This is a genomic window from Candidatus Seongchinamella marina (assembly GCF_026262685.1).
GTDB lineage: Bacteria > Pseudomonadota > Gammaproteobacteria > Pseudomonadales > Halieaceae > Halioglobus > Halioglobus marinus.
In genome coordinates this window covers 461,371-519,041 of sequence record NZ_SHNP01000002.1, presented here as the reverse complement: position 1 = coordinate 519,041, position 57,671 = coordinate 461,371, and the positions used below count along the sequence as shown (strand labels likewise).

At 52.6% G+C, this 57,671-nt stretch carries 50 protein-coding genes (2 of these 50 only partly in view); 34 read left to right on the top strand and 16 right to left on the bottom strand.

Going from position 1 to position 57,671, the window contains the following annotated elements:
- The 4 genes from EYC87_RS07295 to EYC87_RS07280 form a co-directional block, all read left to right on the top strand.
- Positions 1 to 744, top strand: partial view of a lipase family protein gene (locus tag EYC87_RS07295; RefSeq protein ID WP_279252300.1) — the 3' portion only. 498 nt of this gene lie to the left of the window's left edge; only the last 744 of its 1,242 coding nucleotides appear in the window; its start codon lies beyond the left edge, outside the window; its stop codon occupies positions 742 to 744.
- A gap of 49 nt (positions 745 to 793) precedes the next feature.
- A complete protein-coding gene (locus EYC87_RS07290) occupies positions 794 to 1,978 on the top strand; it encodes a hydroxymethylglutaryl-CoA reductase (RefSeq protein ID WP_007227917.1) in 1,185 nt (394 codons plus the stop codon).
- A 72-nt stretch (positions 1,979 to 2,050) separates the two neighbouring features.
- Positions 2,051 to 3,160 (top strand): acyl-CoA dehydrogenase family protein, encoded by a 1,110-nt coding sequence (locus tag EYC87_RS07285; protein WP_279252299.1) that lies wholly within the window; start codon positions 2,051 to 2,053, stop codon positions 3,158 to 3,160.
- The gene (locus tag EYC87_RS07280) at positions 3,157 to 4,332 is read left to right on the top strand and encodes an acyl-CoA dehydrogenase family protein (protein ID WP_279252298.1); all 1,176 of its coding nucleotides are present in this window, start codon (positions 3,157 to 3,159) and stop codon (positions 4,330 to 4,332) included. Before EYC87_RS07285 ends, EYC87_RS07280 begins: the two co-directional genes overlap by 4 nt.
- A 64-nt stretch (positions 4,333 to 4,396) precedes the next feature.
- Here EYC87_RS07280 and EYC87_RS07275 read toward each other — a convergent pair whose 3' ends face one another.
- The 3 genes from EYC87_RS07275 to EYC87_RS07265 are packed head-to-tail and all read right to left on the bottom strand — an operon-like array spanning position 4,397 to position 10,828.
- Positions 4,397 to 6,826 carry a GcvT family protein gene (locus EYC87_RS07275; protein ID WP_279252297.1) on the bottom strand — a complete coding sequence of 810 codons (2,430 nt, stop codon included), beginning with the start codon at positions 6,824 to 6,826 and terminating at the stop codon, positions 4,397 to 4,399.
- 5 nt (positions 6,827 to 6,831) lie between these two features.
- On the bottom strand, positions 6,832 to 9,249 hold the full coding sequence (locus EYC87_RS07270; RefSeq protein WP_279252296.1) for an FAD-dependent oxidoreductase: 2,418 nt from the start codon (positions 9,247 to 9,249) through the stop codon (positions 6,832 to 6,834).
- Positions 9,250 to 9,280: 31 nt separating this feature from the next.
- Positions 9,281 to 10,828, bottom strand: coding sequence for a trimethylamine methyltransferase family protein (locus EYC87_RS07265; protein WP_279252295.1), 1,548 nt, complete (start codon positions 10,826 to 10,828; stop codon positions 9,281 to 9,283).
- 150 nt (positions 10,829 to 10,978) lie between these two features.
- Here EYC87_RS07265 and gcvA point away from each other — a divergent pair, with 150 nt between their 5' ends.
- Entirely contained in the window at positions 10,979 to 11,869 is an 891-nt protein-coding gene (gcvA, locus tag EYC87_RS07260) for a transcriptional regulator GcvA (RefSeq protein ID WP_279252294.1), read from the top strand.
- A gap of 144 nt (positions 11,870 to 12,013) precedes the next feature.
- Entirely contained in the window at positions 12,014 to 13,702 is a 1,689-nt protein-coding gene (locus EYC87_RS07255; protein WP_279252293.1) for a mechanosensitive ion channel family protein, read from the top strand.
- A 71-nt stretch (positions 13,703 to 13,773) separates the two neighbouring features.
- Here EYC87_RS07255 and EYC87_RS07250 read toward each other — a convergent pair whose 3' ends face one another.
- Positions 13,774 to 15,393: a BCCT family transporter gene (locus EYC87_RS07250; protein ID WP_279252292.1), complete on the bottom strand. Its 1,620-nt coding sequence runs from the start codon at positions 15,391 to 15,393 to the stop codon at positions 13,774 to 13,776.
- Between the two features lie 138 nt (positions 15,394 to 15,531).
- Here EYC87_RS07250 and EYC87_RS07245 point away from each other — a divergent pair, with 138 nt between their 5' ends.
- From EYC87_RS07245 to EYC87_RS07205, 9 genes are all read left to right on the top strand, one after another.
- Positions 15,532 to 16,557 carry a hypothetical protein gene (locus tag EYC87_RS07245; RefSeq protein ID WP_279252291.1) on the top strand — a complete coding sequence of 342 codons (1,026 nt, stop codon included), beginning with the start codon at positions 15,532 to 15,534 and terminating at the stop codon, positions 16,555 to 16,557.
- Positions 16,554 to 17,525: an NAD-dependent epimerase/dehydratase family protein gene (locus EYC87_RS07240; protein ID WP_279252290.1), complete on the top strand. Its 972-nt coding sequence runs from the start codon at positions 16,554 to 16,556 to the stop codon at positions 17,523 to 17,525. The genes EYC87_RS07245 and EYC87_RS07240 overlap by 4 nt, the downstream gene beginning before the upstream one ends.
- The gene (locus EYC87_RS07235; protein WP_279252289.1) at positions 17,522 to 18,367 is read left to right on the top strand and encodes a fumarylacetoacetate hydrolase family protein; all 846 of its coding nucleotides are present in this window, start codon (positions 17,522 to 17,524) and stop codon (positions 18,365 to 18,367) included. The genes EYC87_RS07240 and EYC87_RS07235 overlap by 4 nt, the downstream gene beginning before the upstream one ends.
- Entirely contained in the window at positions 18,357 to 19,118 is a 762-nt protein-coding gene (locus EYC87_RS07230) for an SDR family NAD(P)-dependent oxidoreductase (RefSeq protein WP_279252288.1), read from the top strand. Before EYC87_RS07235 ends, EYC87_RS07230 begins: the two co-directional genes overlap by 11 nt.
- A gap of 18 nt (positions 19,119 to 19,136) precedes the next feature.
- Positions 19,137 to 19,898: an SDR family NAD(P)-dependent oxidoreductase gene (locus tag EYC87_RS07225; RefSeq protein ID WP_279252287.1), complete on the top strand. Its 762-nt coding sequence runs from the start codon at positions 19,137 to 19,139 to the stop codon at positions 19,896 to 19,898.
- A gap of 64 nt (positions 19,899 to 19,962) precedes the next feature.
- Positions 19,963 to 21,069: a mandelate racemase/muconate lactonizing enzyme family protein gene (locus EYC87_RS07220; protein ID WP_279252286.1), complete on the top strand. Its 1,107-nt coding sequence runs from the start codon at positions 19,963 to 19,965 to the stop codon at positions 21,067 to 21,069.
- Positions 21,070 to 21,326: 257 nt separating this feature from the next.
- Positions 21,327 to 23,621 (top strand): TonB-dependent receptor, encoded by a 2,295-nt coding sequence (locus EYC87_RS07215; protein WP_279252285.1) that lies wholly within the window; start codon positions 21,327 to 21,329, stop codon positions 23,619 to 23,621.
- Between the two features lie 88 nt (positions 23,622 to 23,709).
- Positions 23,710 to 24,462 carry an ABC transporter permease gene (locus tag EYC87_RS07210; RefSeq protein WP_279252284.1) on the top strand — a complete coding sequence of 251 codons (753 nt, stop codon included), beginning with the start codon at positions 23,710 to 23,712 and terminating at the stop codon, positions 24,460 to 24,462.
- A gap of 101 nt (positions 24,463 to 24,563) precedes the next feature.
- Positions 24,564 to 25,385: a Rossmann-fold NAD(P)-binding domain-containing protein gene (locus EYC87_RS07205; protein ID WP_279252283.1), complete on the top strand. Its 822-nt coding sequence runs from the start codon at positions 24,564 to 24,566 to the stop codon at positions 25,383 to 25,385.
- A gap of 56 nt (positions 25,386 to 25,441) precedes the next feature.
- On the opposite strand, the gene EYC87_RS07200 is transcribed toward EYC87_RS07205, so the two are convergent.
- On the bottom strand, positions 25,442 to 25,801 hold the full coding sequence (locus tag EYC87_RS07200; protein WP_279252282.1) for a YkvA family protein: 360 nt from the start codon (positions 25,799 to 25,801) through the stop codon (positions 25,442 to 25,444).
- A gap of 4 nt (positions 25,802 to 25,805) precedes the next feature.
- Positions 25,806 to 26,681 carry a helix-turn-helix transcriptional regulator gene (locus EYC87_RS07195; protein ID WP_479723012.1) on the bottom strand — a complete coding sequence of 292 codons (876 nt, stop codon included), beginning with the start codon at positions 26,679 to 26,681 and terminating at the stop codon, positions 25,806 to 25,808.
- Between the two features lie 111 nt (positions 26,682 to 26,792).
- Here EYC87_RS07195 and EYC87_RS07190 point away from each other — a divergent pair, with 111 nt between their 5' ends.
- Complete coding sequence (locus tag EYC87_RS07190) at positions 26,793 to 28,187, top strand: M20/M25/M40 family metallo-hydrolase (RefSeq protein ID WP_279252280.1); 1,395 nt, start codon at positions 26,793 to 26,795, stop codon at positions 28,185 to 28,187.
- Here the strand turns inward: EYC87_RS07190 and EYC87_RS07185 are convergent.
- The gene (locus EYC87_RS07185; protein ID WP_279252279.1) at positions 28,184 to 29,107 is read right to left on the bottom strand and encodes an alpha/beta hydrolase; all 924 of its coding nucleotides are present in this window, start codon (positions 29,105 to 29,107) and stop codon (positions 28,184 to 28,186) included. The genes EYC87_RS07190 and EYC87_RS07185 overlap by 4 nt on opposite strands.
- Before the next feature lie 116 nt (positions 29,108 to 29,223).
- Between EYC87_RS07185 and EYC87_RS07180 the strand changes: the two genes are divergently transcribed.
- Positions 29,224 to 30,591 carry an MATE family efflux transporter gene (locus tag EYC87_RS07180; protein ID WP_279252278.1) on the top strand — a complete coding sequence of 456 codons (1,368 nt, stop codon included), beginning with the start codon at positions 29,224 to 29,226 and terminating at the stop codon, positions 30,589 to 30,591.
- A 15-nt stretch (positions 30,592 to 30,606) separates the two neighbouring features.
- Here the strand turns inward: EYC87_RS07180 and EYC87_RS07175 are convergent, their stop codons facing one another.
- Entirely contained in the window at positions 30,607 to 31,506 is a 900-nt protein-coding gene (locus EYC87_RS07175; protein ID WP_279252277.1) for a lysophospholipid acyltransferase family protein, read from the bottom strand.
- Positions 31,507 to 31,761: 255 nt separating this feature from the next.
- On the opposite strand from EYC87_RS07175, the gene EYC87_RS07170 reads away from it, so the two are divergent.
- Both EYC87_RS07170 and EYC87_RS07165 read left to right on the top strand, forming a co-directional pair.
- Positions 31,762 to 32,043: a hypothetical protein gene (locus EYC87_RS07170; protein WP_279252276.1), complete on the top strand. Its 282-nt coding sequence runs from the start codon at positions 31,762 to 31,764 to the stop codon at positions 32,041 to 32,043.
- 92 nt (positions 32,044 to 32,135) lie between these two features.
- Positions 32,136 to 32,471, top strand: coding sequence for a putative quinol monooxygenase (locus EYC87_RS07165; protein WP_279252275.1), 336 nt, complete (start codon positions 32,136 to 32,138; stop codon positions 32,469 to 32,471).
- A gap of 478 nt (positions 32,472 to 32,949) precedes the next feature.
- Here the strand turns inward: EYC87_RS07165 and EYC87_RS07160 are convergent, their stop codons facing one another.
- A complete protein-coding gene (locus EYC87_RS07160; protein ID WP_279252274.1) occupies positions 32,950 to 34,149 on the bottom strand; it encodes an alpha/beta hydrolase family protein in 1,200 nt (399 codons plus the stop codon).
- A gap of 282 nt (positions 34,150 to 34,431) precedes the next feature.
- On the opposite strand from EYC87_RS07160, the gene hrpB reads away from it, so the two are divergent.
- Entirely contained in the window at positions 34,432 to 36,999 is a 2,568-nt protein-coding gene (hrpB, locus tag EYC87_RS07155) for an ATP-dependent helicase HrpB (protein WP_279252273.1), read from the top strand.
- A gap of 54 nt (positions 37,000 to 37,053) precedes the next feature.
- Here hrpB and EYC87_RS07150 read toward each other — a convergent pair whose 3' ends face one another.
- From EYC87_RS07150 to EYC87_RS07140, 3 genes are read right to left on the bottom strand one after another with little or no spacing between them, the layout of a single operon-like run.
- Positions 37,054 to 37,614: a YtfJ family protein gene (locus tag EYC87_RS07150; RefSeq protein WP_279252272.1), complete on the bottom strand. Its 561-nt coding sequence runs from the start codon at positions 37,612 to 37,614 to the stop codon at positions 37,054 to 37,056.
- Positions 37,611 to 39,746 (bottom strand): YgiQ family radical SAM protein, encoded by a 2,136-nt coding sequence (locus EYC87_RS07145; protein ID WP_423243964.1) that lies wholly within the window; start codon positions 39,744 to 39,746, stop codon positions 37,611 to 37,613. The genes EYC87_RS07150 and EYC87_RS07145 overlap by 4 nt, the downstream gene beginning before the upstream one ends.
- Positions 39,747 to 39,805: 59 nt before the next feature.
- Positions 39,806 to 40,669: an ion transporter gene (locus tag EYC87_RS07140; protein ID WP_279252270.1), complete on the bottom strand. Its 864-nt coding sequence runs from the start codon at positions 40,667 to 40,669 to the stop codon at positions 39,806 to 39,808.
- Between the two features lie 89 nt (positions 40,670 to 40,758).
- Here EYC87_RS07140 and EYC87_RS07135 point away from each other — a divergent pair, with 89 nt between their 5' ends.
- On the top strand, positions 40,759 to 41,553 hold the full coding sequence (locus EYC87_RS07135; RefSeq protein ID WP_279252269.1) for a PhzF family phenazine biosynthesis protein: 795 nt from the start codon (positions 40,759 to 40,761) through the stop codon (positions 41,551 to 41,553).
- Here the strand turns inward: EYC87_RS07135 and bioA are convergent.
- Together bioA and EYC87_RS07125 are read right to left on the bottom strand one after the other, a co-directional pair.
- A complete protein-coding gene (gene bioA / locus EYC87_RS07130) occupies positions 41,550 to 42,845 on the bottom strand; it encodes an adenosylmethionine--8-amino-7-oxononanoate transaminase (protein ID WP_279252268.1) in 1,296 nt (431 codons plus the stop codon). The genes EYC87_RS07135 and bioA overlap by 4 nt on opposite strands.
- Positions 42,842 to 43,477 (bottom strand): arylesterase, encoded by a 636-nt coding sequence (locus EYC87_RS07125; RefSeq protein WP_279252267.1) that lies wholly within the window; start codon positions 43,475 to 43,477, stop codon positions 42,842 to 42,844. Before EYC87_RS07125 ends, bioA begins: the two co-directional genes overlap by 4 nt.
- Here EYC87_RS07125 and EYC87_RS07120 point away from each other — a divergent pair.
- Both EYC87_RS07120 and EYC87_RS07115 read left to right on the top strand, forming a co-directional pair.
- Entirely contained in the window at positions 43,476 to 44,138 is a 663-nt protein-coding gene (locus EYC87_RS07120) for an ABC transporter ATP-binding protein (RefSeq protein WP_007227916.1), read from the top strand. The genes EYC87_RS07125 and EYC87_RS07120 overlap by 2 nt on opposite strands.
- Before the next feature lie 3 nt (positions 44,139 to 44,141).
- Positions 44,142 to 46,616, top strand: a complete 2,475-nt coding sequence (locus tag EYC87_RS07115) for an ABC transporter permease (protein WP_279252266.1) — start codon at positions 44,142 to 44,144, stop codon at positions 46,614 to 46,616.
- Here EYC87_RS07115 and EYC87_RS07110 read toward each other — a convergent pair.
- Positions 46,613 to 47,242, bottom strand: a complete 630-nt coding sequence (locus EYC87_RS07110) for a TetR/AcrR family transcriptional regulator (RefSeq protein ID WP_279252265.1) — start codon at positions 47,240 to 47,242, stop codon at positions 46,613 to 46,615. The two genes, EYC87_RS07115 and EYC87_RS07110, sit on opposite strands and share 4 nt — an antisense overlap.
- A gap of 102 nt (positions 47,243 to 47,344) precedes the next feature.
- Positions 47,345 to 48,325 (bottom strand): malate dehydrogenase, encoded by a 981-nt coding sequence (locus tag EYC87_RS07105; RefSeq protein WP_007227992.1) that lies wholly within the window; start codon positions 48,323 to 48,325, stop codon positions 47,345 to 47,347.
- 201 nt (positions 48,326 to 48,526) lie between these two features.
- Here EYC87_RS07105 and ttcA point away from each other — a divergent pair, with 201 nt between their 5' ends.
- From ttcA to smc, 11 genes are all read left to right on the top strand, one after another.
- Positions 48,527 to 49,372, top strand: coding sequence for a tRNA 2-thiocytidine(32) synthetase TtcA (gene ttcA, locus EYC87_RS07100; RefSeq protein ID WP_279252264.1), 846 nt, complete (start codon positions 48,527 to 48,529; stop codon positions 49,370 to 49,372).
- A gap of 23 nt (positions 49,373 to 49,395) precedes the next feature.
- Entirely contained in the window at positions 49,396 to 49,986 is a 591-nt protein-coding gene (ccmA, locus tag EYC87_RS07095) for a cytochrome c biogenesis heme-transporting ATPase CcmA (protein ID WP_279252263.1), read from the top strand.
- Positions 49,983 to 50,669, top strand: a complete 687-nt coding sequence (gene ccmB / locus EYC87_RS07090; RefSeq protein WP_279252262.1) for a heme exporter protein CcmB — start codon at positions 49,983 to 49,985, stop codon at positions 50,667 to 50,669. Before ccmA ends, ccmB begins: the two co-directional genes overlap by 4 nt.
- Before the next feature lie 78 nt (positions 50,670 to 50,747).
- Positions 50,748 to 51,491: a heme ABC transporter permease gene (locus EYC87_RS07085; protein ID WP_279252261.1), complete on the top strand. Its 744-nt coding sequence runs from the start codon at positions 50,748 to 50,750 to the stop codon at positions 51,489 to 51,491.
- Positions 51,491 to 51,703, top strand: a complete 213-nt coding sequence (gene ccmD, locus EYC87_RS07080) for a heme exporter protein CcmD (RefSeq protein ID WP_007228069.1) — start codon at positions 51,491 to 51,493, stop codon at positions 51,701 to 51,703. Before EYC87_RS07085 ends, ccmD begins: the two co-directional genes overlap by 1 nt.
- A complete protein-coding gene (ccmE, locus tag EYC87_RS07075; RefSeq protein ID WP_279252260.1) occupies positions 51,687 to 52,136 on the top strand; it encodes a cytochrome c maturation protein CcmE in 450 nt (149 codons plus the stop codon). Before ccmD ends, ccmE begins: the two co-directional genes overlap by 17 nt.
- Positions 52,133 to 54,100, top strand: coding sequence for a heme lyase CcmF/NrfE family subunit (locus EYC87_RS07070; protein ID WP_279252259.1), 1,968 nt, complete (start codon positions 52,133 to 52,135; stop codon positions 54,098 to 54,100). Before ccmE ends, EYC87_RS07070 begins: the two co-directional genes overlap by 4 nt.
- Entirely contained in the window at positions 54,090 to 54,629 is a 540-nt protein-coding gene (locus tag EYC87_RS07065; RefSeq protein WP_279252258.1) for a DsbE family thiol:disulfide interchange protein, read from the top strand. Before EYC87_RS07070 ends, EYC87_RS07065 begins: the two co-directional genes overlap by 11 nt.
- Entirely contained in the window at positions 54,629 to 55,096 is a 468-nt protein-coding gene (locus tag EYC87_RS07060; RefSeq protein ID WP_279252257.1) for a cytochrome c-type biogenesis protein, read from the top strand. Before EYC87_RS07065 ends, EYC87_RS07060 begins: the two co-directional genes overlap by 1 nt.
- Positions 55,093 to 56,307: a c-type cytochrome biogenesis protein CcmI gene (gene ccmI, locus EYC87_RS07055; protein WP_279252256.1), complete on the top strand. Its 1,215-nt coding sequence runs from the start codon at positions 55,093 to 55,095 to the stop codon at positions 56,305 to 56,307. The genes EYC87_RS07060 and ccmI overlap by 4 nt, the downstream gene beginning before the upstream one ends.
- A 156-nt stretch (positions 56,308 to 56,463) precedes the next feature.
- Positions 56,464 to 57,671 carry the beginning of a chromosome segregation protein SMC gene (gene smc, locus EYC87_RS07050; RefSeq protein ID WP_279252255.1) on the top strand. The gene runs 2,290 nt beyond the window's last position, so the window shows 1,208 of its 3,498 coding nt (coding positions 1-1,208); its start codon is at positions 56,464 to 56,466; the stop codon falls past the right edge of the window.

Genomic DNA, 57,671 nt, shown 5'->3' with positions numbered 1-57,671 from the left:
CATCCTTATCTTGCTACCAGGCCCGCAGCTTATAGCAATCTCGATATTATCCGGGCAGTGCAGAGCGCTGCTTTCCCGGTATCGAATACTATTGTAATGATTGGACAGTCACAGGGCGCTGCTGCAGCGATTGCAACAGTAGGCCATGCTCCAGAATACGCTCCAGAGCTGGATATTCAGGGCCTTGTTGCCACCGGAGCCCCCTATTTTAGCGCTGAGGGCATTGCCGCAATCCAGGAAACGCGCCCAAAAGATGCAGTGGACCCCAGGTTAGGATACAACTTCTTAGCATTATCAATGCTTGGCCTGATAGATCCTGAATTTGTGCTGGAGGACTACGTGTCCGCTGATGTGTTGCCAGTTGCTATGGCAGTCACTGACACGTGCTATGTTGATATGAAGAAATTGGTTAAGCGAGAACTGGTGACATACAACAAGGCTTTCAAGAAGTCGCCAGAGAAGGTTTTAACCGAAGCATTCAGGCGAATGGAATATCCGACGCTCAAATTGTCGGCGCCCGCTTTCTTTGGTATTGGTGGGAAGGATATCAATACCCCACCGCGTATGCAGCAAGCGCTGGTAACCAGCGCATGTGTTGCAGGGTCGAGGGTAAGAGCGCACTTTTATCCATCGGCGACCCATGGCAGCATCGTGAATGGCTCTACAGAAGAGTCCTCACAATTTGTTGCTTCGGTGTTCGCTGGTGAAGAGATCATTGGCAATTGCAATGAGCTCCCGTTTTAACACCGCAAACCCATGACACCACAACTCACCTTGATTTGGACGATGAGCTATGGACAGTAAGATTCCCCGCGATAGCGAAAATGACTACAGTGATGAGATCGTAAAGCAAAGGCAACAATTTCTGGAGACGATAACGGGTTCCCGTTTGAACTACACCAAGGGGTACAATTTTGATCCTTCGGATATGGACGGAAATTGCGAACACTTTTTTGGGGTTGCTCAGGTGCCTATTGGCGTAGCCGGTCCCTTGTTAGTCAACGGTGAGCACGCTCAGGGTGAGTTTTACGTTCCGCTCGCGACTATAGAGGGCACTCTCATTGCCAGTTATAACAGAGGCATGAGGCTGATTCGCGAAAGCGGCGGAGTTATGACCACCGTATGCGGTGACGCTATGCAGCGAGCCCCTGCGTTTGTATTCAAAAACAGTCGGGAAGCCCGTGATTTTTCGAATTGGTTAAGGGAAAACTTCGAAGCTATCAAGCAACAGGCTGAATCAACGACATCTGTTGGGAAGCTTGTTGAGATAGAGCAGTATGTGTTCCACAATTTTGTAAATACTCGCTTTAACTTCACAACGGGCGACGCTGCCGGACAGAATATGACAGGCCGAGCTACTTATGTCGCCTGTGAGTGGATTCGGCAGCAATACCCCCAACTGCGTCACTATATGCTTTCAAGTAATTTCGAGACTGAGAAGAAGCCCTCTTCTTTGAACTCACTGGGAGGAAGAGGGCGTCGAGTGACAGCGGAAATCACTATTCCAAAAGCGGTGCTCAGTAGTTTGATGCGCGCGACTCCAGAGCAAATGGCCTATGGAAACCAGCTCAGCCTCATGAGCTCTTACATAGCAGGTTCCACCAGTAATGCGGCACATCCGGCCAATGGGCTCGCTGCGTTATATATTGCCACCGGGCAAGACGCGGGCTGTATCGGTGAAGCGGTACAAAGTACCGTATACAGTTATGTGACCCGGGACGGAGACCTCTACTTTTCAATTACGCTGCCTGCTTTGGTCATGGCGACCTATGGCGGAGGTACCGGTTTACCCACGCAAAGAGAATGCCTTGAGTTGATGGATTGTTATGGCCAAGGTAAAGCATATAAGCTCATTGAAATAGCGGCTGCGACGGTGCTGGCGGGAGAATTGTCACTGGGAGCGGCAACTCGCAGAAACAAGGAGTCCGGAAAAAACGAATGGGTAGATGCTCATGAAAAGTTGGGACGAAACCGATAGCGGGACTAGCGATATCGGGTCAATCTGCGAAGCATTTAAAAGTATTCATAGCTAAAAAGAGAGGACATAGAGGTGGAAGCATTCTCGGTAGAAGATAGGCAGGCGATGTGCGATACATTTTCCAGGCTTCTTCAGGATATGGCTGATGAACCGAAGCTTCGTCAGCTGCTGATTACTGAGTCAGGATTTGATCAGAGCGTTTGGGAAAAAATGTCTCAGCTGGGCTTAATGGGAATACTCATTGGTCCAGAACATGGAGGCGTTGGCGGGAGTCTGGTGGAGGTTGAGGCTTTGATGGAACATGCCGGAGCATACCTCTACGGCGGGCCGTTTATATCCACATGCGTTATCGCCCCAACTATTTTATCTGCCTGCAGTGACGAGAGCCTGGCAGAGGAGTGCCTGAGGGCAATCACGGAGGGCTCGGCAATATTTTCTGTCGCCGGCTGTGGTAGCAGTGGCGCCTGGGATCTTCCGCCGGAGGTGCAGGCAGTCTTTGTGGACCAAAGTTGGCTGCTCACTGGAACGGCGGACTTTGTTTCATACGCAGCTGTTGCCAATCAATGCCTTGTCTATGCCAATGTGGATGGCGGTAAAGGCGTCTTTCTCGTCGATATGAACGAGAATGGTATTGCCTTAACGCCGCACAACACTGATGACGCCACTATTCGCCTATCTTCGATGTCGTTGGATGCTGTTGTTGCCCGCCAGGTAGAGGGTGTGGGTGAGGAAGTGATGGAAGAGGCGCTTCAGGTGGCTCTGGTGGCTCTGGCTGGCGAGCAGGTCGGGGCAGCACGCCGTATCTTTGAAATCACTATGGAATATCTGAAAACTCGCCACCAGTTTGGCCAGCCTATTGGCAGCTTTCAGGCTTTGAAGCACATTGCGGCAGATCTCCTTATTGAGCTTGAGTCAGCATCGAGCGCCGCTCAGCATGCCGCACGAGCCATTGCAGCGGGCAGTGATGACCGGAAGCTGATGTCTTGTCTCGCCGGCTTCACTTGCGCTGATAATTATCGAAAGATCGCAGCTGATGTTATCCAGCTGCATGGTGGCATTGCTTACACCATGGAGCATCCTGCTCATCTTTTCTGGCGGCGCGCGCAGACAGGGCAGTGGCTTTATTGTTCATCCGAGACACTTCGAGACAACTATCTTGCAGAGATGGAGAAAATGCTATGAGCGACGCACTACGCGAAGAGGTTGAAAACTGGCTTCAGCGTCACTGGGACAGCGATAATCTCAGAGCTGTTGACACTGAAGTTTATGACGAGAAGCGCTGGCTGTCAGAAGTTGTTGACGCAGGCTATGCCACACCTACCTGGTCTAAAGCGTGGTTTGGACGTGAGCTGTCGCAGAGAGAGGCCCGCGTTATTGAAAAAACCTTTCAGAAGCACCGCGCTCCTGGCTGGGGTAAGGATCGTTTTTCTCTTGGCGCCATTACTCTTTACAAAATGGGCAGTGAAGCGTTGAAGGCTGAACTGTTGCGTGAACTTCTCATCGGACCTATCTGCTGTCTGCTTTACTCCGAACCGGGGGCAGGGTCAGATCTTGCGGGAATTCGCACGCGTGCTGTAAAGGACGGTGATGAATTTATTATTAATGGCCAGAAAGTATGGACCTCAAATGCACAGGAAGCAGAGTATGGGATGCTGCTGACAAGAACGGATTTTGATGTGCCGAAACACCAGGGGATTACGTTTTTTATCTTCCCGATGAAACAGGAGGGTGTTGAGGTAAGGCCCATTAATCAGATAACCAGAGAATCTGAGTTTAACGAGGTGTTCATCTCCAATGCCCGGGTGTCAGAACGCTACATCATTGGCGACTATAACAAGGGCTGGAAGTCTTTCCAGGCGGCAATAGCATCTGAGCGGCTGATCATGGGTATGGGCGTCACGGCTCGCTCCGGAATGTCTTCGCACAGCAAGGCACCAGCGTTGCTTAGGCTGGCGCACAAATATGATCGACTAAAAGAGCCGGCGCTAAGGCAAGAGATAGCGCAGGCTCTGGCGTATCGACAATTAAACTCATTAACCATGCAGCGCGCTGTGGAGGAGATCAAAACAAACGGAATGTCGTCTCTGATGTCTCTGGGTAAATTATCTATGTCGCGTATTCAACACGGCGAAGCTCGCCTGTCAGGCACCATTCTAGGGCCTCGAGTCTTAGTCAACGATACAGAGGATGCGCGGCATGCAAATTTCGATGCAGCCAAGGCTTATATGAACTCAATTGGTGGTGGCACTGACCAGATACAGAGAAATATCATAGCTGAGCGAATTTTAGGCCTCCCCAGGTCTAATGATGTCGACCGCGAGATACCGTTCAAGGAAATAAAAACAGGCGGCTAATGCCGGCTTTCTAAAGCTGCAGGCGAGCGTGGAAACTCGGTGAAGTAGGGGGCTCGTTGCTTGCTTATAGACGCATTCGGCCGCCGGTGGGGTCATAGAGCGCGCGCAACGATGCCCTGGCTCTGTGCCTGACCGTGGCTACTTCAATTTCGAAATCTGCACTCTCGAGTATCTCTGCGTTCAGGCCTTGCGCGTTGACGTACCCCATGCCGATAGCGGCGCCCATGCTATGTCCATACATGCCTGATGACAGAAACCCCACAACGTCGCCATTCATCACAATCGGTTCATTGTGATAGAGCAGTGGTTCAGGGTTTTCCAGCACAAACTGCACCAGTCGACGGTCTTGTGAGCCCGCTTCCCTGGCTGTCAAAAACGCAGCTCGACCAATGAAGTCAGCAGCATCAGGTTTTGCCGTAAACGATAAGCCAGCCTGAAACAGATTATCTTCCGCGGCGATATCGTGGCCCCAGTGACGGAAGCCTTTTTCTAGTCGAAGGCTATTGAGAGCGTGCAAGCCGACGTTAGCCAATCCGTATTTCCTGCCAGCCTGATGCAGGGCATTAAATACCATCAGTGCCTCACGTTGGGGAACGAACAACTCCCATCCCAGCTCACCGACGTAGGACAGTCTTTGCATCCACACGGTTGAGTTTGCCACCTGCGCAAATCGGCCGCTGCCAAATGCAAAGCCATCTGCAGATAAATCACTGTCCGTAATGTGTTGCAATAGCCGTCGAGCGTCAGGACCTTGAACGCTGAGGCAGGCATGCTGTGTGGTGACGTCGGTAATCTCGGTTTGTCCCAACAGATTTTTTTTCAGTCGCCACCAGTCACGGTTTAGAGATGCGATTCCAGTGATGACCCAGAAACGGTTTGCGGCCAGCCTTGCGATTGTCAGGTCAGCTTCAATGCCACCGCGTTCATTAAGCCATTGCGTATACACCACCTGGCCATGGTCTACATCGATATTGGCGCAACTCAAATTTTGTAGCGTTGTTACAGCATCTTTACCGGTAACTTCAAATTTTCCAAACGAAGAAATGTCATAGACACCTACATTTTCCCTAACCGCCGTATGCTCGGCGGCAGAAAATTCGAACCAGTTCTGGCGTTTATAGCTGTAATCGTATTCGGCAGGCGCTCCGTTACGCGCAAACCAGTTGGGACGCTCATACCCGCCGACTTCGCCGAAACATGCCCCCTGGTCCAGTAGGGCCTGGTGCAGCGGTGACTGAATCAAATTACGCGCGGTCTGGTACTGGTAAAAGGGCCAGTGCATCGCATAAGTATGACCCAATGCCTCTGGTATTCTTGCTTTCACATAAGTATCGGTCGTTTGCACCGCATTATTACGGCGTACATCGGTCTCTGTAATTTCACCAGAGGGATGTCCGTCGATAACCCAATCCGCCAGTATTTTCCCCAAACCACCAGAGGCTGCAATGCCTTTGGAGTTCATGCCACAGGCGACATAGAAATTTTCTACTTCTGGCGTTGGTCCAAGGAGGTGTAAATTGTCGTTGGTAAAGCTTTCAGGACCGTTAAAAAATGTCCTGATTCCCGCGTTGCCAAACCCGGGAAATGTCTCCATAGCGGCCAATAAATGAGGTTCTATGTGAGCCATGTCGGTCGGAAACTCATCGAAACAGAAATCTTCAGTAATTCGTGACATGGGACATCCGATGGCGTTTTTTTCAAACCAGCCAATCAGCATTTTCCCCGCGTCTTCTTTGAAATAGAGACCTTTGTCAAAGTCACGCATGACAGGCCGCCGCGTCAATCCAGGTATTGCATCGGTAACAACGTAATAGTGTTCGCAGGCATAGAGGGGAAGTTCTATGCCTATTTTTTTTGCAATGTCCCGTGACCAGAGGCCGCCAGTAAGAATCACCTTGCGCGCCTTGATGTCTCCTTGTGCGGTGCGCACACCTACTGCCTTGTCGCCATCCAGTAGGATGTCGTCGACTTTCAGGTCTTCAATAATTTTCGCGCCGCGACTGCGCGCACCTTTTGCCAGGGCCTGGGTGGTATCAACGGGATTTGTCTGACCGTCTTTTTCGATGTAGAGACTTCCTAGCACACCCTGCGTATTCACCCCAGGATAGAGCGCTTCCAGGCGCTGGTTGTCGATCATTTCTGAATCAACATCAAACACCCCGGCCAGAGAGGCATTGCGTTGCAACTCTTCGAGGCGCTCCTCGGTGCGAGCCAGTGATACGCTGCCAATGCGCCGATAACCCGTAGCCTGACCTGTTTCTTCTTCAAGTGAAGCGTAGAGTTCATGGCAGTACTTCGCCAGGCGGGTCAGCGTAGGTGTAGGCCATAACATACTTACCAGGCCGGCTGCGTGCCATGTTGTGCCGCAGGTGAGTTGTTTACGTTCCAGTAATACAACATCGCTTACGCCACGCTGGGTCAGGTGATAAGCAATGGAGCAACCAACAATGCCACCGCCAACAATGACGATTTCTGCTTCTGTAGGAAGATCCATAAATGCTAGCCTCGCAGCCTTTCATTTTTTGGATCATACAGGGCGCCTACTTCCACATGGCAGTTGCGCATACCACTTGTGGTTAATACCTGTAGCTGAACATCCTGTGCCACCATTGCAGGCTTTAGGTACGCAAATGCCAGGCTTCTGCCCACCCTGTGACCATAGGCGCCACCCGTGGTCAGCCCCACCAGTTCGCCTGAGTGATAAACAGCCTCATTGCCAAAGCACTCGCAGGCGATGTCATCATCGAAGGCCAGGTACGCTAGCTGGATATCCACTCCTTGTGAGCACCGGTGCAAAATACTTTCTTTACCAATAAAGTCTCTATCGGTATCGATAAACCGTTCCATACCTGCTTCAACGCCGCTGATCTCTTCAGTAAACTCGTTGCCCCAGGCGCGGTACATTTTTTCCATGCGCATGGAATTAAAGGCGTAGCCACCGAAATCTATCAACCCCATTGTTGCTCCTACCCGGAACAAAGATTCGTAAATAGATGGCATTTGATAGACGGGCATATGCAGTTCATAACCCAGTTCACCTGCATAGGACACGCGCATTACTCTCACCGGCGCACTGTCAAGGGTGATGATTCGGCAACTGAGCCAGGGAAGCGCGCTGTTGGAGAGATCGTCTGCGGTTAACTGCTGAAGGATATCGCGGGATTTCGGCCCAGTCAGCAACACAGCGGCAAGATCATCAGTACAATTTTTGATGTCTACTACGTAGCCATCTGCGTGCTGCTGCATCCAGTGTAAGTCGCGATATTCTGAAGCGATCGGACCAATGAGATAGAACAGCTCTTCATTGATTCGAGTAATTGACTGCTCTGTCATGATGCCGCCATTGGGGCCGTGAAACAGGGTTAGGCCGAGGCGGCCGTCGCGGCCAGGTAGTTTGTTACTCGAAAGCCTGTTCAAAAAAGTGTATGCATCTGCGCCACTTATTTCGAATTTGGCAGAACCAGAGATATCAATAACACCTGCAGCATTCTGCACGGCAGCGCATTCAAGCGCCACGGCAGGATGCGCTGCGCTGCGCTCCCAGGTGGATGCTTCGCTTGTTATCTCATTGGTGCGAAACCAAAGTGGTTTCTCATACCCTGCGACCACCCCATGAACTGCACCCTTGTCGGCAAGCATGCCAAACAACGGACTGGTGCGACGTACTCGTCCTTGAGCGCGATTTTCATTTGCGCCCATAGCGGTATACATTACTTCGTAGGACTCAATTCCCTTGGTGATGCAGTAATTTCGGTCGGCCCAGGCACCAAACCGGCGGCTGTCCAGAGGGGCCATATTGAGTTCAGTTTGTCCGTGTACCATCCATTGGGCCAGATACTTGCCAATGCCGCCCTGGGCGATCCCAATGCTGGACCCGCACAGGTTCCAAAAGTTGCGTAAACCAGCCTGTGGCCCCACCAGGACATTATCATCTGGCGTATGCGTGATAGGGCCATTGATCACTGTCTTTACGCCCACTTCGGAAAAAATGGGCATACGTTCCATGCAACGATCCAGAAACGGCATCAATCGCTCGAGATCTCCCTGGAAGAGTTCGCGATCGAAGCCCCAATCCATTCCCTTGAGTGCCCAAGGTTTTGAACCCCAGTTTTCATAAGGGCCTATCAGCAGACCCTGGCCCTCCTGCCGCAGGTAGGCGGCACAACGAGAATCTCTAACGACGGGTAATTCTCTGGCAAGTGACGCTAACGCTGGGTGACTGTCGGTCACCAGATATTGATGTTCCAGGTTTACTAACGGAATCTTCACTCCTACCATGGCGCCGACTTCAGGTGCGAAGCACCCCCCAGCATTGACCACATGCTGGGCTCGAACAGTGCCTTGCTCTGTCACTACGTCCCACTCGTCGCTTGGCAGGGCATTAATTTCCAACACTCGATTGAAACGGCTGATGGCTGCCCCCGCGGCCTTGGCAAGCTGTGCCAGCGGCATTGCTACAGAAGAAGGGTCAACATGACCGTCATTGGGAGTGCTTGCGATGATCCGGGCATCGTCAAAATTTATAAAAGGGTGTAGTTCCTGGGCCTCCTGCTTGGAAATAATATTAAATTCACAAGGAACATTTTTGGCGCGGCTTGCCAGATTATGAAACCACTCTTCTTCAAGTTTGCTATAGCCAATTCGCAAGCTACCCGTTTGATGGAAAACTGAAGGGTCACCTGTTTCGGCCGGTAGAATTTCGTTGTAAAGGCGAATGGAATAATCGTGAATCTTGGCCACGGTCATGTTGCCGATAAAGTTGGAGCACAGCCCGGCTGCATGCCATGTGGAGCCGCTGGTCAGTTCGCCTTTCTCCACCAATAGAATATCTGTCCAACCTTCTTTAGTGAGGTGGTATAGCAGGCTGATGCCTAGCGAGCCACCGCCAACGATGACCACTTGCGCGTGTGATTTCATGTTTACCTTACTGTTGACTATGAACTTTTATTCAATCCCCTCTGCCCATTGCTTCCCTGCTCAGAAAAATTGGAAACTGCGCGCGAATTTTTTCGTCGGTGTCGTCACTCACATGTCGGGGGAAGTGGCTCGAGAGTATCTTCTCTTTTTGCTGGATGGCAAGTTCCAGCGCTTCAGGTTGACCAGCCTCATCCCACTCATTGGGAGTCATGCGATTAAAAAGTTCAGGATAGATATACTCAGACTGCATCACGCTCAGGGTCTGATCAGAGCCTAGATAATGACCTTTTTCGCCCAGGCAAACCTCTTTTACGACATCAAATGCCAGGGTTTCTTCGTTGACCTCTACACCTTTCACCATGCGCATACATGCGCCTAGCACATCATTATCCAGTAATAGGCTTTCGGGGCAGGTGCCGAGCAAGCTAGAATACATCGCGGCGGACTCATACACGATGTTTGCCCCCGACAATGCAGTAACGGCGGCATTTGACGCATGCTCTGCACCTCCCTGGAAGTTTGGAAGTTTAGAGTCAGACATGCCAGCCCCGGTACCTGTAGGCAGGCCAAAATATTGTCCAACCTGAGCGCAGGCTGCCGACAATACACCTTGTTCAGGCGATCCGCCGCTCATGGCTCCGGTACGTAAATCTGAGACGAAAGGCCAGGTACCAAGAATGGCGGGTGCGCCCGGTTTAATCGCATTGACGTACACAAGCCCGCCCAATGTTTCGGCCCAGGCTTGGGACACCGCTCCGGCCAGGCAAGGAGGAGAGGTAGCGCCTGCCTGGCCAGCAGACAGCAGCAGCACCGGCATGCCACCTTCAACCGCAACGCGCAGACACTCCAGGGATTCCTCGGCAAACTTCATTGGAGGTACCACAAAGCAATTGGACTGACTGACAAAAGGACGGTCTCGCCAGGCTTGCTCACTTCCCGCCACAAGGTGCAACATTTCCAGCGTTTTTTCGACATTTCTCGCGTCAGTCCAACTCGCACCCACATGTTTAGTCGTACCCATGATCGCGTTATAAGTGGTGTTGAGTTCCATTGCGTAGGTGTCTTCGATATCTCTCAAAACACAGGTGCGCTGAAACATATGTATATGCTCGCAGGTATCAGTTATTCGAGCCATATCATACAAATCGTGCGCTTGGGACTCGCGATGTGTTTTTGTGACAGGGTCAACCACCATTACCGCTGCGCCTGCTGTGGAGAAATGCACGCGGCTGCCACTCACTTGCAAATCGTGCGCCGGGTCCTGCCCGTGCAGGACCAGGTTGCGCTCGCTGGAGGCAATGGCTTTTTCTACTACATCCCGTGACATGCGCAAACGGCCATCGTTACCCATCACTGCACCATAGGCGGTGCAGGTTTCTATGCAATGGGGTGTAGCCTGGTTAAATCCGATCTCTTCCAGGATGCGATAGCTATTATCGACTACAGCAACCACATCCTCCGCACTGAGAGGTTTGTAATGGCCGCCCTGTTCTCCGGGGTGTACCGGCTTCATCTCTTGAGTTAACGGGGCTGAACGTAGGGCTACTCTGGACTTGCGACCACCGCTTCGACGGGACATGGCAACGGCTCCGAATTGTTATTAATATGGGCCTGAACTCTCAAAATAATGCTCTGATAAGAAGAGCGACACAAGTGAATAGTTTTAACGCTATACAATAGAAATATTGAGCTATATAGTCCCCAAACACGTTACTAGAAGTCGTTTATAATGAGTCGTTCATTGCCTCCACTCAACAGTTTACGCGCCTATGAGTGTGCTGCCAGACACATGAGTTTTTCTTTGGCATCCGCAGAGCTTAACGTCACGCCGGCTGCGGTCAGCCATCAGGTTAAATTGCTTGAAAACCACCTCGGGGTGTCACTTTTTATTCGCTTGACTCGCAAATTACGATTGACTACGGCAGGGGAGCGCTTGTTGCCAGAAGTCAGCGAAGCATTCCTCAAGCTTCGAGAGGCCGTTAACACAGTCGATCCTAACAGCGCTAATGATGTGCTCACGCTGCGTCTTGGCCCATCGCTTGCAGCCAGATGGCTGTCGCCACGATTACATCTTTTTTGGCAGCAATTTCCCACCATTGATTTGCGCCTTTACCACTCCAACTCGCCAGTCAATTTTGACCGTGAGGATATCGACCTGGCAATTACCTACGGTGCGGGCAGTTGGCCCGGGGTCATTGCTTCACCCCTGCTAGACATCGATTTTTATCCTGTGTGCAGTCCAAAATTGGTGGGAACTGAGTCTGCGAGTTTAACCCCCGCTTTACTGCTCAACCATACGCTACTTCACGACGCGCACTATGATGACTGGGAGGCGTGGCTGAAGCAGTCAGACATGCCGCAAATAAATCCCAGGCGGGGCATCATTATCGATGACACCAACGTGCTGATACAGGCAGCACTCGATGGGCAGGGTATCGCTCTGTGCTCAACGTTGTTCGTTCAGGAGCACCTTGACGCCGGGCGGCTGGTGCGTTTATTTGACACCAAACTGAAGAATGATATGGCTTACTATATCGTGTGTCCGAAAGGGCACCTGCAACGTCCTGCCGTAAAAGAAGTTAAGAGCTGGTTGCTATCGCAAGGGCTCGTTAGCCTCTAGCGGCGTCTAGGAATAGATGGTATTTTTGTTTGTCTTTAACGCCTACCGGATTGGCTATCGAGATCGGCGAAAATAGCATCGATATTCTTGGCTTAGAACTGTCAGTTGGCAGTGCTGCAATATAAACAATAAGGATGAATGGTTATGCGTGGACAACACCGCAGGGGCTCAGGGGTGCTTTCTTCAGTCTTCCTGTGTTTACTGTTTGCGATTTCGCATATTGAAGTCGCAGCGCAAGAAGTCGTTTCTTCCAGCAAATTAGCCAAATCTATTGACGATATTGACGAAAGCATCATTCTCCTAAAGTCTTTAGTAGAAAATACCGGCACTACTACTGAAGCTGATGCCGAGGCGCTGGTCTTTCGTCTTGACCAGCGCATCATCAGGCTGGTTGCAGATATCGCCAAACTCACCCGGCATATCTCTGCACTGCCAGAGGACGATCCCGATCGACGGCTGCTACAAGAGCGCGTTCCTGGGGACCTTTCCAAGGCCGATCAAGTGTTGATTCAGCGTATTCAGCAGCTAGATGAGCGAATAGAGACGAATAACGAACGATATAAAAATGCTGCTGAAGTCGAAAAGTATGCACTGCAAGCCCATGGAAACGGACTGGAAACGCTTCGTCTGGGGTTTTATTCATCACTGGTTGAGCTTATTGAAAGTAGAGAAGTTATCGGGCTGTCAGCAGCAGTTTTACGACAAAAGACATCTACATTGCTCTATCAGTACGCCGAAACAATTTCAGCCAGAATCGAGCTTTACACGACCACTCTGCGAGAAATGGATAGCAGGCTTGCCCTGGACGCAAATAATACCGGCGTTCAGGGAGCGGCAAATGAAATCAAAATAGCGCTTGCGGTAGAAGTCCGGCGCCTTGAGTCACTGTTAAAACTTATGGTGCGAATAGAGATTGATACGGTTGTATACCGCTCGGTTTTGCTGCGAGAAAGCAGTGGTGTGTCACTGCGTCTTTTTGATCCAGAGGCCCTGCGGCAGACACTGGAGGATAGTTGGGGAAGCGTTAGCGACGCTGTATCGAGAAGTTTGCCTGATATCTTTTTGAAGCTTCTGGCGTTCGTAGTGATATTGATTGCATTTCGCGCGCTCTCGCAATTGGTGAAGCGCGTCGTCAGCTCGGCGCTGATTAAGTCTGGTGCTGAATTTTCAACGCTCCTGAAGGATGTTTTGATATCCGTTTCCGGTGCCAGCGTTATGATGCTTGGTATTTTGGTCGCACTCTCACAGGTTGGTATTTCACTGGGTCCGGCCTTGGCGGGTTTGGGAGTAGCCGGCTTTATTGTGGGCTTCGCTTTACAAGACACCCTGGGTAATTTCGCAGCGGGCGGCATGATCCTGTTCTACCGACCCTATGATGTAGATGATTTTGTGGAAGTTGCCGGTACTATTGGACTGGTAAAAAAAATGACTCTTGTCTCGACAACCATCAATACTTTCGACAATCAAACTCTAATTATACCGAACAGTAAAATATGGGGTGACGTGATCAAGAATGTTACCGCGCAAAAAACACGGCGGGTGGATTTGGAGTTTGGCGTAAGCTATAGCGACGATCTCGAGAAGACTGAACGTGTATTGAGAGAAATCGTGGAATCGCATGAAAAGGTGCTAACTGACCCCGCACCCAATATCCGCCTGCATACGCTGGGTGATTCCTCGGTAAACTTTGTGGTACGTCCCTGGACAAAAACACCAGACTATTGGGAAGTGTATTGGGATATTACTCGCGAGGTGAAAATGCGTTTCGATCGCGAGGGTATTTCTATTCCATTTCCACAGCGCGATGTGCATTTTTACAAGCAGGACAGCTAGGGCTAACGTCGGGAATCTATGCGACTACTTTTGGCGATGATGAGCCTTGAATGCTCATCACCGCGAAAGTCTCATATAGCCGTATGAACTTCTGATCGATCATTCCAAAGTGCTTTGAGAAAAGAAACAACCATTAGCACCATGACGAGGGAGAATGGTAGTGCGCCTATTATCATTACCGAGCGCAGCGCATTAAGACCGCCGACTGTCAGTAAGGTGGTAATCACTCCAGTGATAATGACCCCCCAGATCACCACGTGTTTATTGTTGTGCACATCCTTTTCTCCGCCAGAGGCGATCGTGTTAATGACCAGCACAGCAGAGTCTGCTGAGGTCACTAGATAAGTCAGCAACAGTATGACGGAAAGCACCGACAGGTAAAAAGCACCCTGTGAAGCCAGCAGCAATGATATTGTCGTGAACAACTGGGCTGACAAGTCCGAGTTGGTAATGGCTCCGTTTGCCTTGCCCGACAGTTCAAGGTCAATGGCTGTGCCGCCCACGATGCAAAACCAGGTAAAACACATGAGGGAGGGCACGATCATCGCACCAACAACGTACTCACGAATGGTTCTGCCTCTGGACACTCGCGATAGAAATAGGCCAACGAATGGCGTGAAAGCTATCCACCAGGCCCAGTAAAAAATTGTCCAATCACCTTGCCAGGCGCTAAGCGCCTGCTGAACCGTATCCTCTCCGGAATGCCAGACTGTCGTGGACATGCTTGGCAGCGCTATCAGGTAGTCCAGTATGCCGGTGAAAAAAGCTTCGACAGCAAAAGCCCAGGCTCCGAATGCAACAAAACAGGTCAGCAGTACAAACGACAAGACCATGTTGAGATTGGATAGCCAGCGGATACCTCTGACAACTCCTGAACTGGCTGAAATTGTAGAAGCGATCATAATGACGAGAACCGCCAGAACCAGCGCCTCGGTGGTCGGTTTTCCAGCAGAATTGACTATCCACTCGGCGCCAGATATTCGATGAATCCCGAATGCAAACTGGGTGACTCCATACCCTATGGTGACACCGACTCCGATGACGGTTGCGAGAATCGCTGCCGTATCGACGACGTTACCAGCTATCCGTGAAGTGCGGCCTACCATGAGTGGCGAAAGTGGTGACCTGATGGTCAGGGGTAAATTGCGGTGATAGCTGAAGTAAGCCATGGACATGCCAACGATGCCATAGCAGCCCCAAGGGGTAAGACCATAATGTAAAAGTGTCCATTTATAAGCATTACGAACATTGTTGGCGGCGAGGCTGTCGCTATTACCCAATATCACATCGGGATTGTTAACGAAGTGAAAGATCGGTTCCGCAGTAGAGTAAGTAAGCATGCCTACCCCGATGCCGGCACCAAACATCATTGAAAACCATGCAAAATTTGAAAACTCGGGTCTCTCGTGAGGTTTACCAAGCCTGATTTTACCTGTTCGTGGCCACAGCGCGAGAAGCAGGCAAATCAACATAAAAGATGCAGTGGCGATAATGTACCAACTGTTGAATACCGAGATGGTGACCACCTGCACGCGGGCAAGCATGTCGGCCGCCTGGTCTGAGGTCGATGCCCAAACAATGAGCAACAGGATAATTCCCTTGGAAGAGAGCGATATCCACTTGTTATAACCCTGGTAAAAACCTGCATCTTCCAGATGGGTCGTTCCTGAGGCAGCATCCGAAGTAGGCATTATTATTTTCTTCGCTGAGTGAAAAAATATGAGTGTACAGCAAAATATTTGAGGTGTATGTTCCACGAAAAGTCTTGCACATTTCAGCTGATATGCTCGTATTGAAGCTCGCGACGCAATCATGCGGAGGATGCCAGTATGGCCAATCAAAAAAGTGCTGATGCACCCATGGGTGCTGTGCTGCCGTTTCCCGGCGAGACACCGGTAGGGTACCTGCCGCTTGTCGACGAACCCGAGTTCAATCCGGGTAGGCACCTGGCCCTTGAACTTCCCCAGGAGGTTACGCATCTAGAGGGGCTTGGTTATAGTGTGGAGTCAGTTTCCCAGTGCCCTTCTGCGTTTGGTTTTAGTGCGCCCTTTAGAATCCTGTCTGATGAAGGTTTGTCGATAATGGAAGATATCTGCGCGCAGATATACTTCAATCGGAATGACAGTGGTGGCACCGGGAAATCACGGTTGGGTTGTTTTGCCCGGGGGGCAGGGTACCGCTCGCGCTTCATCCGCGATTTCTGTGACAGTGTTGATCTGGCCGAACACCTGGGCAGCATAGCGGGTGTGCAGTTGGGGCGACATTCGGTGCCCGCTGTAGCCTGCGGCATTAACTACGCTCCTGAAGACATTGCCCAAGCGGTCGATACATGGCACGTCGATTCTGTCGCCTTCGATATGGTTATGATGATTTCTGATCCGGCGGTGATTAAGGGTGGCGAATTTCAGGTATTTCAAGGAACCAAGCAAGAAGGGCAGTCTTTGTTGGGCATACGTGGCGAAGAGGGTCGCGATTCTGAGTTACCGGCAGAGCGAGTAACAACAGTCGCTTTCCCTGGCGCGGGCTATGGGTTTCTGCAGCAGGGTAATATGATTTTTCATCGCGCGTGCCGGCTGTTGGAAAAAGCTGAGCGGGTCACCTTGATTCCTTCTTTTGAAGTGTTGCCAGCTTCAAGTCGGGATGCCACAAACTCTATTAATATGTTGGAGTGGACTGACCCTGGGCTGGAGGCTGAGCTGGCACGGCGCGAAATATGGAGAGCTGCCGCCAGGCTCAATGCGCTGCTCGATTCTATTTCAATCGCAGATGATAGAGGAACTCTGCATCGACTCATCGGAGATGCGCTGGAACCTTTAAACAGTTTACGGGCGTCGCTAAAGGAACCTAGGTCATGAATTCAATTCCGGAACTGGCGGGTCGTAAAGTGTTGTTAACCGGCGCAGCAGGATGTATCGGTGCGTGGGCAGTCAAACTGTTGCGCGACATGGATGCGATACCTGTTGTGTTTGATATTACAGACAATCGTGAGCGGCTTGACTTCATAATGCCCGATGCTGACAAGGTCATCTGGGAAATAGGTGACATTACCGACTACGACCAACTACTGCGAACGGTAGACTGCTACGATGTCACTGCGATCATTCATCTTGCCGCTTTGCAGGTCCCCTTCTGTAAAGCCGACCCGGTCAAAAGTGCCGCGATTAATGTCATGGGCTCTACACATATTCTGGAGTGCGCCAGGCAGACCGGTATCAAGCGCCTTGCCTATGCCAGCTCCATCGCTGCTCCAGCAATGGGAGATAGCTCGTGGCTCTCGACGCTTTACGGTGCTCATAAGGTGTGCGCAGAGCAGATGGCGTCTGTGTACTGGGATGATTGGCAAGTACCCAGCGTGGGAATTCGTCCAGCCATTATTTACGGGCCGGGGCGTGACCAGGGAATGAGTTCGGCGCCCACCGTCGCAATGTTGGCAGCCCAATGCGGGCGGCCGTATCACATTTCCTTCGGTGGAGAAGTGAGCTATGTACACGCAGAAGATGCGGCAATTCGCTTCATTGCTGCGGTGGGCCGAAAAGGAGAGGGCGCTCCGGTCTTTGATCTTAACGGAACCCCAGCCGATATTAATGAGTTACTGGATTTGATTAGGGCTTGTATTGCGGATGCGGAGCTGACTCACTCCAAAGAGCCACTGCCGTTCCCTGCAACGCCAGATGACGGACAACTCAATGCCTATTTGAACGTTGCGCCCTGCAGACCACTGAAACAGGGAATAGGCGACACGCTGGCTTGTTTTGAAGCTGCGCAGGCGAGGGGTACCGATTTGCCCGAACTTCTTGAACGTACTATGGGGAAAACGGGATGAAGCTTGTTCATTTTGGTGAGAAATCTAAAGAGAGAGCCGGCGTCATCGACCCTAAAGGCAGGTTGCGGGACGTGAGCGAGAAGATCGAGCTTTGGACGGGCGATACGCTGGGTGATGAGAGTCTGGCTTGCGTGCAACGTTGCCTGCAGGATTTCCCGCCAGTGAGTGGAGAGGTCAGATTGGGAGCGCCTGTGGGCCGCGTGGGCAAGATTGTAGGTTGTGCGCTGACCTATGGAAAACATGCGGCAGAGGCGGGCCTGGAGCTGCCTGCAGACCCTATGTTCATGCTGACATCACCAACGGCGATTAATGGTCCAATGGACGATGTGATCATACCGCGAGGTGGAACCCAGTTAGACTGGGAAGCAGAATTGGCCGTGGTTATTGGCAAAGGAGGCAGCTACATACAGGTTGAAGATGCATTGAGTCACGTCGCCGGATTTTGCGTCTCCAACGATGTGTCTGAGCGGGTGTTTCAGCTAGAGCGAGGCACCCAGTGGACCAAGGGCAAAAGCGCCGATACCTTGAAGCCACTTGGCCCCTGGTTAGTGACTCGTGATGAGGTTGGCGATCCCAATAGTCTGGCGATCTCGATGACAGTAAATGGCGATCGTATGCAGTCGAGCAATACATCCGATATGGTTTTCTCGATAGCCGAACTTATCTCGCGTATCTCCGATTACCTCAGCTGGATGCCGGGTGACGTACTGATGACCGGGACACCAGCCGGTGTAGGCTTCGGTATGAATCCCCAGCTCTATCTCAAGCCGGGTGACGTGATGGAAGCGCGTATCGAAAAACTGGGTGCGCAGCGCTCAGTGGTGAAAAGTTATGCCGGTTAATAGTCCCACTCGAGTGGTGGTGGTGACTGGCGGCTCGCAGAATATAGGTTTGGCTATCGCTCAGCGCTTTGCTGAAAGTGGTGCAGCGGTAGTGTCCGCAGATCGTTTACCACCTGAGGATGATCGCATCGAGCTTATGCAGACAGATATCACCAGTGAGGCACAGGTTGTTGCGCTGATGGAAAACGTGGTTCAAAGGCACGGACGCCTGGACGTGCTGATCAATAATGCAGGAGTGAGTGTAGAAGTTCCGATACAGGAAATGTCGGAAGAGCAGTGGGAGAGGGTGATGAACGTCAACGTAAAAGGTGCCTTTCTGACCACTAAACATGCTCTTAAACCTATGACATGTGAAGGTGTTATCGATCCGGCGATAGTTAATATTGCCTCTATCGAAGCGCTGGGCGCTAATCCGTTGCATGCGGCGTATGCGGCATCGAAGGGGGCTATTACTGCCTTCACGCATAATACTGCGCTGGAATACGGCGAGCATGGAATTCGCTGCAATGCAGTCTCGCCAGGTTGGATAAATACGCCATTCAATGATGCGTTATTGTCCGGTCATCCGAATAGAAGCCAACTGGAGAGTCAAATCAAATCGCTGCATCCAGTGGGTCGTTTAGGCCAGGTGACTGACATTGCCGAAGCTGTGTTCTGGTTGGCTAGCGGTGCGGCAGCGTTTGTGAGTGGGCAGACGCTGGTAGTGGACGGTGGGCGCTTGTCCAAGTTACCACTTCCCGAATTGCAGTAGACGGGAGTATCCGGTTCAGTGTCTAAGACGGTTGCAAAAAAACTTGTGATGATTACCGGCGCCTCTGGCGGGGTTGGTTATGAATGTGCCAGCTTGTTCGCCAGCGAAGGCGCGAACGTATTTCTGGTGGGGCGTGACAGTGCGCGCCTGCAAATAGCCTCCAGGAAGCTCGCAAAAATGAGCGGCGTGCACCTCAATCATTTGGCGGGGGACATCTGCCAGTCTGCCTTTGCGGGCGAAGCCTTTAAATTTGCGACACAAGCGTTCAATCAACCGGTGGATATTCTGGTAAACAACGCAGGAGCGATAGTGCGCAGCGATGCCATAAACACAACTGACGACCAGTGGCGTGAAGTTATGGCAGTTAACGTTGATTCGGTGTTTTACCTCAGTCGAGCAGCTGCCAGACAGATGCCAGAAGGAAGCGCAATCATCAACATTTCGTCGACCTGTGGGCAGGTTGGGGTTGCTGGGTTGGCTGCCTATTGCGCTGGCAAAGGGGCTGTTAACCAGTTGACCCGAGCAATGGCTCTGGAGCTCGCTCTGCGCAAAATTTCGGTAAACGCTGTTGCGCCCGGGGCAATTGACTCGCCCATGCTCTATGCCATGCATGCAATCGGAGTCAGTCGTGAGCAGGTTCAAAAAGAGAATCTTGCTCAAATCCCAATCGGGCAGTTGGCAACTCCGCAAGATGTCGCTCGGGCAGTACTGTTTTTGGCGAGTGAACCTCACATGACTGGTACGGTGCTTGCCCTGGACGGTGGTTATACTGCGGCATAAAGAGGGAGGGTTTTACCGCGTCGTTACTTAATAGGCATTTTTTTCGACAAATAAGGTTCTATTGATGAAGATTGCAGAGATACACATATACGATCATGAACTCCCCGTGAAGAATGGTCCGTTTGTCATGGCGAAAGCCCTGGTCCACTCGCTTAATACCACTATTGTGAAACTTGTCTCAGATAACGGTTTGGTTGGCTGGGGAGAGACGTGTCCCGTGGGACCTACTTATGCACCTAGTCACGGCGCCGGTGCAAGGGCGGCGTTGTGTGAAATTGCGCCGGGCTTGTTAGGCGCGAGTGGACTCACGCCACTTTCGGTTCGGCGTGTTATGGACGAGCGTTTGAACGGACATCGTTACGCCAAGGCTGCAGTTGATATCGCAATATACGACTTACTGGGAAAACACACGGGTATGCGCGTTGCCGATCTTCTGGGCGGTGCGGTAACAGAGTCTGTGCCCTCTTATTACTCTTCGGGTGTGGGTTCGCCAGAAGAGATCGCAAGAATTGCGGCGGATAAAATGGCAGAGGGCTTTCTTAGAATGCAGGTTAAGGTGGGTGGTCGGCCGGTAGAGATGGACATCGAAGTCATCCACAGGGTTTGGGAGACAGTGGGCAAAGGTATGCGCCTTGCCGTGGATGCTAATCGAGGGTGGACTGCCCGGGATGCGATCCTGGTGAGTCAGGCGTGTCGAGATATTCCTTTTGTCATCGAACAGCCATGCAATACCATCGAGGAAATGGTGGCGGTCAGACCGCAACTCAATCACCCTGTCTATGCTGACGAGAGTGGGGTGGATATCAACACAGTGCTGCGACTGATTGAGCAACGGGTGGTCGACGGATTTGGGATGAAAGTCACTCGTATTGGTGGTTTGCACGCGATGGCGACGTTCAGGGATATTTGTGAAGCGCGCAGTTTGCCCCATACCTGCGACGATGCCTGGGGGGGAGATATTATTGCGGCCGCCTGTACCCATATCGGTGCAACGATTAAGCCAAATTTGTTGGAGGGGGTCTGGCTGGCCCAACCTTTCATAGAAGGTCATTATGATTCTGAAAACGGAATTCGGATCGTAGACGGGCATATACCATTGCCCTCGGGCCCAGGGCTGGGTGTCAGGCCAGATGAAAGTTTATTTACTCAACCGGTAGCCAGCTATGGCTGAATCGGCCGTTTTAATCCTATCAATGCCCTTTAATCTGAACAGACTGTCGCGGTTCATGACTATGAAAATAGCCTGCCGATAGACACCCCTTAGATTAATTTTCTCGGGTGAACGCGCAACGGTTGATGTTAGTGTGTCCTCTTGTTTCATCCAGATTCAGCGGTCTGGGTTAGCGTGAGGTAAGTGGATTGTTGAGATAAGCAAATATTTGGGTAGAATCAGGACATAAAATAACAATTAGTGAGGAGTTGTGAACCATGAAGCACTCGATAGCACTGACCATGCCCGGTTTAGCCATTGTGCTGGCGCAAGTGGGAGGCGTAAACGCTCAGGAATCTTCTCTGGCGCTCGAAGAAGTTATAGTCACTGCTACCAAGCGTGAGCAAAATCTTCAAGACGTCTCGGTTGCGGTTACCGCGCTTAGCGAAGATGTTTTGCGAGAAGCCCAGATCGTTTCATCAGAGGACCTGACCCAACTAGTACCCTCGCTGAACTTGCAGAAAGGATCCAATGTTCGCCAGACCTCGTTCAATATCAGAGGTATAGGAACACAATCATTTAGCACTGCTGTAGAGCCCAGTGTCTCCACCATGTTGGACGGAGTTGTTATGGGTCGCTCTGGCCAGGCATTTATGCGCTTGCTGGATATTGAGAGAGTAGAGGTGTTGCGCGGGCCTCAAGGTACTCTTTTTGGTAAGAATTCCACTGGAGGTGTCGTGCATTTAATCACCCAGGATCCGACAGATGAGTTTTCTGGAGAAGTGATGGGTTCGGTGCTTAGCGGTGATGAGTATCGAGCAGGTGCGACGATATCAGGACCCCTAACAGACACATTGGGTTTTAGGCTGACGGCATCGGGTTCAGATGTCGATGGCTATACTAAAAATTATTATGACGGCGACTATTACAATGGCAGCAAAGACTGGAGCGTTCGTGGCAAGTTGCGTTGGGACGCCACTGACAACCTGAGTCTAAAATGGGCCAGCGACTATTACGATGCAAAATGTGACTGTTCAGTTTCTCCTATGCGCTCAATCGAGCCTTACGGCGGCAATGAGAGTGACGTACAAGAGGTTCTAGACAGAATTGCCCCGATTGTTCCCAGCGACGAAAACGAAGAAGTGAACATCAACTCAATTCCGGCCACCGAGAACAGTCAGTGGGGACATTCGCTGGAGATTAATTGGGACATTGGCGAGTATTCATTGACTTCAATTACAGCTGCCCGGGGATTTGAGATCGATGGCAAAAGTGATGGCGATGTCGATGGGCAGCCAATCACACTTCTCGGTTTTGCACAGGTCGGGCAATCAGAACAGAATCAGTTTACCCAGGAACTGCGGCTGGCGTCACCAGCAAACGCGTCTTTCAACTACGTTGTCGGTTTGTTTTATTTCGATCAAACCGTCGAGCGACAATTCACCCGCTCATTTGAAATTGTTCCCGGATTGCCTGGCGAGGGAATTGCGACTTTTGAGGCTGATACATCGAACTGGGCTGCTTTTGGTGAGGCGACGTGGCAATTCAGCGATAGCTGGCGCTTCATTTTTGGCGCACGCTACACCGAGGATGAATTAGACTTCGAGTTTGAACGCGTGCGGGAGGGTTTTCCGGTCGGTGTGCCTGAACCTGTGCCTCTGTCGGGGCAGGATACAGACGAGGACGATCTCTCAGGCAAGCTCGCGTTGCAGTGGGATTACAGTGATAACGGTATGACCTATCTGAGCTATACAGAGGGCTATAAGGGGCCCGCTTTCGATCTTACCTTCGGTACCGACCCGATTGACCTGGAGCGGATAGAGCCCGAGACATCGGAATCCTGGGAGCTGGGTCTTAAAACAAGGCTGTGGGATGGCCGACTACAACTCAATCTGGCGCTGTTTGATGCGGTTTACAAAGACTTTCAGTCACAAGCATATTTCGATCCCGATGGCATTCCAGACTGCCCTGATGATAACCCGGGGTGCGACCCCGATGATGACCCGGGTGGCTTCTTGCTGATCAACGCCGGTAAGGTAAGCACACAAGGCCTGGAATTGGACCTGTTGGCTCAGTTAAGTGAGAATTTGCGCATCTCGGGAGGTCTGGCGATTATTGATGCCAAGATAGATGACTATCCCGCAGGCGTTTGCAGTGACGGCCAGAAATTTCGTGGTGAATGTCCGGATGGTCTGCAAGACCTGGGAGGGGGCGATCTGCCTTTTTCTCCTGACTTGAAGCTTAATTTAGCGGCATCTTACACCTGGCAGCGTGATGGCTTCTTTAATGTCATATTCAACGGGTCGGTTCGCTATCAAGACGAGGTGCAATTTGGACTGCACCAGGACGAGAATACGCTTGGCGACGCCTATACCCTATTAGATGCTGGCGTTTCGCTGCAAAGCCACAGCGACAGCTGGGAGGCCGCATTTTTTGTAAAGAATTTAACTGACGAGTTCTACCCCAGCTTCATTTTTGGCATGAACGCGGCTTTTGTTCCCAACGGCTACTTTCATCGTTACAGTAAATTGGCGGAACGCACCTACGGTATGGAGCTAAGGTATCGTTGGTAAACATTGAGAGAGTACTGCCCCTCCCATCTTAATTGTCTGGGGCCTCGCGTGTAGCGTAACTTCCCGTATTGCCCGAATGGATGTGGACATGGAAAACCCCGTCATTACATTATCGCTAGAGCAGCTGGCGCTCACCTTTATTCCCGTTGTTATTACTTTGGCGATCTTGCTGCGTTGGTCTTATGGCGTTGGTAGAGCAACGTATGCATTGGGTCGTATGGTGATCCAGTTGATGGCGATCGGCTACGTACTGGCGTGGATATTTCAAGCGAACAACGGACTGCTTATCCTCATGGTGTTGTCTATTATGCTGTGTTCGGCAACTTGGATTGCCGTGGGTACAGTGAGCGAGCATAGACGTCACCTGCTGCAAGCGGCATTTTTGTCGATGTTGCTGGGCGGCGGCCTGACCTTACTCCTGATTACTCAGGTGGCGTTACAGATTGAGCCTTGGTATTTACCGCAATACCTGGTCCCGTTGGCAGGTATGGTCTTTGCCAATGCCATGACCGCGGTGAGTCTGGCAGCGGAACGGCTTTACAGTGAGCTGGGACACCAGGTTGCCTGGGAAGAGGCTCGAATTAAAGCCTATCATGCGGCAATGATACCGGTGATTAATTCGTTGCTGGCCGTTGGGCTGGTCTCACTGCCGGGAATGATGACGGGGCAGATTCTCTCTGGTGTCTCGCCACCGGTGGCGTCGCGCTATCAGATCATGGTGATGTGTATGATTTTTGCTTCGGCAGGCATATCGACAGCTGTATTCTTAGTTCTTTGCAAGGCAAAAGTCCTGGCAACACAGTTAGCGCTCGTCAATGACTCGACCGCGGTAAACCGCTGATGGCACCAGATGGGGAGCCTGCTGAAAGAAAACCGTGGAAGCAGTATAGTTAGCGGAGTGAGTTGCGTTTACGTTTTTTAGAATGATTTGGAATCGAGAAGATGGTTAAAAAGATCCTATTAAGTATAGCTGGCTGCCTTGTACTGTTGGTTATCGGTTTCAATATTTGGGGTGCATTAACCCTGGGAAAACACACACCTGCGGAAGCTGCGAAAAGAAACGCCAATGCCAACGAGGTCGTCATGGTGTTTGGTGGGACAGGTTCGGTTGGCGACGCGTTGCTTAAAGCGGCAATGATTGATACCGAGGTTAAGCAAATTTACGCAGTAACCCGACGGCTGTCGTCGAGGCTGGAACAGGGGCAAGCTTCAGGTCGGGTAGAGGTAATAATGCTCGAGGACTTCACCGACTACAGTCAAATGAGCGATATTCTTGCTCAGGTCAATACAGTGATGTGGGGCCTCGGTACAACTTCTATCGGCATGGATCCTGAGTTATATCGAAAGATTCACGTAGATTTTCCGATTGCTTTCGTTACCGAATGGTTGTCTGTGCGAACGGAAGCGCCCATGAGTTTCCACTATGTGACAGGGATGGGAACCGGTGAAGAGGAGGATGCGCAATGGGCAAAAGACAAGGGCAGTGCCGAGCGCAGAGTGGCTGAAATGGCAAAAGGTACTGGCTTGAGAACTTTTGGTCATCGGTCCGCCTGGATACGACCGACCGAAGAAAACGCAAATTTTGCGACGTATCTGCTCGAGCGGCTGCTGCAGCCTGGCTACCTGGTCATCACCGGCGTCGATCTTGGTCGGGCCATGTTTGAGATCAGTGCACGCTCCGACGAGTTGCCCAACGGCGCGTTGATCGATAACAAAGATGCCATTGAATATGCGGCGGCATATCGAAGCTATCAGGGAATATAGATCGGCAGTTCCCAGCGAGTAAAACCTCAAAACTATAACGTCACTTTGCCTTTATCTCAGTCGCTCGAGCTGTCTTCCCCGAACCATGCATGCAATTTATCTGCGGTTTTGCCCCTCACATCATCGTTGATGTAGGTAGCGACGGCGGCCAGGGCAAGCGCTAGCACGCCGAGGTCGTCGGCATAGCCCACCGCAGGGGTGAAGTCGGCAATGGCATCTATTGGCACAATAAAATAGCCCAGAGCACCCGCGATAGTCGCTTTGGCCCAGGCGGGCGCCTTTTCCTCCTGCATGGCGTAATACAGCAGCAATGCTTTTTCTACTACCTCGCGACCGGCGGCCTTGGCGTAGCGCTTGAGTTTGTCCCAAAATCCGTTTTCGCTGAATGCTTCTTCATATTCATTTTGAGCGCTCATCAGTTCACCCAAATAGCCAAGGTTCAAGTTCATCCCGATTGGCTACGATGATTTGCTGCGCCATGGGGTCTGCAAGTTGCTCGCGGGGATTTACGTGTAATAGCTTAAGCGCATAGGAGACGAGTTTGCCACGGGTGGTGATGCACAGGGCGCCGCCTTGCATCCCGTAGTCAATTTCTATCACTTCTTGCTGCGCAGGCGTGAGCCGGGGGTCCGGCGTGATGCGGATAGTAACTTCTGTATTGTATTCAGTGTCATCAGCGGCGCCATGCTCAGATTCGTCCATGATGTCGGGTATGTCCCTGAAGCGACTCAGCACGAAGTCCCTGTATTCCTGGTTTTTTTCGCACCAGGCACGTACGTGCCATCGCAGTCCGGTGTAAACAAGGGTATGAGGAACGATGATGCGACCCTCCCGGTCCGGATGGTTGAGTGACACATAATCGCAGTCCAGTCGTTTCTGTTGCCTTGCAGCCTGCATGATGGGCCTGAGCACATCTGGCTTAACGTCGCGCACGGGATGGCTCAGAACTTCTGCGTTACTGACGTTTAGGGCCAGTGATTCAAACACGTTCATTAGCTCGTTATTGCGCGCCATCAGGTGCAGGTATTCGTCTGCAAGGCCCTGGGTGACCTGGGGCTGGAATTGGCCGGTTGGTTTATAGCCTTTCAGGTACTTATCGTACTCCAGGTTGCCTATTCCTACTTCACGGAGGTAATTGTTGATATCTTTGCTGGCCTGTTGACGCCCAATACCAAAGGTATCGCACAGGTGGCGGGTAGTGAGCCTGCCTTCCCATAGAGCAATAGTTTCGATATATCGGTAACGTAGCAGTAAGTCCCAGCGAAAGGGCCATTTGGGTTGGGTATTCCCGCTCATGATCATGCCTATATAAAACGATGACCCAGTATATGACGGCCTGTATCGGAAGTGTACATGTCGTGGCCGACGTCTTGAGGGTAAACTTTATATTTTACGGAGGTACTTCCATTGTTTCGCCACAAACTTTTGACCCCGGCGCTGACACTTCTCCTTAGCCTGCAAGCACTTGCCCAAACGATTAGCCCTCAGCTTGAGGCGCGTGCGGCTCTGCTCGCGAGCCAAGCTGAGCAAAGCAATCTTGGATATTCCATTGTTGAGTCTCTCACTACTGAGGTGGGGCCCCGGTTAGCGGGTACCGAGGCCGAGGAACGAGCCAGAAACTGGGCGGTGGCAAAGTTTGAGTCCATGGGTTTTGCCAATGTACGCGTGGAAACCTTTGCCCTGCCGGTATGGGAGCGAGGTGTGGAGTGGGCGCAAATAACTGCACCTTACCCGCAGCCGCTGGTCGTTACTGCGCTGGGGGGCAGTATTTCTACGGGGCCAGATGGAGTGGAAGGTGAACTAGCGTCCTTTCCTTCGCTTAACGCCCTGGCCACTGCGCCCGCCGAAATAGTAAAGGGAAAAATTATTTTGGTTGATGAAGTCATGACCAGAACTCAGGATGGCTCCGGTTACAGTGTCGCTGCAGCCAAACGTCGCCAAGCGGCCTATATTGCAGAAGAAAAGGGTGCCCTTGCGGCGTTGATTCGTTCTGTGGGTACCAGCAGTCATCGTTTTGCCCATACTGGCCAAATGCGCCGCGTAACGGAAGTGGGTGAGCCGCAGGGCGTGCCCGCCGCGGCAATATCAGCGCCTGACGCCGATCAGCTGCAACGTATTCTTGCAGCGCACTCGTCTCTTAGGTTGCGGTTGGTGTTGACGCCAGAGCGACGACCCGCGGGAGTCTCTGGCAATGTCATTGCCGAGATTCCAGGTCGAGAAGCACCGGATGAAATCGTATTAATCGGGGCACACCTGGATTCCTGGGATCTGGGCACAGGTGCTGTGGATGATGGCGCAGGCGTGGGCATCGTGATGGCAGCTGCAAAGGCGGTCATGGACGCAATGCCAAATGGCCCGCGCCGCACCATTAGAGTGGTTTTATTTGGTGCCGAAGAGGTAGGCGTGGTCGGTGGTAAGGCTTATGCAGAGGCTTACGCGAACGAGTTGGCTAATCATATTGTGGCGTCTGAGTCCGATTTTGGTGCCGGGCGTATTTGGCGATTTAATACCGGAGTTGTCGAAGACAAAGTGCAGGTAGCGCAAGCACTGGGCAGTGTGGTGCGCTCAATGGGCGCTGGGCCAGGTAGCAACGCGGCCACTGGCGGTCCTGATATGAAGTATTTACGAGAAGCGGGTGTCCCTGTGGTTGGCTTGGAGCAAAATGGCTGGGATTATTTTGACCTGCATCACACTCCCAACGATACTCTGGACAAAATTGATCCTCAGGATCTGGCTCAAAACGTTGCTGCCTGGACATCTTTTATCTACCTGGCGGCAAATTCTGAGGATAGCTATCGTTAAGGTGGCAATGCCATGAAGGCAAAAATTTGCTCTAACACCAGGTCTGGGAAAAGTATATATCCCGTGACGTGGCTGCCCCAGCGGCCCCGCCATTCCAATTCTGGTGCAGCTTCTTTGCTCGCCGGCGGCGCTTCCCAATATTGGATTGCCGGGTTTTCTGCGGCGAGTTCTCGAGCATAAACCGCTCGTGTGACCGGGTCGCCTGGATCCTGAATTAATAAGATTGGCTGACGCAGTCGAGCCGCAATAGCGCCGGCTTGTTGGTCACCGCCCGGCATGCCATGCCAGGCCGCTGCAGCCCAGGCAGAAGCTTTGAACAGTGCGGGTGGAATTCCTGTCTCTACCCAAGCGCTTTGAGCAATAACGTCTGCAGTGTCCAGCACGGGGTCTAGCAGTATTAATCCATCTACCGACACGCCGCTATTCGCAGCGTGAATTAGGGTCGCGCCACCCATAGATATGCCCATTGCATAAAGCGGTATGTCGGGTGCTTTTTCTCGTGTCCAGTCGATCAAGGCCAGCGCATCCCTCATTTCTGTGCGTCCAAACTGCAAACCTTTGTCGTCACTCTGGGAATCTCCATGGTTGCGCAGATCAACTACCGCTACGGAGATTCCTTGGGCAACCATTGCTGCATAAAACTCCAGAGACTTGAAAAAATCACTGTGGCGGTTGGATCCCCCACCGTGGATAAACACAAGATTCGCGCGGGGTGTGCGAGCGGGCATCCACCAGCCCTCTAGCGTGAGCTTCTCATTGACTGTTGTCAGGGTGAAAGATTCAAAATCCAATCCCACGGACGCCGGTGTCTCAGTGATGGGGTAGGGCGGGAGAAAGCGCATCTCATTAGGTATGAAATACAGCAGGAGCCAGGTGATGATTGCAAAGATGATGGCGCAGGTAAGGAACAGCTTTTTCATAGGTATTCGATAAATGACAAAGTATTTGCTAGACCGAGGCAGAGAACAAGCAGACTATCAGGTCTGCCTCAGTATAATGCGTCTCTACTCCTTTTAAAGTTTATAAAGTCTGTATTGTGCACTACCTCTCTTTAACAACGCTACGGGAACTACTCCGTCTGTCCATACCCATGGTGATTTCCCAGGGTGCCTTCGCGTTCATGGTGTTCACAGATCGCTGGTTTATGTCACAGATTGATTCGGTGCACATCGCGGCGGCCATGGGTGGCGGCGTGGCGTCCTTTTTTTGTATGTCATTGTTCATTGGACTAATCAGTTACGGTAACGCGATGGTGGCGCAGTACTACGGCGCCGGTATGATGTCGCGCTGCCCGAAGGTTGTGACCCAGGGTGTGATAATTGCCACCAGCGCATTACCCTTGCTAGCAATTATCGGTTATTCAGTAGGGCAGATCTTTCCTCATCTGGGGCACGATCCTAAACAGGTTCCGCTGGAGCAAGTTTACTTTTATACGCTAATGGGAGGCAGTTTCTTTCACCTGTTAAAGGCATGTTTAGCATCCTACTTCGTCGGTATTGGTCGTACCCGGGTGGTGATGGCGGTAGACGTATGCGGCGTTTGTCTCAATATCCCCCTCAGCTGGATGCTCATTTTTGGCCACTCCGGTCTGCCCGAACTGGGGATTATCGGGGCGGCATTGGGCACCGTCGCCGCACAGTTTGTTACCATATTATTGTTTCTTTTTTTCTACCTGGCCCGAGCTCATCGTTTACAGTTTTCTGTGGGGGAATCATGGGTTTTTGACCGCAGCGTAATGCGACGTTACCTTCGGCTGGGTGGGCCCTCTGCGTTAGAAAGCTTTATGAATACCGCGACGTTCAATGTTTTTCTGCTGATGTTTCAGGGCTACGGTGTGGTACAAGGCGCAGCGATGTCAATTGTATTTAACTGGGACATGTTGTCCTTTGTGCCGATGATGGGCCTCAATATCGGCGTGATGACGTTGATTGGCCGCTTTGTAGGCGCTGGGGATATGCAGCGCGCTAATCAGGTGATTTCCTCAGGACTGATACTCTCTCTTGGCTATTCCAGCATCCTCGCTCTGCTGTTTTTGATCTTTCGGACGGAACTGGTCGAGGTATTTTCGACGGGAGATGAGTACTTCACTGAAATTAGTACTCTGGCATCGACCATGATGCTGGGGCTCGTTACCTACATGCTGGCCGATGCAATCATTTTGATATCGGGCGGTGTGTTGCGGGGGGCTGGCGACACTCGCTGGATAATGTTCACGTCTACTTCGCTGCACTGGTTTATGTTGATACTTCAGTACTTTGTCATCGTGCAATGGGATATGGATCCCCTGGTGTCGTGGTGGGTGTTTGTCATTATGCTTTTGAGTCTCGCCGTATGTTATGCCACGCGTTTATATCGCGGCCGGTGGCGCCAACCAGAGCGATTAGCTCGGGTTATGCAGGATTAAATACAGGCATAGGCACTAGATCGTTAACAGGCGCCGCAGGAACCCGTCACGTCCTCGATTTTGAGCGCGAGTGAATAGTAACTCAGCCAGTTGAATCTCTATCTGTTCAGCCACCTGGTCTCGAATTTTCTGCTGTTGTTTTTTGGTAGGGGTTTTGCCTTTGTAATGGGACAGGTCTACAGGTTCACCCAGTCCGATATAGCAACGCTGAGGTTTAGGAAACAGGGAGCCAAGTGCGCCCAAGGGAATAGGCGGTAGTATGTCTGAACGAGTGTCTTCATTCAGTACGCCCAGGCGTTGCAAAAGCTGGCCTATCCGCGAGTCAGGTATGTCTTCCCCTTCCATAAGATGACCGTAAAATTCGTCCGGACCAACAAGGCCAACCGGCATAATGGTGTAGCCATGTCTCGCCGCTAATTTGACGAAACCATAGCGTTCCTTCCATTGCAGTTCGTACATATCGCGAGTGGGTTTAACCGCCTCGTGAGCTCCCCCTGGAAATACCAACAAGTCCTGGCCATCCTCCATCATGGCGGCGCACACTTCCGGGTGGCCCATTACGCCGCCCGCAGCCATGACGACTTTGCTAACTTTGTCATTGCTAAATAAAAATTTGTCACCCAAACCTCGTGGGAAGCGGTTAAGTTCGCGCATGAATACCGGCCCAAGAACCCATCCATCTAGTGCAAACAGAGAGTGATTGCCCACGAACAGGCAGGGTTTTTCCGGTAGGTTTTCAGTGCCCATGACCACCGGGTTAAAAATGGCCTTGATAATGCGATAGCTGAGCTCCAGGTGCAGACCCTGCGGCTCATCGGTAGCTAGCGCTCGCTGGATGTGACGCTCCAGCGCCTCTGTCTCACCTAGCGGTTGGTTGTCTTTGTCGAACATTGCCATGGCGTGTGTCTTCGTCACTTAAGAGCACGCCATTATAGTCATTGTGGCTTGCAGGGCTACTTACCCTTTGCATATTGCTCTAGAATTAGAAGACTGAGGGTTCTGAGATCACAGAATGCGGAGTTTTTCACTTATTTTGTTCATTTGTATGTCCCAATCTGCGATTAATGAGAATGAGCCTATCCGTTGGTTTGACTTTAATTATCGATTTTTGGCGGGAGAGTTTCCCAATCACAAAGCTGTCGATATCTATTAATCCAGTCGTCTGACCAAGTGAAATTAATTATTAACGAAGTCGCTGAATCTTATCCCTTTGAAAAACGGTTATGGGATATGAGCGAAGTTAAGATTAAGTTTACAACGGGTCAGATCAACGCCATGGCAGCTCATGGGAAAACAAAATTTATTAAGCCCAATAAGCTGGCAATATATGTTGTAGATGATTTAAGTTTTGGTCAGATGCGGCAGTTTGAAGTGTATCGAGAAGAAGAGGGCAAGTCCGAATCTCGAGTGTTCCGAAACGAGCAAAATGCTATTGAGTGGCTAAATTCATAGCCATAGTTTGCTGCATGCTTGTAGTTTTTCGTATGCTGGCCACACTCGGGCATTCGAGGTTGAAATATCCCTTGAGGTATTGAATGATCATAGTGGCAGCAAAACTTACTTTCACCTCTCAAAAAGAGCGGGATCGCATGGTCTCGTTATCAACGCCAGTTCAGCAAGCAACGCGCGATAATGAGCCTGGATGTCATGCCTATTGCTTTTCCGCAGATCCATGCGATCCGTTAGCAGTTCAGGTTTATGAACTTTGGGAGGATAGCGCATCTTTAGTGGCGCACTTTGAGCATGACAACTATCACGCAATGCTGGAAATCTCATCTCAGGTAGGTTTTGTTGAAAGCGTCAATCGCGCTTATTTGACTGACAGGAATGAGCCAGTTTATGGGCCTGATTTTGAAAAGAAGACCTTGTTCTTCAAATAATGCATTTAGCCCAGACCCAAGACCCGGGCGGTCAATATTTGAGCAACATGCTTTTTTTGCCCAACAGCAATGTCATTGGCGTAAAGAAGCTTGAAGCAGTGGCGATACTGGCGTAGTCGGTGCAGTCGGCGCGTCTCTGTTGGAAGCTCTGGCGTTTGGATATGTGCATCAAGGCTTTCAATATTCAGGCTGTGTTTCGACTGCACAAAAAAAGCCCCGCTGAAGACCCCCCTTCAGCGGGGCTTAGGCTAGCCGAATTTATTGGGAAGCCGGGTAGCCTGCTAGCCGAGCGTGCTATGGACACTTGCGACTTGCCCGAGATACTGTAGCCAACGATTGTTTACGCAGTGTCAATGCTTTTAGTAAAAGTGTGTAAATTTTTCTGCCACTTGTTTAAACGTCCAGTCAAGCCGAAAGTCTGCTACTTGAGACAAAAAACGCCCTCAAAAAAGAGGGCGTTTTCGCATAAATTTGAGGGCTAGTACCATAGGTCTGAGGGGTCCCTCCCTGATTTTCTCCAGGCTTTAGAATCTGGTTTGTCTTGCCGTTTCCAGTCGGGGAAGAGAAACATTCCATAGGGCTCAGACTTCCAGAAGCTGCCGCTAATCGGTAAATAGCGACGAAAGAAGGATACGACATACTGGTTCTGCAGGCGTTCAACCGTCTCATACTCGAGCAAAGCTTCCAGACATACGCGTGTATAGCGGGGCAAGAGGAGAGAGCCCAGAAAATCCGTTGACCAATCCTCGAAAGCCACGCCACTGTTTATTAAAGAATCACCAAGGTCACACAGTACCGCAAACTGCTCATGATTGGCGCCAATCAGATTAACCTGATGGACCGACTTCTCACCAACCAGGTTTTTATAGGCATAGTCATTACCCTCTATCGGCACCACCTGGTCATCTGTGCCGCCCAATAACAAGACCGGTATATCGATAGTAGCCAACTGCTCTGGCGTAAATATATTTTGAATGACGCCTGAAACCGGCGCGATAGCACTTATTCTGGGATCTCCTTGAATACCTTCGTAGCCGACAGCTGCGCCGACTGTCGTAAAGCCCCCAAAGCTATGGCCTGTAACGCCAACATTGTCAGGGTTGATTTGCTGAAAGAATGAATCTTGCTCATCCGCATTTCGCGCCATGATGTGATCTATCACAAATCCCATGTCGCCTACCCGATTCACTGCCGCGACCTCAAAAGGGTCTGTCGGATCAAACACTGTATTTCCAGTGTGGTTCGGTGCTACGACGACATAACCGTGACTGGCCAATGTTTCCGTCAGCGCAATGGATTGCGCACTGAAGCTGTTATTGCCATGGGAGAAGACGATCAGGTTCTTAACGTTGCGCGGTGCTATTGGTACATCGACTTTGGCAAAGCGCGCCGGCAGTGGATCCACTCCAAATGACTCAGGTACAAAAAAGTATGCTGCGTCCGCTGCATCTTTCGTATCGACTCGCCGCACCGGATACCACACATCCAGCAACAGGGTACGCCCGTCACGCTCGCTATCAGATATTTGATAAGTTTCATACCCGACGGCATACGGCCCGGGCTCCGACGGAAAGTAAAATGGGGAACCATTATTAGTGCCTGCATTGACCCCGGTTGCTATAAAACTCATCAGCACCATAGCCAAGCATAATTTGCCAGTCATTAGTTTTTGTTTCATTAGTTCGCCTGTGCTCTGCATGTTGATATCGATGCGAGTATAGTCGGAATATCGATTTTTTTGCCGCAATGAATTGAATTCTTTATCGGGCTGGACAATTTCTTAGACTTTTGTAAAGGCGGCTTATGTCGGGTCCTGGACTACCTGTGTCATGCAACTAGCGGAGAGGCAGGCACTGTTGGGCGCAGAATCAAACGGCAGCTGACGCTTCAATACCCCAGGGAATAAAGTGCCAGTCTGGTTTTCATGGCGTGCGCTCCCAGCCTTGGTTAAGATGGCGGCATGGCAGTTGATGATTTTCATAATTTACCAGTATCAGACGTACTTCCTGCGCTGAAAGATGCACTCTCAGACGCCTCCGAGGCGGTACTGCAAGCACCGCCTGGGGCTGGTAAGACCACTTTGGTGCCGCTGGCTCTCCTTAACGAACCCTGGCTCGAAGGGCGCAAAATTGTCATGCTCGAGCCCCGGCGCATGGCCGCCAGAGCCTGCGCAACTCGCATGGCCCGGATGCTCGGTGAAAAGCTGGGCGAGACGGTGGGTTATAGCATTCGGTTGGAAAGTAAAACCAGCGAAAAAACTCGAATCGAAGTCATTACGGAAGGTATTCTAACTCGCCGATTACAGGCCGATCCCGGTCTGGAGGATGTTGGTCTTGTCATTTTTGATGAGTTCCATGAACGCAGCCTTGATTCAGACCTTTGCCTGGCCCTGTGCCTTCAGGGGCGAGAACTTTTTCGCGAAAGCAGCCCCCTGCGTCTGCTGGTGATGTCTGCAACCCTTGACGGTGATGATGTTTCACAACTGTTGGGCGGTGCGCCGCTAATCACGTCTGCGGGTCGTCAGCATCCAGTGCAAAGTCATTTTGGCACTGCCCATAAGATAAGGGAGCCACTGGCGCCAGCCATCGTCCAATTAGTGCTCAAAGCACTCAATGAGCAGCCTGGCAGTGTATTGGTGTTCCTGCCGGGTCAGCGTGAAATCAATGCTGTGGGCAGAGATTTAGAAAAAACGCTAAAGGCGGGGGCGCATGCCGATGTTCTTTTGGCTCCACTTTACGGTAGTTTGAACATGGATAAGCAGCAGCGGGCGATTGATCCCGCGCCTGCCGGTTACCGCAAGGTGGTGCTCGCCACCAATGTGGCGGAAACCAGCCTAACCATTGAAGGCATCAACTCTGTGGTCGATTCAGGACTGCAGCGTGAGGCCTTGTTTGATCCCGGAACCGGGATGACTCGTCTGGCTACCAGGCGTATATCCCGTGCCTCGGCGGAACAGCGCCAGGGTAGGGCGGGTCGTCTGGGCCCCGGGCAATGCTATAGGCTCTGGTCCGAGGAGCAACATGGTCGCTTGGTTGCTCATGGCGACGCAGAAATTCAACAAGCAGACCTGGCGCCCCTTGCATTACAACTGCTGGCGTGGGGCGTGAGTGATCCCGTAGAACTCGATTGGTTGGATTCACCCCCATTGGCAGCGTGGGAACAGTCTCTCAATGTACTGGAAAAGTGCGGTGCGCTTTTCTACAGCGAGGCTGCCAAGCCGCAATTAACGCCGCACGGCGTTCGCTTGGCGCAAATGCCTTTGCACCCCAGGCTGGCTCATATGCTGCTCGTCGGTTGCGATATTCACGCTACTGAAACAGCCTGCCTGCTGGCGGCTGCACTGTCTGAGCGTAATCCTTTGTCAGCGGTTGGTGTAGACATCGCCCATACCGTGGCCGTGCTGATGGGCGAGCAGCGCTGCCCTTCTGAAGCTCAGGGTTGGTTTCGGCGTATTTGGCAGCAAGCCAGGCGCTTTGCGCGTATCGCCAGTGATGTTCACAAGCCCAGGCGCTTGTCGATTGCTATAGATTCTGCCGATGTGATGGGGGTTTTGGTAGCCAGCGCCTATCCTGATCGTATTGCCAGGCGCCGGGACACAAGTGATTGCGAGTACCAGTTGAGCAATGGACGCAGTGCTAGCCTGCAAGGCGATGATCATCTGGCCAAGCAGCGATGGTTGGCTGTAGCCGATACCGGTGGCCACTCTGGTCAAAGTAGCGATCGAATCTATAGTGCAACGGCTCTCAATCCCGCCTGTTTCGATGACATTTTGTCGCCGTTGCTGCATCAGCAGGAACTGGTAGATTGGGACAATCGATTGGAGCGTTTCATCGCCCAATGCAGAACACTGTGCGGCCAGATCGAAGTATCTGTTGAGCCCTTGGACACTGTCACCGAGGAAGCCCGCAGTAGGGCTTTGCTCGGTGTGGTGCAAAGAAAAGGATTGCAGGTTCTGCCCTGGAGCAAGCCTTTGCAACAATGGCGTGATCGTGTACGCCTGATGAATGAGGTTTGCGCTGCTGAAGGAGACAAGACCTGGCCAGATCTTTCTGATCAGGGCTTGCTGGATTCCCTGGAACATTGGTTGTTGCCGTATCTTGGGCAGGTTGCTCGCTTAGAGGACTTTCAGAAACTGGATTTGAAGGCGATTTTACACGCACTGTTGCCGTGGCCATTGCCTCTGGAGCTTGAGCGTCTGGCGCCTGAACGCATGGTGGTGCCGTCCGGTTCGAGTATCGCAATAGACTATGCTCAGCGCCCCCCGGTACTGGCAGTGAAGTTGCAGGAAATGTTCGGTTGCGAGGAAACTCCGACTATCGTGGGAGGGAAGGTAGCACTCCAGGTTCATCTCTTATCGCCGGCCAAGCGCCCTTTGCAAGTCACCCAGGATCTGGCGGGTTTCTGGAGAAGCAGTTACCAGGATGTCAAAAAAGAAATGAAGGGTCGCTACCCCAAGCACCCCTGGCCGGACGACCCGCTCGGGGCCAACGCTACGCGCCACACTAAAAAACGCCTGGGGCAGGCCTGAGAAGTCCACTCCAGGCCACAGGCTAGCTAACAAACTGAGCGGTGTAAGCGGATGTCATTGTGCGACCAGAGTGGAAAACACTTTTTCCGCATCGCGTTGCTCTGTAGCGTCCATTTTGTGACGAATGGCAAAATGCACGATACCTGTTTCGTCGACGATAAATAAGCCACTGCCGTTCTTGCCTAGTGACCAGGTGCCAATGCCACTGCCTGTCTTGTCCAGCACCAGGGTGGATAAGGGGTATTTCCGCTTGTTCTTTTCAACTTCAGATGAGACCAGTCCACTGGTGCCCCACAATGCTGCATCCAGGTCGATGACGGTAGTGACATGAAAGTGAGAGGGGTCGTAATTCTCTTCAAGGTAATCGGTAAAGGGGCGGTACATCTTACTGGCTGACATAGTGGCGGGAATATATTGCACAACGTGGACCTTATCCACAGTTTTCTGGCTATTCCAGGGTTGGTAGCCAATGCCATCGCCATCCAGCATGATTTCGCCAGGCTGGCTGATGGCCAGGGGAGGGAGTGGTTCGCCGACTGTCGCGGCAAAAGATGCAGTAGACAGGCTCAGCAGGAACAGACCGGCAAGGCTTGTTAAAGTTTTCACGGTATTCATCGGCTTCTTCTCTTGTTTTTACTTCGGTGTCCGGGTGTCCGGGGTAATCCGTTGTGCTGTGTGGCGAACGCTTGTCCAGGCTCAACAATGGCATGACGTTTTCCTGGTTGCCGCGGTGGCACCAAATGCAGTTTGCCATTGCCGATCAAGTCGGTGCGCCCAAGTTTCTTCAGTGCCTTTCTCAAGGCCGGCCAGTTATCGGGGTCGTGATACCTGAGAAATGCCTTGTGCAAACGCCGCTGTGACAGTCCTTTTACAGTGGGCATGGTATCGCTGTTGCGAGAGATCTTCTTTAGAGGGTTCTTGCCGCTGTGGTACATCGCCGTAGCACTGGCCATCGGAGAGGGGTAGAAGGTTTGTACCTGATCAGCCCGAAACTTATTGCGCTTTAACCAAAGCGCAAGGTTCATCATATCCTTGTCTGATGTGCCAGGGTGAGCCGCGATAAAATAGGGAATCAGGTACTGCTCTTTTCCGGCGGCCCTGGAATATTTTTCAAACATCGCTTTAAAGCGGTCATAGGTGCCTATGCCCGGCTTCATCATTTTATCCAGTGGACCCTCTTCAGTGTGCTCCGGAGCAATTTTCAGGTAGCCGCCCACGTGGTGGGTAACCAGTTCTTTAACGTACTCGGGGGACTCTACCGCTATGTCATAGCGCAGCCCCGATGCGATTAAAACCTTCTTAACGCCATCGATCTCGCGGGCCTTGCGATACAGTTCCACCAATGGTTTTTGGTCGGTATTGAGGTTTTTGCATATGCCGGGGAAAACACAGCTGAGCTTGCGACATTTGGCTTCGATGTCTTTGGACTTGCAAGCCAGGCGCCACATGTTTGCCGTAGGACCGCCCAGGTCGGAAATTACTCCAGTGAATGCCGGTGAGGTGTCGCGGATGCTTTCTACTTCTCTGAGAATGGACTCTTCAGAGCGATTCTGGATGATTCGGCCCTCATGTTCGGTGATGGAACAGAAAGTACAGCCGCCAAAACACCCTCGCATGATATTGACCGAGTGACGAATCATTTCATAGGCGGGTAGGCGGGCATCGCCATAGCTGGTGTGGGGGAGCCGGGTATAAGGTAGTTCGAACAACCAGTCCAGTTCGTCTGTCTCCAGCGGAATCGGCGGGGTATTCAGCCAAACTTCCCGATCACCATGCGCCTGTATTAGTGGGCGGGCATTGTGCGGGTTGGTTTCTTTGTGCAATACACGAGACGCATGGGCATAAAGAGCGGGGTCATCTTTTGCCTGCTCATAAGAAGGAATGCGTATCACTGCAGGACGGGTGTCATCGACCCTGTCCAGAATGCGCACAACATCTTCACCCTGTTGCACGGCGACTTCGTCGGGTGAGCATTCGGCGGTGCTTATTTCCTGGTAAGGGCTAACGATTTTATCGACAGCGCCTACCGGGTCGATGGATGTAGAATCGATTTCACGCCAACCTTCAGGAATGCGTTTACGCACAAACGCAGTACCACGGAGATCTCGAATAGTATGCACCGACTCGCCGGCAGCCAGGCGGTGAGCAACATCGACGATCGCACGCTCAGCGTTACCATAAAGCAGAAGGTCCGCTCGGCTATCGAGCAAAATGGAGCGACGAACCTTGTCACTCCAGTAGTCGTAGTGTGCGATACGCCTGAGGCTCGCCTCAATACTGCCAATGATCAGGGGTACATCGCGGTAGGCTTCCCTGACTCTCTGGCTGTATACGATGACAGCTCGATCAGGGCGCTTGCCGCCCTGATTATCAGGGGTATAGGCGTCATCGTGACGACGTTTTTTATCGGCGGTGTAGCGGTTGATCATTGAGTCCATGTTGCCAGCAGAGACACCGAAAAACAGGTTGGGTTTACCCAGTGCCTTGAAGGGCTCAGCGCTGGTCCAGTCTGGCTGGGCAAGGATGCCGACTCTAAAGCCCTGCGCTTCCAGTAAGCGTCCGATTACCGCCATGCCGAAGCTTGGGTGATCTACATAGGCATCGCCGGTGACCACAATGATGTCGCAACTATCCCAGCCAAGCGCGTCCATTTCCGCCCGGGTGGTGGGCAGTTCAGGTGCCGGGCCAAAACATTCGGCCCAGTATTTTCGGTAAGAGTGGATGGGTGTAGACATGGTCTGCTGCACGAAAAATGGAAGCGTATTATAGCAGTATTGGCGCGACCATGTGCGCCCGATAGAGAACCCTAAGCTTCGTCTTCTGGTTGGTGTCCGGGCGCAGGAAGGGAACTGCCACAGTGGCGACAATAAACGGCTTCCGGGTCTGACTCGACATGAGCGCAGGTGGTGCAATTGCGCGCTGCACGAATGGCTCGCTCTTTGTGCAATCGCTGGGCAAGGGTTAGCTCGGCGGTCACAATCCCAGTGGGGACGGCGATAACGGCGTAGCCCATTAGCATGCCAACCGCTGACAACACCTGGCCCATTGGGGTCATCGGAACCACGTCGCCATAGCCCACGGTCGTTATGGTGACGATCGCCCAATAAATGCTGTGGGGAATGCTGTTGAAACCGTGTTCAGGTCCTTCAATAACGTAGATAAGACAGCCAAAAATGGTGGCCATTAATATCATCATCGAGAAAAAAACGAATATTTTACGGGTAGAATTATGCAGCGCACGGGCGAGGTCATTGGCTTCATCGAGCAAGGCCAGGAGTCTCAATACCCTGAATATCCTGAGGATGCGTAGCACCCGGATAATTAGTAAGGGCGCAGCCTGGGGCAGCAAAAGAGAGAGGTAGGTGGGCATTAGCGCGAGAAGGTCCACGATACCATAGACGCTGATCGCATAGCCTTTGCGGTTATCCGAGCACCATAGCCTGATCAGATATTCGGCGGTGAACATGAGCGTGAAAGCCCACTCGATCTGGAGGAACAGAACACCATAATTGATGTGGTACTCGTGAATCGAGTCCAGCATGATCACCATAACACTGGCAAGAATAACCATGATGAGGATGATATCGAACCATTTCCCGGCCCTTGTCTCAGTGCCGAAGATGACTCGATAAAAACTGAGCTGCAACGGAGTTTGTGCTCTCTTTGACATGTCCTGAGTTGTTTTTCCTGTCACCATTTGCCTGCAGCTACTATATTAGAGCACCAGCACATGTACAACGGCAGGTCGGTAACCACGCTATGAGCTACGCAATTTACCAGGTCGATGCTTTTTCCAGCGAACCCTTTGGCGGCAACCCCGCAGCAGTTATGCCCCTGGACAAGTGGCTCGAAGATGAGCTGTTACAGTCCATTGCTTTGGAGAACAATCTTTCCGAGACAGCCTTTATGGTGCCTGTAGAGGATGGCTTTGAATTACGCTGGTTTACGCCAACGGTAGAAGTCGATTTGTGCGGGCATGCCACGCTTGCCACTGCGCATGTGCTATTTGATCATCTTGCTTACGCTGGCGAACGTATTTGTTTTCACACCCGCTCAGGTATGCTGCAGGTGCTGCGTCATGATTCTGGCTACACCCTGGACTTTCCGGCCTATTCCTTGAGCGATGGTTCAGTGGATATGGAGATATGCGCTGCGTTAGGCGCGAGACCGTCTGATGTTAAGCAGGTGAGCGGGGCCGCAAAATTACTGTATGTGTTTGAGTTCGAAGAAGACGTGGCCAGAATATCTCCTGACTTTACCGCATTGCTGGCCGCAAGCGATCGCTGCATTATTGCGACGGCGCCGGGCGATAGCTGCGATTTTGTCTCGCGTTTTTTTGGCCCTCAGGTGGGTATCAACGAAGATCCAGTGACCGGTTCGGCTCACTGCGCATTGGTGCCGTACTGGTCGCAGCGTCTTGGGCTTGAACGATTGGAAGCGAGACAAATATCGGCGCGCGGCGGCGAGATAAACTGCGAGTACGGCGCGGGCCGAGTGCGGATGACGGGGCAGGCGGTGACGTTCATGCAGGGGCGGGTTCGCCTAGCGCGCTAAAGTGCAGCGACGACCTCTACCATAGCCGCGGTGAGCGCAGCCAGGTCTTCTTCATTCATTGTGTATGGCGGCATGGTGTAAACCAGTTTGCCAAACGGCCTAATCCAGACCCCCTTGTCCACAAACATCGGTTGGACTCTTTGCATGTCGACGGCCTCATGCAACTCAATAACACCGATGGCACCGAGTGTGCGCACGTCATTGACCTGAGGAAGTTTGCGCGCCGGGCTAAGGCCTTCTTCGAGTTGCAGATTTAAGCGTTGAATTTTCCTTTGCCATGGTTGCGAAATCAGTAGCTCAATACTGGCGATAGCGGTAGCACAGGCCAGTGGATTTCCCATAAAGGTGGGGCCGTGCATAAACGCGCCAGCCTCGCTGTTGCTGATTGTGCTGGCAATTTGATCGTTACAAAGTGTGGCAGCTAGCGTCATGTAACCACCAGTTAGCGACTTGCCAAGGCACAGCATATCCGGCTCAACATCGGCGTGCTCCAGGGCGAACATCTTCCCTGTACGACCGAAGCCTGTGGCGATTTCGTCAAAAATTAGCAAAACATCGAAGGCATCACATAGGGCTCGCAGTTTGCGCAGATAATCCGGAGAGTAAAAGTGCATGCCCCCCGCGCCCTGCACGACTGGCTCTACAATAATCGCCGCAATTTCTTCATGGTGGGAGGTGAGTAAATCGGTGATTTCCTCCATTTCAGTTTCAGGACACTCCTCATGGAAGCCGGCCTTAGGAGCAGCGACAAAGTGTTGCTTGTTGAGAACGTCGCCGAACAGGTGGTGCATGCCGGTGACTGGGTCACAAACAGACATAGCGCCAAATGTATCGCCGTGGTAACCGCTGCGTAGCGCAACCATTTTTTGCTTGCGCTGTTTGCCGGAAGCTTGCCAGAACTGAATTGCCATTTTGAGGGCTACCTCAACACACACTGAACCTGAGTCACTGAAAAAAACCTTGCTGAGAGAGTCTGGCGTCAGTCGCACAAGCAGTTGCGCCAGTTTGACAGCGGCCGGGTGGGTTAGCCCCCCGAACATGACGTGAGACATCTTGGTCAACTGTTCGTTTACTGCCCGGTTTAGCACAGGATGGTTGTAGCCGTGTATCGCACACCACCAGGAGGCCATACCATCGATGAGTTCGCGGCCATCTGCCAGTCTTAGCCGAACCCCATCAGCAGCTACAATTGGAAAGATCTCTCCGCGCGAAGGTGTTGCTGAGTAAGGGTGCCATACATGTTCGCTGTCGCGCTCCTGCAGGTCTCGCCAGAGTGAGTTGTCGTTGGTCATGGCAGCGCCTTTTCAATGTAAGGAAGCATGTTATTTAACATGTCCGCCTGAGCCTCTGGTCGGGGATGAATTCCGTCGGCCTGCATGAGTTCAGGGTTAGTGGCTATGCCATCCAGAATAAAGGGGGCCAGAATGCTGTCAGTGTTTTCTGCAGCCAGGGCATACGACTCATGGAAGCTGGTAGTGTAACGACTACCGTAGTTGGGGGGTATCTGTATGCTGACCATAACTACCTGGGCCCCTGCTGCTCGGCTGCGCAGGGCTAATTGATCAAGATTCTGGCGCAATTCGCTCACCGGAAAGCCCCTCAGTCCGTCGTTGCCGCCCAGCTCGATGACAACTACCTGAGGTTTATGCTGCCTGAGGAGGGAATCTAGTCGACCAAGAGCGCCGTTGGTCGTTTCTCCGGAGATGCTGGCATTAACAACCCGGTAATCCGGGTGGGTGGTTGCCAGCCGTCCTGCCAGCAGGGCAACCCATCCCTTGTCCAGCGACATACCGTAGGCTGCACTGATACTATCCCCGAGCACGAGCAAGGTGTTCCCTTTTGTGAAGGCGGGATTGCCGAAAGCCAGAAGTAGAAAACCGAGCAGGATTGGGGCACGTATAAGGTGGTAAAAGGAATGCTGCATGATTAAAACCGAGAATCTCCAAAAACGGGTGCCCATGAGTGGGGGCATGCTTGAAATACTGAAAGGGATTACGTTGGAAATCAAGTCGGGAGAGTCGGTCGCCATTGTTGGTGCCTCAGGTTCTGGCAAGTCAACGCTGCTCGGTTTGCTGGCCGGACTCGATGAGGCCAGTGCTGGCCGTGTCATTATTGGAGACACAGATCTTGGTACTTTGGATGAAGACGCTAGAGCGCTGTTTCGTGGCAAACAGGTGGGATTCGTCTTTCAGTCGTTCCAATTGCTCCCTGCGCTGACGGCACTGGAGAACGTTATGCTGCCCCTGGAACTGCAGGGGATTGGCGATGCCAGGGAGCAGGCCGAACAGTTCCTGGGGCGCGTGGAGCTCAGCGAGCGTATGCTGCACTACCCCAAGCAAATGTCAGGTGGAGAGCAGCAGCGTGTCGCAATCGCCAGAGCGTTTGCCTCGACCCCGACCATTTTGTTTGCTGATGAACCCACTGGCAATCTGGATACCCGCACCGGGACTCACATCATCGATTTACTGTTTGAGTTAAACCGCGAGCAGGGCACCACACTGGTTCTGGTGACCCACGATATGGCCCTGGCCCAGCGTTGTGAGCGCAGGCTGGTACTGGACGCGGGCGAATTGGTTGAGGGCTAAGGTATGTCGATAACGGCGACACGAATGCTGGCGCGCGATTGGCGCGGCGGAGAGCTCGGTATTCTGGCAATGGCACTGGTGCTGGCGGTGGGCGTAGTGTCCGGGATCAGTGCATTTACCTCGCGTTTACAGGGTGCTCTGGAGCAGGAAAGCCATCGTTTTTTGGCTGCTGATCTGGTCGTCCGCAGTAGTCGGGAAATGCCGGCAGATTGGCTGCAAGAGGCGCTCGACGACGGACTCAGTGTCGCCACCACGCTGGCTTTTCCATCGATGATTTACAGCACCAGTGACGCAATGCAACTGGTTGCAGTAAAAGCGGTTTCTGCGGCGTATCCCTTGCGTGGAGAACTCTCTTTCAGCGATGAGCCCTTTGGTGAAGCGAGGGCCGTGGTATCGGGCCCCGGTGTGGGCGAAGTTTGGCTGGACTCACGTTTGTTTCCTCTGCTCGATATTTCTCTTGGCAGCTCTGTTGCATTGGGAGATGCCAGCTTTACTGTGGCCGGGGCGGTGCGCGCTGAACCGGACCAGGCAGCAGGAACTTATGGCTATGGCCCAAGGTTGTTGATGAACTACGCCGATATTGCGGCGACCGGGGTCGTGCAACCGGGCAGCAGGGTGGAATTTCGTCAGCTGTATGCGGGAGACCCTGGCGCGCTTCAGAGACACCGCGAGCAACTTGAGCCTCGGTTGGCACCCGGGCAGAGGATGATTGATATCAACCAGGGCCAGCCGGGTATCGGCAAGGCCCTGGCGAGGGCGGAAAGCTTTTTGTTGCTGGCAGGCAGTCTGGGCGTGGTACTCGCAGGTGTTGCCATCGCGCTTGCGGCTGGCCGTTTCAGCGAACGTCACAACGATTATGTGGCCATCATGAAAAGCCTGGGAGCTACATCTGGCAGCATTAACTTTTTGTATGGGCGCAGTTTGTTGTTGCTGGGGAGTATTGCCACTGGCGCGGGCTGTCTATTGGGCTGGGGCATTCAGGCCTTGTTCTTTAAATTGTTCGCCGATCAGTTGCCGGTTCAGCCAGGCCCCAGTGGTCCTCGGCCTTATTTAATAGGCAGCGCTACCGCACTCACTTGCTTGATGAGCTTTGCCTGGCCGCCTCTGCGCCGCCTGAGTCTGGCCAGTCCGTTGCGCGTTCTACGCAGGGACCTGCCTTTGGAAACACGCCGCTCCACCCGGGATTACATCATCGGGCTGCTTGCTATCAGTGGGTTGATGCTCTGGTATTCGGGGGACTGGAAGCTGACCGCAGCGGTTATTTCAGGATTGATGATTACCGTCTCTCTGGGAATGGTGCTGGCTATGACCCTGCTCAGAGGCGGGCGTATTGTCGGTATGAGCGCCGGTAGTATCTGGCGGCTCGCATTGGCTGGCTTGCAGCGCAGAGGCACGGCAAATGCACTTCAGGTCGTGATATTTGCGATGGCGATTATGCTTTTGTTGGTCCTGGTGTTGGTACGCACATCACTCATCGACGAGTGGCAAACACAACTACCAGAAGATGCACCTAATCACTTCATGATTAATATTGGCCCTCAGGATTTGCAGCCTGTAGAGCAAATGCTGCGCGAGGAGGGGGTTCCCAGCGAGGCTTTGTACCCCATGATTCGTGGCCGGATTATGGCAGTGAACGATCAGCCGCTTCCAACGGCAGGAGAAATGGAAGAGGGGCCCAGGCAGCGTGAAACCAACCTCACCTGGTCCACCGGGCTGCCCACTGGAAATGTGCTTACTGCGGGAGAGTGGTGGCCGGATGGCACTACTGAAGCGCTGGTGTCGGTAGAGGCCGAGTTTGCCCAGAGAATGGGTGTGGAGGTAGGCGACAAGCTGTCGTTTCTGGTGGGTGCACAGCCGCTGGAAGCGACTGTTTATAACCTGCGGCAGCTGGACTGGCAGTCCATGCGGCCCAACTTCTTTCTGGTGTTTCCTCCGGATTTGTTAGCCAGTTATCCGGCAACATTTATGACCAGTTTTCATTTGGACGCGGAAAACAAGGTGTTTCTGAACCGTTTTATTCGGAGTTTTCCGACGGTGACGGTTATTGAAATGGATCTGGTCATCGACCAGGTTCGAAGTATCATCAAGCAGGTGTCGGCAGCCGTTGAATTAGTTCTCGCTGTTATTCTGGCCACAGGTGCGCTGGTTCTGGTGGCAGGCGTGCAAGCAAGTGTTGACGCACGCATGCATGAGAGTTCGATATTGCGGGCGCTGGGAGCCCGGCGAGGTTTGATCCTGGGAGGTCTGTTTATTGAATTTTCAGCCCTGGGTTTGTTCGCCGGAATTCTAGCCACGGTAGCGGCCGAATTGTCTGTGGCGATGCTACAAATTTGGGTACTGGATATGTCTTATGCGCCATCCCCCTGGCTATGGCCACTGGGGCTGACTGTAGGAACCGTGTTGATCGCCGGGCTGGGTGTGTTCAGTTGCCGTAAAGTGGTGTCCAGTCCCCCGGTGGCTTTGCTGCGAGAACTCTAGGCGGGTGCCTTGGCGCTGATGCCGGCGACAAAGGTCCTCACTCCGAGATCGACTTGAGCGCGCAGGTCGATATGGCGGACAAAAATTTCTGGTGCGTCTACGCGCAGGGTTGCCAGACCGTATATGCCCGACCAGGCAGCATTGGTCAGATAGGCCGTATCTTCGGCATCGGTATACAGGCCCTGTTTAATTCCGCGCTGTAATATTTGCTGCACCAGAATGAGTGTCTCGCGACTCGCTTCTCGCAGCTCAGGGTAACGTGCTGCCGGCTGTACGGCAGGGCCGAACATCAGTTTGAACAACTGCGGATTATTGGCCGCATAGTCCACGTAGGCGTATGCAAAGGCCAGCAATTGGTCTGTAGGGCAATCTCCGGCATTGTCTCCGGCCTGCTTCAGCGATTTGTAAAGCTCCCGGTAGCCGCGAGTCGCCATCGCCGCAAGAAGTTCACCTTTGTCGCCAAAGTGGCGGTAAGGGGCTGTCTGTGAAACCCCAATCGCCCGTGCCAGGGCTCGCAAGCTTAAATCCTCAGCACCGGTCTCTCGCAACTGTTCTATCGCAGTATCGAGCAGTTCAGCACGCAGGTTGCCATGGTGGTAGGTTTTCTGGGTTGCAATCTCAGTCATAGGGCTATTACAGCAGGATTCCTGCGTTGGGTCTAATGGAAGGTCAGAAGGAAAAAAAGCGCCACTGGAGTACCCAGGGGCGCTTTTTTTTGAGTGCGGTGCTTAAGGCAGCAGGTGCTGAACCGCGTCGCGCTCTTCAACGAGTTCCTGTTCGGTAGCAGCCATTTTTGCCTGACTGAAATCACCGACTTCAACGCCTTGTACAATGCTCCAGTCGCCGTTTTCGCAGCGGCAGGGGAAAGAGTAGATCAGGCCCTCGGTAATACCGTAAGAACCATCGGAGTAAACACCCATGGAAACCCAATCATCGCCGTCGGTCCCCAGCGCCCAGGAGCGCATATGGTCGATGGCCGCATTGGCTGCAGATGCTGCAGATGATGCGCCACGTGCCTTGATAATGGCTGCACCGCGCTGCTGAACAACAGGAATAAAATCACTTTCATACCACTCTTGATTCACCAGGTTGATGGCGGCTTCGCCCGACACTTTGGTGTTGAACAAGTCTGGATACTGGGTAGCAGAGTGGTTGCCCCAGATCGTCATGTTCGTCACATCGTTGACAGTCTTGCCTGTCTTTTGCGCGATTTGTGTCATGGCACGATTGTGGTCCAGACGCGTCATGGCAGTGAAATTCCGAGGGTCGATGTCCGGCGCATTGCGCTGGGTGATGAGCGAGTTGGTGTTGGCGGGATTGCCGACGACCAGAACCTTGATGTTCTTGCTGGCATTGGCGTTGATCGCCTTACCCTGCACGGAGAAGATCGCAGCATTGGCTTCCAGCAAATCCTTACGCTCCATACCGGGGCCACGCGGGCGTGCGCCAACCAGCAAAGCGTAATCGGTATCTTTGAATCCCGCGTTGGGATCATCGGTGCAAATGGTGTCGACCAGCAATGGGAAAGCGCAGTCCTCCAGTTCCATCTTCACCCCCTGAAGAGCCTCCATGGCTGGAGTGATGTCCAGTAGTTGCAGGATGACAGGCTGGTCATCGCCCAGCATGGCGCCGGAGGCAATGCGGAACAGCAGTGCGTAGCCAATCTGGCCCGCAGCGCCGGTAACAGTCACTCTTACAGGTGTTTTCATCGGGTTTTAGTCCTCGCAGATGAGTTGATCGTGTCTTCAGGGGCGCACATTTTGGTTGTATTGCAAGCAAATTACAAGACGAGCAGGGCGATGGTCACCACAGGTGGAGGGAATCGGAGTTGTCGAGCCCAGTAAGCGGTGGACGGAACGACATGCAAACGAGTAAAATGCGCGCCAAATCAAGCACTAACGGTCGGTATCGTGCGCAAGCTATCACGCAAGGAAAAACTCGAGTTCAACAAGTTGCAGAAGCGACTGCGACGCAATGCCGGTAACGCTATCGTCGATTACAACATGATTGAAGAGGGCGACAAGGTCATGGTGTGTCTGTCGGGAGGCAAAGACTCCTATGGCATGCTGGATATCCTGATGAACCTGCAACGTTCAGCGCCAGTGAGTTTCGAGCTCGTGGCCGTAAACCTGGATCAAAAACAACCGGGGTTCCCAGAGCAGGTGCTGCCTGATTTTCTCGCCCAGATAGATGTGCCTTACTACATCCTGGAAAAGGACACCTACAGTATCGTCAAGGAAGTGGTGCCAGAAGGCAAAACCACCTGTGGACTTTGCTCCCGATTGCGTCGTGGCAGCCTGTATGGGTTCGCCCAGGATATTGGCGCAACCAAGATAGCTCTGGGTCATCACCGCGACGACATTGTAGAAACTCTATTTCTCAATATGTTTTTTGGTGGCAGCCTGAAAGCCATGCCTCCCAAACTGTTGTCTGACGACAAGAAAAATGTGGTGATTAGGCCGATGGCGTACTGCAAGGAAAAAGACCTGGCCGCCTATGCCCAGTATAAGGAGTTTCCCATTATTCCCTGCAACCTGTGTGGCTCCCAGGACAACTTGCAGCGGGTACAGGTAAAAAAAATGCTGCTGCAGTGGGAGCGTGAGTACCCGGGCCGCACCGAAACTATTTTTAGCAGTATTCGCAATGTGGCCCCGTCACAGCTTGCCGATGGTGATCTCTTCGACTTCAACAGCTTGCGCGCTGATCAAATTGATACTGACTTGCACATTCCTGTGGTCAATGTGGTGAATCTCTGACCGATCCTTCACAGAGCAGGCCCTTGCTGGTCGCCGAGAGTCTTTCGCTGGAGCGAGGGGGTCGACAGCTGTTTGAGGATCTGTCTTTCAGTATATTGCCCGGTCAGCTGGTTCAGCTTGAAGGCGCCAATGGTGCGGGAAAAACCAGTCTTATCCGAATTCTTGCCGGGCTTTCGCGCTACGGTTTTCAAGGTGAGGTTTCACGCCACGGTGGCATGCTCTACTTGAGCCATCAAAGCGCGGTTAAGTCGCTGCTGAGTCCACGGGAGAACTTGTCCTGGCATGTGTCTGGTGAGGGGCAATATTCCAACGCTGAAATAGAATCAGCATTAACCAGCGTTGGGCTCTACGGATACGAGGACGTGCCCAGCCACGCCTTGTCTGCAGGCCAGCACAGGCGGGTCAATCTCGCCAGGTTGTATTTGTCCGGGAGCCCGCTCTGGCTTTTGGACGAGCCCTACACGGCCATCGACGCGAGCGGAGTGAGCGCCCTGGAGGCGTTGTTTGCCAAGCATGTGACGGGGGGCGGCGCAGTCTTACTAACGTCTCACCAGCGCGTGGACGTCAATTGTCCACTGGTCCGGCTTGATCTTAGCGCGGGAGTTATGTCATGAGCTCGCCGGGCACATTGGCTTTTTGCGGTCGATTGCTTCGCCGTCAGCTGGTACTTGCAGTGCGGCGACCGATAGAAATAGGCAACCCGCTGTTGTTTTTCGCCATGGTAGTGGCCCTGTTCCCACTGGGGCTTGGCCCGGCTCCGGATAAGCTTGCGGACTTTGCCCCGGGTATTCTCTGGATTATTGCCTTGCTGTCCAATTTACTCACCTCAGACGGGGTGTTTCGCAGTGATTTTGACGATGGTAGCCTGGAGCAGCTAATGCTGTCGCCACAGCCACTCTACATGTCAGTGCTGTCATACGTCACCGCACATTGGCTCATTACCGGCCTTTTGCTAGCCTTGGCATCACCCGTGTTTGCGCTGATGTTAAATCTGCCCACTGGGGCCATTGCCACACTGTTTCTGAGTTTGTTGTTAGGCACTGCTTTACTCAGCCTGCTCGGCGCTATTGGTGCAGCGCTAACGGTGGGGCTTAAACGCGGCGGAATGCTGATCTCGCTGCTGATACTGCCTTTTTATATGCCGGTACTCATATTTGGCAGCGCTGCAGTGAAAGCTGCCGTCACAGGAGCACCGGCCGGCCCCTATCTGGCGATTATTGGGGCAATGCTGTGTCTGGCTGTGGCGCTGGCGCCGATTGCGATCGCCGCTGGCTTGAGGATTAGCGTCGATGCCTGAGTTTAGTCACGTTCATCTATTGCCAGTGGCCGACAAGTTCTTGTTCGCTGTCTGTGCCTCTGTATAATTGCCGCCCCTATGTGGACCTTCTTCCATAAACTCGGTTCTCCCCCTTGGCTGTATAGTATCTCAGGTACTATTCTTCGGTTCCTGTTGCCCGTGACCGTTAGCGCGCTGGTGGTCGGCATGGTTTGGGGAATGTTGTATACCGCACCTGATTTTCGCCAGGGAAACAGCTACCGTATTATCTATATTCACGTGCCGGCTGCAGTTGTGGCCCTTGCTGGCTATTACGTGATGGCCATTGCTGGTGCTGTCAGCTTGATCTGGAAAATGAAGATGGCTGATATAGCCATGAAATCCTGTGCTCCCATTGGAGCTGCGTTGACGCTCGTGGCCCTCGTGACTGGTGCTATCTGGGGTAAGCCCACATGGGGTACTTGGTGGGTTTGGGACGCCCGGATCACGTCTATGTTGATTCTGTTATTTCTGTATCTCGGGGTGGTAGCGCTGCACGAGGCGTACGACAATAAAGAGGCTGCAGGAAAGGCGTGTGCGGTCCTGGCGCTGGTCGGTACGGTTAATATCCCCATTATCTACAAATCGGTGGATTGGTGGTACAGCCTTCACCAGCCGGCTTCAATAAAGTTTACCGGCGAATCCAGTATTGATCCCAGCATGCTCTACCCATTGCTGCTGATGATCGCAGCGTTTTACCTGATGTTCACTTGTGCGTTGCTGATGAACATGCGTGCCGAAATCCTGGAGCGGGAAAAGCGCACAAAATGGGTGCGCAAACTGGCAGAGGGAGAGGGTCAATAATGTACTTTGACAGCCTCGATGCTCTCTTGCAGATGGACGGTCACGGTGCCTACGTGTGGGCAGCCTATGCGATCACACTGGTCGTCATTGTATTTATCCTGCTGTCACCGGCCAGGCGCAAAAAACGATTTCTTCGCCAGCTTTCCGCTGAGCTTCGTCGCTCACAGGGGGGGCTAGCCACTCAGGAGGCATCAAATGCATCCAGTCCGTAAACAGCGGCTCTACGTAGTGCTATTTATTGTGCTTTTTTCCAGTGCCGCCATCGGTCTGGTGGCGTATGCGCTGCGCGGCAACATCAATTTGTTTTTTCCTCCTGCAGAAGTCGCGCAGGGCAATGCGCCAATAGGGCAGCCTATCCGTATCGGGGGTATGGTCGTGGATGGCAGCGTCCAGCGCAGCGATGACAGCCTGGCAGTGCGGTTTGAGCTGACAGATTTCAAAGCGTCGGTTGCTGTCGTTTATGAGGGCATTCTTCCGGACCTTTTTGACGAGGGGCAGGGGGCAGTCGCATCGGGGGAGCTGGGTGCGGATGGCGTTTTGCGGGCAACTGAAGTGCTGGCCAAGCACGACGAGAATTACATGCCACCAGAGGTGGCTGACGCTTTGGAGCAATCCGGTTATGACCACAAGGGAGTGAAACAATGATTCCTGAAATCGGCCACTTTGCCTTAATTATCAGTCTTGCACTCGCGCTGGTGTTAGCGGTCGTTCCTGCCTGGGGCGCCTGGCGCCGCAACGTGCCGGCGATGGCCCTGGCCCCCGGTTTAGCGGTGGGTATGTTGGTGCTGGTTGCTATCAGTTTTACCTGCCTCAGCGTTGCTTTTTTACAGGACGACTTTTCAGTCGCCGTGGTTGCCAATAACAGTAACTCCCTGTTACCGCCCATTTATAAGTTTTCCGCCGTGTGGGGTAACCACGAAGGATCTCTGTTGCTGTGGGCACTCATCCTTTGCTTGTGGACTGCTGCAGTTGCTGTCCTGAGTCCGCAGTTGCCTTTGTTGGTACTCTCGCGAGTGCTTTCAGTCATGGGCGTTATTGCGGTTGGTTTCCTTTTTTTTGCATTACTGACCTCTAACCCTTTTGCGAGGCTATTGCCCAGCATTCCTGTCGACGGCAATGACTTGAATCCGCTGTTGCAGGATCCAGGACTGATTATCCATCCGCCCCTATTGTATATGGGCTATGTGGGCTTCTCGGTTGCCTTTGCGTTTGCCATTGCTGCACTGCTCGGTGGGCGATTGGACGCATCGTGGGCCCGATGGTCCCGCCCCTGGACTAACGTGGCCTGGGCATTTTTGAGCCTGGGTATTATGTTGGGCAGCTGGTGGGCTTATTACGAACTAGGTTGGGGCGGTTGGTGGTTTTGGGATCCAGTAGAGAACGCATCGTTTATGCCCTGGCTGGCGGGTACAGCGCTGGTCCATTCCCTGGCAGCGACTGAAAAGCGCGGTCTGTTCAAGAGCTGGACGGTATTGCTCGCGATCTTTGCTTTCTCTCTCAGTTTGTTGGGGACGTTCATGGTGCGCTCCGGGGTACTGACCTCGGTGCACGCATTTGCCACCGATCCTGCGCGCGGAATGTTCATCCTGGTCTTTCTCGCAATCGTGGTGGGTGGCTCGTTAACGCTTTATGCTCTGCGCGCTCCGGCAGTGAGCAGTCGGGTCAGCTTTGCTTGGCTGTCCAGAGAATCGCTGATACTTCTTAACAATGTGGTTTTTCTGGTGTCTACACTAACCGTTTTGTTCGGCACTCTGTTTCCTTTGATGATGGATGCGCTGGGCCAGGGCAAGTATTCCGTGGGACCTCCCTATTTTAATGCGGTGTTTGTCCCGTTAATGGCTTTACTCGCGCCCTTTATGGGTATTGGCCCCTTGTCTCGCTGGAAGCGCGATAGTGGTCAGCGTTGGAAAGCTGAATTGCTGATCCCGGGCGTGGCCGCGATTGTTTGTGCGCTTACACTGCCATTGTTTGGGCAAGGATATAACCTCTGGGTAGCGCTAGCAGTGTTGCTCGCCGGATGGGTCGTTTTTGGCATGGCCAAGGATTTTTGGTTCCGAATTGGAGGCAAAGCAGGTGGCTTACGCCGACTGACCCCTAGTTACTGGGGTATGGTGCTGGCCCACATGGGATTTGCCGCATGCGTGGTCGGCGTTGTCGCTACCAGCCAATACAGTATTGAGCACGATCTGAAAATGGCGCCGGGCGAAACAGAAACCCTCGCGGGCTATGAGTTTCGTTTCGTGGAAGTTGCTGCGGTTAGAGGTCCCAATTTTGTGGCTGATGAGGCCCGCTTTGAAGTCTTTGAGGACGGCAAAAAAATTGCGGCACTGGCACCGCAAAAGCGTCGTTACCTTGCCAGCGGGTCGATGATGACCGAGGCTGCGATTGATCCGGGCCTGTTCCGGGATCTATACATTGCAATGGGTGAGCCGATTGGCGAGCAGGGGGCCTGGGCGATACGCTTGCACTATAAGCCGATGGTTCGCTGGATGTGGTTGGGCGCGATTTTGATGGGATTTGGTGGGTTCACCACTGCATGTGATAAGCGCTACCGCCGCCATCGCAGTGGCGCTCCTGCGAAGGCTGCTGGGGTTCAGTATGCCAGCTAGGCTAAAGCTGTTTATGCCGCTAATCCTGTTCATAATATTAGCGGTGTTTTTGGTTAGAGGGTTGTCGCTAAATCCTAAAGAGCTTCCTTCTGCACTGATCGATAAGCCCTTTCCTGACTTTTCGTTGTCGGCGCTCGGCAGTAGTGAAGTTCTCGATAAAGCCGCTGTCAGTGGCGAGGTAGCACTGTTCAATGTGTGGGCAACTTGGTGTATTTCCTGTCGAGCAGAGCATCCCTACCTCACTGAACTGGCTAAACGGGGGGTGGCAATCTACGGCATCAATTATAAGGACGAAGATGCGGCAGCACTTGCTTGGCTGGACGAGTTGGGTGACCCTTATCTCGCTAGCATTGCTGATCACGACGGCACCTTGGGACTTGATCTTGGTGTTTATGGCGCCCCTGAGACCTATCTTGTGGACGCCAACGGACTTGTCCGCTATCGCCATGTGGGGGTGGTAAACGAGCGCGTATGGAGCAATGTCCTACAGCCGATTTACGAGCAGCTAAAAAACGGAAAAGCAAACTGATGGTGAGGATTTTTTCTTTGGTTTTGCTATTGCTGGCGCTACCGGCGTTGGCAGTGATTGAGACTTACGAATTTTCTGATTCCGCGCTTGAAAAACGCTATCGGGCATTGAGTGAAGAACTGCGCTGTCCTAAATGTCAAAACCAGAATATTGCCGATTCCAATGCGCCCATTTCCCAGGATTTGCGCCGACTGCTCTATGAGCAGTTGGAACAGGGCGCGAGTGACGATCAGATTCGTCAGTATATGGTGGACCGCTACGGCGAGTTTGTTCGCTATCGGCCCAGTTTCTCCGGGGTCACGATTTTTCTTTGGGTGGCGCCGATGCTGTTGCTGGCGGCGGGGGTCGCGATCGCCGTAATGACCCTGCTTGGCCGCAAGCAGGAAACAGACACCACTGAAGCGCTGAGTGAAGAAGAACAGCTGAAGCTCAAAGCGATATTGGATAAGGCGGAAAGCAACCAGTGACATTACTGTATCTAACCTGCGGCGCGCTGCTGGTATTTTCTGCATTGTTTTATCTCAAGCCTGGCGGCAAGCGCCGTGGCGCAGCTAATGAGGATTTGGCGAGAGCGAACCTCGAATGGTTTCGTTTGCGTCAGCAGGAACTGGCCGAGGAAGGTAACGATTCACTGGCTGCGGACGCGCAGCTGCGCCTGCTGGAAGATGAGCAAGATCAACCGCTCGAGCAAGAGGCAAGCGCCAATCAGGCTAAATTCCCTGTTTGGATTCTGGCGCCCTTAGTTGCCGTGTTCAGCATTGCTCTTTACTACAAGTTGGGTGCTGCAGACGATGTGATTATTTCCCGTCAGTTGCAGGCCCTTGACGACAATAGCACCCCTGAGCAGATGCAGGCGCTGATGCTGTCGATAGAGCGGCGTGCTGAGCAGAGACCTGAAAACCTGCATTACGTGGCCATGCTTGGTCGTTACTACATGGGCATGCAAGACTACACTCGCGCTGCAGACGCTTATGACGAGTTGACACTGTCTGCACCTGAGGATTCAGCTGCGCTGGCTTATGCAGCGCAAGCTCGCTATCTTGCCGCCGGAAGACGATTGGATGACAGCGCTCGCATGCGCGCAGAGCAGGCATTGGCGATCGATCCTCATCAGCGCACAGCGCTGGGCCTGCTGGGCATGGCGTCTTATGAACAAGGCCAGTATCGCGCAGCTATCGACTATTGGCAGCGTCTGGTGGCGATGGAACCGCCGGGTTCTGAAACTCAGCAGATGATTTCAGGTGTCATTGAAAGTGCTCGGGAAAAGCTGGGGGAAGCAGGAGCTGTCCTGACGGCGGCTGCGACGAATGAACCTTCAGCGAACGCGGGCAGCCTGGGAGTGACAGTATCGGTTGCTTTGCCCGCAGGCGGCAATGTCGCGGCAACAGACACTGTTTTTGTTTTGGCCAGGAATGCACAAAGCGACAGCCGCATGCCCATAGCCGTGCAGCGTTTGACGGGGGCTGATCTGCCAGTGACCTTGCGCCTGGATGATAGTAAATCCATGGCAGGACAGATGCTCTCAGATACCGCGTCGATCGTGGTGGTAGTGCAAGTCTCGCCAAACGGACGCCCCGGTGAAGCGGGTGCCAGCTGGCTGGGGCAAGCGGGTCCCATGGCCCCCAGTGACTCGACTGAAGCAGTCGATATTACCCTCTCTGCCGGCCCCGCCAACTAACTAGCGCTAATTTTTTTGCTTTTTTAAGTCTGGGCATAGTGTTGCCCGTTCAAATTCTATACACTATATCTTGTGTTTCCGAGTTGACGTGAAATGCGGTAAAAACTCGGATATTCTTATAAAAAACAGCAAGATATAGCGGGTAGTTAAAGTTAAATGAGACTAAAGTCTATCAAGCTGGCTGGATTCAAGTCATTCGTCGATCCTACGACGGTCAATTTTCCCAGCAATATGGCCGCTGTCGTTGGCCCTAACGGTTGTGGTAAATCCAATGTTATTGATGCCGTACGCTGGGTTATGGGCGAAAGTTCTGCCAAGAATCTTCGCGGCGAGTCTATGGCCGACGTTATCTTCAATGGCTCAGTCAATCGACAGCCAGTGGGTCAGGCCTCCATTGAGTTGGTGTTCGATAACACCGACGGGCGTGTGGGTGGCGAATACGCCAGTTATGCTGAAATTTCCATTAAGCGGCTGGTGTCTCGTGAGGGGCAGTCGGAATATTTTCTGAACGGCACTAAATGCCGGCGTCGTGATATTACGGATATCTTTCTGGGAACCGGCCTGGGCCCCCGCAGCTATGCCATTATCGAGCAGGGCATGATTTCCAGACTAATTGAGTCCAAGCCCGAAGAACTACGAATTTTCATTGAAGAAGCGGCGGGTATTTCCAAGTATAAAGAGCGGCGAAAGGAAACCGAAAGCCGCATGCGCCGTACCATGGAGAATCTTGAGCGACTCACCGATCTTCGCGATGAGCTTGAACGCCAGCTGCAGCACCTGCAACGCCAGGCGCAAGCTGCGGAAAAGTACAGCGAGCATAAGGAAGAGGAACGCCGCTATAAAGGCCAGTTACAGGCCCTGCAATGGCGAGAACTGGACGAACAGGTCAAAGGGTTTTCTCAATCTGTCGGTGAACTGGAGGTCAAACTGGAGGCCGTGCACGCCGAGCACCAACAGGTTGACACTGCCATAGAGCAGCACCGCGTTGATCACACCGACGCAACGGATAGTTTTAACAAGGTTCAGGCGACGTATTACTCGCTGGGCTCTGAAGTCGCCCGTATAGAACAAACTATCAAGCACCAGCAAGAACGCAGTCGTCAATTGTCCGAGGATTTGACGCAAACCATAGAATCATTGGAGCAGGCCGAAAGTCATCTGGGTGATGACCGCGATAAACTCACTAGCTGGGAGCAGGAAGCGGAGGCTCTTGAACCCGAGCTGGAAATGCTGCAGGCGCTTGAAGAGTCTTCTGCCGAGGCACTTTTGCAAGCAGAAGAAGCCATGCACAGCTGGCAAAACCAGTGGGATGAATTCAATCAGCATGCCGCCGAACCCCGCCAGCAGGCGGAGGTGCAGCAGTC

Bases quoted from the DNA above. Each gene is read 5' to 3' on its own strand.
- EYC87_RS07270 (WP_279252296.1), bottom strand. From the start codon at position 9,249: ATGAAATCACACGCGCAAGTGGTCATCGTTGGCGGTGGCTCGCTAGGC.
- EYC87_RS07150 (WP_279252272.1), bottom strand. From the start codon at position 37,614: ATGAATACCGTGAAAACTTTAACAAGCCTTGCCGGTCTGTTCCTGCTG.
- EYC87_RS07255 (WP_279252293.1), top strand. From the start codon at position 12,014: ATGCGTGGACAACACCGCAGGGGCTCAGGGGTGCTTTCTTCAGTCTTC.
- EYC87_RS07265 (WP_279252295.1), bottom strand. From the start codon at position 10,828: ATGTCCCGTCGAAGCGGTGGTCGCAAGTCCAGAGTAGCCCTACGTTCA.
- gcvA (WP_279252294.1), top strand. From the start codon at position 10,979: ATGAGTCGTTCATTGCCTCCACTCAACAGTTTACGCGCCTATGAGTGT.
- EYC87_RS07115 (WP_279252266.1), top strand. From the start codon at position 44,142: ATGTCGATAACGGCGACACGAATGCTGGCGCGCGATTGGCGCGGCGGA.
- ccmB (WP_279252262.1), top strand. From the start codon at position 49,983: ATGAGCTCGCCGGGCACATTGGCTTTTTGCGGTCGATTGCTTCGCCGT.
- EYC87_RS07065 (WP_279252258.1), top strand. From the start codon at position 54,090: ATGCCAGCTAGGCTAAAGCTGTTTATGCCGCTAATCCTGTTCATAATA.
- EYC87_RS07060 (WP_279252257.1), top strand. From the start codon at position 54,629: ATGGTGAGGATTTTTTCTTTGGTTTTGCTATTGCTGGCGCTACCGGCG.
- ccmE (WP_279252260.1), top strand. From the start codon at position 51,687: ATGCATCCAGTCCGTAAACAGCGGCTCTACGTAGTGCTATTTATTGTG.
- EYC87_RS07210 (WP_279252284.1), top strand. From the start codon at position 23,710: ATGGAAAACCCCGTCATTACATTATCGCTAGAGCAGCTGGCGCTCACC.
- EYC87_RS07110 (WP_279252265.1), bottom strand. From the start codon at position 47,242: ATGACTGAGATTGCAACCCAGAAAACCTACCACCATGGCAACCTGCGT.
- EYC87_RS07070 (WP_279252259.1), top strand. From the start codon at position 52,133: ATGATTCCTGAAATCGGCCACTTTGCCTTAATTATCAGTCTTGCACTC.
- EYC87_RS07215 (WP_279252285.1), top strand. From the start codon at position 21,327: ATGAAGCACTCGATAGCACTGACCATGCCCGGTTTAGCCATTGTGCTG.
- EYC87_RS07160 (WP_279252274.1), bottom strand. From the start codon at position 34,149: ATGAAACAAAAACTAATGACTGGCAAATTATGCTTGGCTATGGTGCTG.
- EYC87_RS07250 (WP_279252292.1), bottom strand. From the start codon at position 15,393: ATGCCTACTTCGGATGCTGCCTCAGGAACGACCCATCTGGAAGATGCA.
- EYC87_RS07200 (WP_279252282.1), bottom strand. From the start codon at position 25,801: ATGAGCGCTCAAAATGAATATGAAGAAGCATTCAGCGAAAACGGATTT.
- EYC87_RS07275 (WP_279252297.1), bottom strand. From the start codon at position 6,826: ATGGATCTTCCTACAGAAGCAGAAATCGTCATTGTTGGCGGTGGCATT.
- EYC87_RS07220 (WP_279252286.1), top strand. From the start codon at position 19,963: ATGAAGATTGCAGAGATACACATATACGATCATGAACTCCCCGTGAAG.
- ccmD (WP_007228069.1), top strand. From the start codon at position 51,491: ATGTACTTTGACAGCCTCGATGCTCTCTTGCAGATGGACGGTCACGGT.
- EYC87_RS07140 (WP_279252270.1), bottom strand. From the start codon at position 40,669: ATGTCAAAGAGAGCACAAACTCCGTTGCAGCTCAGTTTTTATCGAGTC.
- EYC87_RS07105 (WP_007227992.1), bottom strand. From the start codon at position 48,325: ATGAAAACACCTGTAAGAGTGACTGTTACCGGCGCTGCGGGCCAGATT.
- EYC87_RS07290 (WP_007227917.1), top strand. From the start codon at position 794: ATGGACAGTAAGATTCCCCGCGATAGCGAAAATGACTACAGTGATGAG.
- EYC87_RS07125 (WP_279252267.1), bottom strand. From the start codon at position 43,477: ATGCAGCATTCCTTTTACCACCTTATACGTGCCCCAATCCTGCTCGGT.
- EYC87_RS07135 (WP_279252269.1), top strand. From the start codon at position 40,759: ATGAGCTACGCAATTTACCAGGTCGATGCTTTTTCCAGCGAACCCTTT.
- EYC87_RS07085 (WP_279252261.1), top strand. From the start codon at position 50,748: ATGTGGACCTTCTTCCATAAACTCGGTTCTCCCCCTTGGCTGTATAGT.
- EYC87_RS07205 (WP_279252283.1), top strand. From the start codon at position 24,564: ATGGTTAAAAAGATCCTATTAAGTATAGCTGGCTGCCTTGTACTGTTG.
- bioA (WP_279252268.1), bottom strand. From the start codon at position 42,845: ATGACCAACGACAACTCACTCTGGCGAGACCTGCAGGAGCGCGACAGC.
- EYC87_RS07235 (WP_279252289.1), top strand. From the start codon at position 17,522: ATGAAGCTTGTTCATTTTGGTGAGAAATCTAAAGAGAGAGCCGGCGTC.
- EYC87_RS07120 (WP_007227916.1), top strand. From the start codon at position 43,476: ATGATTAAAACCGAGAATCTCCAAAAACGGGTGCCCATGAGTGGGGGC.
- EYC87_RS07230 (WP_279252288.1), top strand. From the start codon at position 18,357: ATGCCGGTTAATAGTCCCACTCGAGTGGTGGTGGTGACTGGCGGCTCG.
- EYC87_RS07245 (WP_279252291.1), top strand. From the start codon at position 15,532: ATGGCCAATCAAAAAAGTGCTGATGCACCCATGGGTGCTGTGCTGCCG.
- hrpB (WP_279252273.1), top strand. From the start codon at position 34,432: ATGGCAGTTGATGATTTTCATAATTTACCAGTATCAGACGTACTTCCT.
- EYC87_RS07280 (WP_279252298.1), top strand. From the start codon at position 3,157: ATGAGCGACGCACTACGCGAAGAGGTTGAAAACTGGCTTCAGCGTCAC.
- EYC87_RS07195 (WP_479723012.1), bottom strand. From the start codon at position 26,681: ATGAGCGGGAATACCCAACCCAAATGGCCCTTTCGCTGGGACTTACTG.
- EYC87_RS07240 (WP_279252290.1), top strand. From the start codon at position 16,554: ATGAATTCAATTCCGGAACTGGCGGGTCGTAAAGTGTTGTTAACCGGC.
- EYC87_RS07185 (WP_279252279.1), bottom strand. From the start codon at position 29,107: ATGAAAAAGCTGTTCCTTACCTGCGCCATCATCTTTGCAATCATCACC.